The 55,934-nt window shown below is 70.4% G+C and carries 58 protein-coding genes (2 of these 58 running past the window's edge); 13 read left to right on the forward strand and 45 right to left on the reverse strand.

Annotation, left to right across the window (positions count from 1 at the left end; genetic code table 11):
- Both ctaD and ACIRON_RS04390 read right to left on the reverse strand, forming a co-directional pair.
- Nucleotides 1-471, reverse strand: the 5' portion of a protein-coding gene (gene ctaD, locus ACIRON_RS04385) for a cytochrome c oxidase subunit I (protein ID WP_402989430.1). It extends 1,209 nt beyond the left edge of the window; 471 of the gene's 1,680 nt are visible here — the first part of the coding sequence; it begins with the start codon at nt 469-471; its stop codon lies off the left edge, out of view.
- Nucleotides 468-1,358, reverse strand: coding sequence for a cytochrome c oxidase subunit II (locus ACIRON_RS04390; RefSeq protein WP_402989433.1), 891 nt, complete (start codon nt 1,356-1,358; stop codon nt 468-470). Before ACIRON_RS04390 ends, ctaD begins: the two co-directional genes overlap by 4 nt.
- 175 nt (nt 1,359-1,533) lie before the next feature.
- On the opposite strand from ACIRON_RS04390, the gene ACIRON_RS04395 reads away from it, so the two are divergent.
- A complete protein-coding gene (locus tag ACIRON_RS04395; RefSeq protein ID WP_402989436.1) occupies nt 1,534-2,643 on the forward strand; it encodes a cysteine desulfurase family protein in 1,110 nt (369 codons plus the stop codon).
- On the forward strand, nt 2,640-2,876 hold the full coding sequence (locus tag ACIRON_RS04400) for a sulfurtransferase TusA family protein (RefSeq protein WP_091049914.1): 237 nt from the start codon (nt 2,640-2,642) through the stop codon (nt 2,874-2,876). The genes ACIRON_RS04395 and ACIRON_RS04400 overlap by 4 nt, the downstream gene beginning before the upstream one ends.
- Nucleotides 2,877-2,882: 6 nt before the next feature.
- On the opposite strand, the gene ACIRON_RS04405 is transcribed toward ACIRON_RS04400, so the two are convergent.
- Entirely contained in the window at nt 2,883-3,866 is a 984-nt protein-coding gene (locus tag ACIRON_RS04405) for a carbohydrate kinase family protein (RefSeq protein WP_402989439.1), read from the reverse strand.
- A 119-nt stretch (nt 3,867-3,985) separates the two neighbouring features.
- Here ACIRON_RS04405 and ACIRON_RS04410 point away from each other — a divergent pair, with 119 nt between their 5' ends.
- The gene (locus ACIRON_RS04410) at nt 3,986-4,201 is read left to right on the forward strand and encodes a hypothetical protein (protein ID WP_402989442.1); all 216 of its coding nucleotides are present in this window, start codon (nt 3,986-3,988) and stop codon (nt 4,199-4,201) included.
- An 86-nt stretch (nt 4,202-4,287) separates the two neighbouring features.
- Here ACIRON_RS04410 and erpA read toward each other — a convergent pair whose 3' ends face one another.
- Complete coding sequence (erpA, locus tag ACIRON_RS04415) at nt 4,288-4,641, reverse strand: iron-sulfur cluster insertion protein ErpA (RefSeq protein ID WP_091049906.1); 354 nt, start codon at nt 4,639-4,641, stop codon at nt 4,288-4,290.
- A gap of 63 nt (nt 4,642-4,704) precedes the next feature.
- Nucleotides 4,705-5,790, reverse strand: coding sequence for a glycerate kinase (locus tag ACIRON_RS04420; RefSeq protein WP_402989445.1), 1,086 nt, complete (start codon nt 5,788-5,790; stop codon nt 4,705-4,707).
- 94 nt (nt 5,791-5,884) lie between these two features.
- Between ACIRON_RS04420 and ACIRON_RS04425 the strand changes: the two genes are divergently transcribed.
- On the forward strand, nt 5,885-6,934 hold the full coding sequence (locus ACIRON_RS04425) for a DUF695 domain-containing protein (protein WP_402989448.1): 1,050 nt from the start codon (nt 5,885-5,887) through the stop codon (nt 6,932-6,934).
- An 8-nt stretch (nt 6,935-6,942) separates the two neighbouring features.
- Here ACIRON_RS04425 and ACIRON_RS04430 read toward each other — a convergent pair whose 3' ends face one another.
- Nucleotides 6,943-8,292, reverse strand: coding sequence for a flavin monoamine oxidase family protein (locus ACIRON_RS04430; protein ID WP_402989451.1), 1,350 nt, complete (start codon nt 8,290-8,292; stop codon nt 6,943-6,945).
- Nucleotides 8,293-8,338: 46 nt separating this feature from the next.
- Complete coding sequence (locus tag ACIRON_RS04435; RefSeq protein WP_402989454.1) at nt 8,339-9,751, reverse strand: APC family permease; 1,413 nt, start codon at nt 9,749-9,751, stop codon at nt 8,339-8,341.
- A gap of 119 nt (nt 9,752-9,870) precedes the next feature.
- Here ACIRON_RS04435 and ACIRON_RS04440 point away from each other — a divergent pair, with 119 nt between their 5' ends.
- Together ACIRON_RS04440 and nadA are read left to right on the forward strand one after the other, a co-directional pair.
- On the forward strand, nt 9,871-10,449 hold the full coding sequence (locus ACIRON_RS04440) for a TetR/AcrR family transcriptional regulator (protein WP_402989456.1): 579 nt from the start codon (nt 9,871-9,873) through the stop codon (nt 10,447-10,449).
- Nucleotides 10,450-10,484: 35 nt separating this feature from the next.
- Nucleotides 10,485-11,669, forward strand: a complete 1,185-nt coding sequence (gene nadA, locus ACIRON_RS04445; RefSeq protein ID WP_402989459.1) for a quinolinate synthase NadA — start codon at nt 10,485-10,487, stop codon at nt 11,667-11,669.
- 122 nt (nt 11,670-11,791) lie between these two features.
- Here nadA and ACIRON_RS04450 read toward each other — a convergent pair whose 3' ends face one another.
- From ACIRON_RS04450 to ACIRON_RS04525, 16 genes are all read right to left on the reverse strand, one after another.
- Nucleotides 11,792-12,433, reverse strand: a complete 642-nt coding sequence (locus ACIRON_RS04450; RefSeq protein WP_402989951.1) for a LuxR C-terminal-related transcriptional regulator — start codon at nt 12,431-12,433, stop codon at nt 11,792-11,794.
- Nucleotides 12,430-13,662 (reverse strand): histidine kinase, encoded by a 1,233-nt coding sequence (locus ACIRON_RS04455; protein ID WP_402989462.1) that lies wholly within the window; start codon nt 13,660-13,662, stop codon nt 12,430-12,432. Before ACIRON_RS04455 ends, ACIRON_RS04450 begins: the two co-directional genes overlap by 4 nt.
- A 17-nt stretch (nt 13,663-13,679) precedes the next feature.
- Nucleotides 13,680-15,029, reverse strand: a complete 1,350-nt coding sequence (locus tag ACIRON_RS04460) for an FtsX-like permease family protein (RefSeq protein WP_402989465.1) — start codon at nt 15,027-15,029, stop codon at nt 13,680-13,682.
- Nucleotides 15,029-15,796, reverse strand: a complete 768-nt coding sequence (locus ACIRON_RS04465) for an ABC transporter ATP-binding protein (RefSeq protein WP_402989467.1) — start codon at nt 15,794-15,796, stop codon at nt 15,029-15,031. Before ACIRON_RS04465 ends, ACIRON_RS04460 begins: the two co-directional genes overlap by 1 nt.
- 109 nt (nt 15,797-15,905) lie before the next feature.
- Nucleotides 15,906-17,327 (reverse strand): sensor histidine kinase, encoded by a 1,422-nt coding sequence (locus tag ACIRON_RS04470; protein ID WP_402989470.1) that lies wholly within the window; start codon nt 17,325-17,327, stop codon nt 15,906-15,908.
- On the reverse strand, nt 17,324-18,049 hold the full coding sequence (locus tag ACIRON_RS04475) for a response regulator transcription factor (RefSeq protein WP_091049883.1): 726 nt from the start codon (nt 18,047-18,049) through the stop codon (nt 17,324-17,326). Before ACIRON_RS04475 ends, ACIRON_RS04470 begins: the two co-directional genes overlap by 4 nt.
- Before the next feature lie 71 nt (nt 18,050-18,120).
- Nucleotides 18,121-20,013, reverse strand: coding sequence for an efflux RND transporter periplasmic adaptor subunit (locus tag ACIRON_RS04480; protein ID WP_402989473.1), 1,893 nt, complete (start codon nt 20,011-20,013; stop codon nt 18,121-18,123).
- On the reverse strand, nt 20,010-20,867 hold the full coding sequence (locus ACIRON_RS04485) for a hypothetical protein (RefSeq protein ID WP_402989476.1): 858 nt from the start codon (nt 20,865-20,867) through the stop codon (nt 20,010-20,012). Before ACIRON_RS04485 ends, ACIRON_RS04480 begins: the two co-directional genes overlap by 4 nt.
- A gap of 31 nt (nt 20,868-20,898) precedes the next feature.
- Entirely contained in the window at nt 20,899-22,128 is a 1,230-nt protein-coding gene (locus ACIRON_RS04490; protein ID WP_402989479.1) for an ABC transporter permease, read from the reverse strand.
- On the reverse strand, nt 22,125-22,835 hold the full coding sequence (locus tag ACIRON_RS04495; protein WP_402989482.1) for an ABC transporter ATP-binding protein: 711 nt from the start codon (nt 22,833-22,835) through the stop codon (nt 22,125-22,127). Before ACIRON_RS04495 ends, ACIRON_RS04490 begins: the two co-directional genes overlap by 4 nt.
- Nucleotides 22,832-24,118 (reverse strand): efflux RND transporter periplasmic adaptor subunit, encoded by a 1,287-nt coding sequence (locus ACIRON_RS04500; protein ID WP_402989485.1) that lies wholly within the window; start codon nt 24,116-24,118, stop codon nt 22,832-22,834. Before ACIRON_RS04500 ends, ACIRON_RS04495 begins: the two co-directional genes overlap by 4 nt.
- Nucleotides 24,119-24,225: 107 nt before the next feature.
- Nucleotides 24,226-24,999, reverse strand: coding sequence for a class I SAM-dependent methyltransferase (locus ACIRON_RS04505; protein WP_402989488.1), 774 nt, complete (start codon nt 24,997-24,999; stop codon nt 24,226-24,228).
- Between the two features lie 3 nt (nt 25,000-25,002).
- On the reverse strand, nt 25,003-25,590 hold the full coding sequence (locus ACIRON_RS04510) for a hypothetical protein (protein ID WP_402989490.1): 588 nt from the start codon (nt 25,588-25,590) through the stop codon (nt 25,003-25,005).
- A gap of 10 nt (nt 25,591-25,600) precedes the next feature.
- Nucleotides 25,601-26,509: a zinc metalloprotease HtpX gene (gene htpX, locus ACIRON_RS04515; RefSeq protein WP_402989493.1), complete on the reverse strand. Its 909-nt coding sequence runs from the start codon at nt 26,507-26,509 to the stop codon at nt 25,601-25,603.
- A 4-nt stretch (nt 26,510-26,513) separates the two neighbouring features.
- Nucleotides 26,514-26,792, reverse strand: a complete 279-nt coding sequence (locus tag ACIRON_RS04520; RefSeq protein ID WP_091049865.1) for a hypothetical protein — start codon at nt 26,790-26,792, stop codon at nt 26,514-26,516.
- The gene (locus tag ACIRON_RS04525) at nt 26,789-27,571 is read right to left on the reverse strand and encodes a PspA/IM30 family protein (protein WP_218131428.1); all 783 of its coding nucleotides are present in this window, start codon (nt 27,569-27,571) and stop codon (nt 26,789-26,791) included. The genes ACIRON_RS04520 and ACIRON_RS04525 overlap by 4 nt, the downstream gene beginning before the upstream one ends.
- Nucleotides 27,572-27,758: 187 nt before the next feature.
- Here ACIRON_RS04525 and ACIRON_RS04530 point away from each other — a divergent pair, with 187 nt between their 5' ends.
- Nucleotides 27,759-28,343, forward strand: a complete 585-nt coding sequence (locus ACIRON_RS04530; RefSeq protein ID WP_402989498.1) for a DUF3043 domain-containing protein — start codon at nt 27,759-27,761, stop codon at nt 28,341-28,343.
- Here ACIRON_RS04530 and ACIRON_RS04535 read toward each other — a convergent pair.
- Nucleotides 28,306-28,728: a hypothetical protein gene (locus tag ACIRON_RS04535; RefSeq protein ID WP_402989501.1), complete on the reverse strand. Its 423-nt coding sequence runs from the start codon at nt 28,726-28,728 to the stop codon at nt 28,306-28,308. The two genes, ACIRON_RS04530 and ACIRON_RS04535, sit on opposite strands and share 38 nt — an antisense overlap.
- Entirely contained in the window at nt 28,728-29,072 is a 345-nt protein-coding gene (locus ACIRON_RS04540; RefSeq protein WP_402989504.1) for an STAS domain-containing protein, read from the reverse strand. Before ACIRON_RS04540 ends, ACIRON_RS04535 begins: the two co-directional genes overlap by 1 nt.
- 115 nt (nt 29,073-29,187) lie before the next feature.
- Between ACIRON_RS04540 and ACIRON_RS04545 the strand changes: the two genes are divergently transcribed.
- From ACIRON_RS04545 to ACIRON_RS04555, 3 genes are read left to right on the forward strand one after another with little or no spacing between them, the layout of a single operon-like run.
- Nucleotides 29,188-29,922 carry a response regulator transcription factor gene (locus ACIRON_RS04545; RefSeq protein ID WP_402989507.1) on the forward strand — a complete coding sequence of 245 codons (735 nt, stop codon included), beginning with the start codon at nt 29,188-29,190 and terminating at the stop codon, nt 29,920-29,922.
- A complete protein-coding gene (locus tag ACIRON_RS04550; protein ID WP_402989510.1) occupies nt 29,919-31,310 on the forward strand; it encodes an ATP-binding protein in 1,392 nt (463 codons plus the stop codon). The genes ACIRON_RS04545 and ACIRON_RS04550 overlap by 4 nt, the downstream gene beginning before the upstream one ends.
- Nucleotides 31,307-31,957 (forward strand): GerMN domain-containing protein, encoded by a 651-nt coding sequence (locus tag ACIRON_RS04555; protein WP_402989513.1) that lies wholly within the window; start codon nt 31,307-31,309, stop codon nt 31,955-31,957. Before ACIRON_RS04550 ends, ACIRON_RS04555 begins: the two co-directional genes overlap by 4 nt.
- Nucleotides 31,958-31,975: 18 nt before the next feature.
- Here the strand turns inward: ACIRON_RS04555 and dapB are convergent, their stop codons facing one another.
- Entirely contained in the window at nt 31,976-32,722 is a 747-nt protein-coding gene (dapB, locus tag ACIRON_RS04560) for a 4-hydroxy-tetrahydrodipicolinate reductase (protein WP_402989516.1), read from the reverse strand.
- 179 nt (nt 32,723-32,901) lie between these two features.
- Here dapB and ACIRON_RS04565 point away from each other — a divergent pair, with 179 nt between their 5' ends.
- Entirely contained in the window at nt 32,902-33,369 is a 468-nt protein-coding gene (locus ACIRON_RS04565) for a class I SAM-dependent methyltransferase (RefSeq protein ID WP_336738557.1), read from the forward strand.
- Nucleotides 33,370-33,616: 247 nt separating this feature from the next.
- Here the strand turns inward: ACIRON_RS04565 and ACIRON_RS04570 are convergent, their stop codons facing one another.
- The 17 genes from ACIRON_RS04570 to rimP all read right to left on the reverse strand — a co-directional run bounded on the left by ACIRON_RS04570 (nt 33,617) and on the right by rimP (nt 53,188).
- Nucleotides 33,617-34,987 (reverse strand): M16 family metallopeptidase, encoded by a 1,371-nt coding sequence (locus tag ACIRON_RS04570; protein WP_402989519.1) that lies wholly within the window; start codon nt 34,985-34,987, stop codon nt 33,617-33,619.
- The gene (locus ACIRON_RS04575; RefSeq protein WP_402989522.1) at nt 34,984-37,245 is read right to left on the reverse strand and encodes a polyribonucleotide nucleotidyltransferase; all 2,262 of its coding nucleotides are present in this window, start codon (nt 37,243-37,245) and stop codon (nt 34,984-34,986) included. Before ACIRON_RS04575 ends, ACIRON_RS04570 begins: the two co-directional genes overlap by 4 nt.
- Nucleotides 37,246-37,510: 265 nt before the next feature.
- The gene (locus ACIRON_RS04580; protein WP_402989525.1) at nt 37,511-38,695 is read right to left on the reverse strand and encodes a molybdopterin-dependent oxidoreductase; all 1,185 of its coding nucleotides are present in this window, start codon (nt 38,693-38,695) and stop codon (nt 37,511-37,513) included.
- A gap of 23 nt (nt 38,696-38,718) precedes the next feature.
- The gene (locus tag ACIRON_RS04585; RefSeq protein ID WP_402989528.1) at nt 38,719-40,806 is read right to left on the reverse strand and encodes an MMPL family transporter; all 2,088 of its coding nucleotides are present in this window, start codon (nt 40,804-40,806) and stop codon (nt 38,719-38,721) included.
- 126 nt (nt 40,807-40,932) lie between these two features.
- On the reverse strand, nt 40,933-41,208 hold the full coding sequence (rpsO, locus tag ACIRON_RS04590; protein WP_292646172.1) for a 30S ribosomal protein S15: 276 nt from the start codon (nt 41,206-41,208) through the stop codon (nt 40,933-40,935).
- Between the two features lie 300 nt (nt 41,209-41,508).
- Nucleotides 41,509-42,681, reverse strand: coding sequence for a hypothetical protein (locus tag ACIRON_RS04595; protein ID WP_402989533.1), 1,173 nt, complete (start codon nt 42,679-42,681; stop codon nt 41,509-41,511).
- A complete protein-coding gene (locus ACIRON_RS04600; protein ID WP_402989536.1) occupies nt 42,678-43,004 on the reverse strand; it encodes a PadR family transcriptional regulator in 327 nt (108 codons plus the stop codon). The genes ACIRON_RS04595 and ACIRON_RS04600 overlap by 4 nt, the downstream gene beginning before the upstream one ends.
- 94 nt (nt 43,005-43,098) lie before the next feature.
- Entirely contained in the window at nt 43,099-43,944 is an 846-nt protein-coding gene (locus ACIRON_RS04605; RefSeq protein ID WP_402989538.1) for a hypothetical protein, read from the reverse strand.
- Nucleotides 43,945-43,992: 48 nt separating this feature from the next.
- A complete protein-coding gene (locus tag ACIRON_RS04610) occupies nt 43,993-44,925 on the reverse strand; it encodes a bifunctional riboflavin kinase/FAD synthetase (protein ID WP_402989954.1) in 933 nt (310 codons plus the stop codon).
- A gap of 38 nt (nt 44,926-44,963) precedes the next feature.
- Nucleotides 44,964-45,992 carry a hypothetical protein gene (locus ACIRON_RS04615; RefSeq protein WP_402989541.1) on the reverse strand — a complete coding sequence of 343 codons (1,029 nt, stop codon included), beginning with the start codon at nt 45,990-45,992 and terminating at the stop codon, nt 44,964-44,966.
- Nucleotides 45,993-46,022: 30 nt separating this feature from the next.
- A complete protein-coding gene (gene truB, locus ACIRON_RS04620; RefSeq protein WP_402989544.1) occupies nt 46,023-46,895 on the reverse strand; it encodes a tRNA pseudouridine(55) synthase TruB in 873 nt (290 codons plus the stop codon).
- On the reverse strand, nt 46,892-47,353 hold the full coding sequence (gene rbfA / locus ACIRON_RS04625; RefSeq protein WP_218131427.1) for a 30S ribosome-binding factor RbfA: 462 nt from the start codon (nt 47,351-47,353) through the stop codon (nt 46,892-46,894). The genes truB and rbfA overlap by 4 nt, the downstream gene beginning before the upstream one ends.
- Nucleotides 47,354-47,433: 80 nt before the next feature.
- The gene (gene infB, locus ACIRON_RS04630; protein WP_402989548.1) at nt 47,434-50,361 is read right to left on the reverse strand and encodes a translation initiation factor IF-2; all 2,928 of its coding nucleotides are present in this window, start codon (nt 50,359-50,361) and stop codon (nt 47,434-47,436) included.
- Nucleotides 50,362-50,455: 94 nt separating this feature from the next.
- Nucleotides 50,456-50,803: a YlxR family protein gene (locus ACIRON_RS04635; RefSeq protein WP_402989551.1), complete on the reverse strand. Its 348-nt coding sequence runs from the start codon at nt 50,801-50,803 to the stop codon at nt 50,456-50,458.
- 94 nt (nt 50,804-50,897) lie between these two features.
- Nucleotides 50,898-51,722: an alpha/beta fold hydrolase gene (locus ACIRON_RS04640; RefSeq protein ID WP_402989554.1), complete on the reverse strand. Its 825-nt coding sequence runs from the start codon at nt 51,720-51,722 to the stop codon at nt 50,898-50,900.
- Between the two features lie 2 nt (nt 51,723-51,724).
- Nucleotides 51,725-52,702, reverse strand: a complete 978-nt coding sequence (gene nusA / locus ACIRON_RS04645; RefSeq protein WP_091049818.1) for a transcription termination factor NusA — start codon at nt 52,700-52,702, stop codon at nt 51,725-51,727.
- Nucleotides 52,703-52,705: 3 nt separating this feature from the next.
- Nucleotides 52,706-53,188 (reverse strand): ribosome maturation factor RimP, encoded by a 483-nt coding sequence (gene rimP, locus ACIRON_RS04650; protein WP_402989557.1) that lies wholly within the window; start codon nt 53,186-53,188, stop codon nt 52,706-52,708.
- Between the two features lie 167 nt (nt 53,189-53,355).
- On the opposite strand from rimP, the gene ACIRON_RS04655 reads away from it, so the two are divergent.
- Both ACIRON_RS04655 and ACIRON_RS04660 read left to right on the forward strand, forming a co-directional pair.
- Nucleotides 53,356-53,793, forward strand: coding sequence for a hypothetical protein (locus ACIRON_RS04655; protein WP_402989560.1), 438 nt, complete (start codon nt 53,356-53,358; stop codon nt 53,791-53,793).
- The gene (locus tag ACIRON_RS04660) at nt 53,790-54,221 is read left to right on the forward strand and encodes a DUF4439 domain-containing protein (protein ID WP_402989563.1); all 432 of its coding nucleotides are present in this window, start codon (nt 53,790-53,792) and stop codon (nt 54,219-54,221) included. The genes ACIRON_RS04655 and ACIRON_RS04660 overlap by 4 nt, the downstream gene beginning before the upstream one ends.
- A gap of 216 nt (nt 54,222-54,437) precedes the next feature.
- On the opposite strand, the gene ACIRON_RS04665 is transcribed toward ACIRON_RS04660, so the two are convergent.
- Both ACIRON_RS04665 and ACIRON_RS04670 read right to left on the reverse strand, forming a co-directional pair.
- Nucleotides 54,438-55,142 carry an HAD family hydrolase gene (locus ACIRON_RS04665; protein ID WP_402989566.1) on the reverse strand — a complete coding sequence of 235 codons (705 nt, stop codon included), beginning with the start codon at nt 55,140-55,142 and terminating at the stop codon, nt 54,438-54,440.
- A 25-nt stretch (nt 55,143-55,167) separates the two neighbouring features.
- Nucleotides 55,168-55,934: the 3' portion of an acetyl-CoA hydrolase/transferase family protein gene (locus ACIRON_RS04670; protein WP_402989569.1), read on the reverse strand. 745 nt of this gene lie beyond the right edge of the window; only the last 767 of its 1,512 coding nucleotides appear in the window; its start codon lies beyond the right edge, outside the window; its stop codon occupies nt 55,168-55,170.

A 55,934-nucleotide genomic window follows, 5' to 3' on the forward strand; every position in this document is an offset into this window, starting at 1 on the left:
ACCCGGCGAGTACTGCGCGCTGGAGAGCGGCGTGTAGGCGAACCAGCCGAAGTCGGCCGCACCGGTCGGGGTGAGGAAGCCGCTGGCCGCGATCAGGCTGCCGAAGAGGTAGAGCCAGTAGCTGAACATGTTGAGCCGCGGGAAGGCGACGTCAGGTGCGCCGATCTGCAGCGGCATGATCACGTTGGAGAAGCCGAAGAACAGCGGCGTCGCGAAGAGCAGCAGCATGATCGTGCCGTGCATCGTGAACAGCTGGTTGAACAGCTCGTCGTTGACGACCTGCTGACCCGGGAAGGCCAGCTCCGAGCGCATCAGCAGCGCCATCAGGCCGCCGATCAGGAACCAGACGAACGACGTGACCAGGTACATCTTGCCGATCAGCTTGTGATCGGTGGTGGTCAGCAGCTGGTAGATCTGCTTGCCGAGCGGCTTGCGACCGCCGGCGACCGGGGGTGCAGCGGTGGCGGTCACTCGCCCTCCTCCTCGTGGTTCGCGATGTCGTCAGCGGGGCGGGTGGACTTGCCACCACCGAGCAGCGGGCGGTCGGCCTCGAAGCCGTTCTGCGCCAGCGTGTCGACGTAGGACTTGTAGTCGCTCTCGGAGAGGATCGCGACCTTGAAGATCATCCGGGCGTGGTAGACGCCGCAGAGCTCGTAGCACGCCCCGCGGAAGGTGGTGCCCTCGATGAGGTCCTCCGCGTTGGCGTCGAAGGTGGCCGTGGCCTCCTTCGTGGTGATCGAGTAGTGGTTCACCCGACCCGGGACGACGTCCATCCGCATACCGAACTCCGGGACGCCGAAGTTGTGGATGACGTCGGCCGAGCGCAGGTTGAACCGCGTGGTGGTCTTCTCGGGGAGGACCAGCGTCGGGATGTGCGAGCCGGTGCCCACGACGTAGCCGTACTTGTCGTAGGGGTACTCGTCGTCGACGAGGTTCTCGTCGGCGCTCAGGTCGGGCTCACCGATGCCGTGGTTGAAGGTCCACTGCCACTGCTGGCCGGTCACCTCGATCACGTTGGTCGGGTTGCCGTTGTCCAGCATCTCGTTCTGGACCTTGACGGTGTGGTCGAAGAACACGATCACCATCAGGACCGGGGCGATCGTGTAGAAGATCTCCAATGGCAGGTTGTAACGCGTCTGGACCGGGACGTCGGCGTCGCTGCGGCGCCGGTAGCGCCAGATGGCGTAGAAGATGAGCCCCCAGGTCAGGGCACCCGTGATCAACGCGGCGATCCATGCGCCCTGCCACAGGGCGAGGTTGTGCTCCCCCTGCTCGGAACGTGGCTCGGGGAAGCCGAAGCGCGCCGCCTCGTCCGAACAGCCACTCAGCAGGAGGGCGCCGGCCGTCAGCGTCGCCACCAGCGCACCACGTCGGGCGCGGGCGTGGGACGGAGTCGATCCGGCCCCTGGCAAGTGCAGACCCACTACGAGCCTCTCTCTCATGCGAACACTCAGATGTCGGCAGACTACCGCGAGCGACTCCGGATTCATCTTCAGGGGTTCCTCATGTCGCGTATGGCTACCGTTGGCTTCTGTGACCGACCGCTTCACCTACCTCGACGCCGCCTCGGCCGAACCGCTCCATCCTGCCGCGCGAGAAGTGCTGCTCGCCGCGGCAGAGCAGGGGTACGCCGACCCTCGCCGCCTCCACCGGCCGGCCCGCAACGCCGGGCTGCTGCTCGCCAACGCCCGCGAGGTCGTCGCCGAGGCACTGGGGGTCCGTCGCGATGAGGTGCTTTTCACATCCTCGGGCACCGCCGCCGTGCACGCGGGGCTGCTGGGGCTCGGATCACGTGGCATAGGTCACAGTGCCGTCGAGCACCAGGCGGTCATCGACGCCGCACGATGGTCGCAGCGCTCCCCCGTCACCGAGCTGGCCGTCGACGGCGAGGCACGGGTAGAGGTGGCCGCGGTGCGGGAGGCGGTGCGGGCCGGAGACGTCGATGTGGTCGCCGTCCAACAGGCCAACCACGAGGTCGGCACGCTCCAGCCCCTCGACGAGGTCGCCTCCGCCGCCGGCCCGGCGTCCCTCTTCGTCGACGCCGGCGCGGCCATGGGACGGCTGCCGCTGCCCTCGGTCGGGGACGCGATCGCCGGCTCCGCCCGCAAGTGGGGTGGCCCCGGTGGCGTGGGAGTGCTGGTCGTGCGCAGGGCCGCCCGCTGGCGCTGGCCGTTCCCCGGCGATGAGTGGTCGCGTACGGATCAGGGGTTCACGAACATCCCCGGGGCGCTGGCCGCCGCGGCAGCGCTCCAGGCGGTCGTCGCCGAGCGCGACGAGGTCAACGCCCGCCAGCACGAGCTCGTCGCGCTGGTCAGGGAGCGGGTCAGGACCGAGATCCCCGACGTGGACGTCGCCGGCCCTGCCGAGGACCGGCTCCCCCACCTGGTGACCTTCTCGGCGCTGTACGTCGACGGCGAGGCGCTGGTGACCGCGCTGGACCGCATCGGCGCCGGTGTCGCGAGCGGCTCGGCCTGCACGTCCGATACCCGCGAACCCTCTCGCGTGCTTGCCGCCATGGGAGCGCTGACACACGGTAACGTTCGGCTGTCGCTGACCCGCGACACGACGCGAGAGGATGTGGAGCGCGTGCTCGACGCACTGCCCGGGATCGTGAAGGACCTACGCGCCGAGGCGGGCCTGTGAGCGCGCCGATCGTCACCCTCGACTGCCGTGGGCAGGCCTGCCCGCGACCGATCATCGAGCTCGGCCGCCACCTCGGCGACGTCGAGGTCGGCGAGGTCATCGCCGTCGCGGCCGACGACGTGGCGGCCCACCACGACGTACCCGCCTGGGCCCGCATGCGCGGGCAGGAGTTCGTCGGCGAGGTGGAAGCAGAAGACGGCGTACCCGTCTACCGGATACGCCGCCTCAGCTGACGAGGTTCAGTTCTTGATGTGCGGAGCGATCTGGTCCGCGGCCCTGTCGCCGTAGGACTCTCGGACCCGGGCCACGAACTCCTCGGAGGTGAAGGAGTACTCCTGCGGGCCGACGGTCTCGACGCAGTAGGCGGCCAGGACACAGCCGACCTCGGCGGCCTGCTCCAGCTCGCAGTCCCAGACCAGCGCGGCCAGGAACCCGGCCCGGAAGGCGTCGCCGACTCCGGTGGGCTCGACGGCGTCGACGTTCTTCGCGGCCGGCAGCTCGATCGCGTCCTCGCCCTTGCGCTGGATGCGTACGCCGTCCTTGCCGAGCGTGGTGACCTGGGTGCCGACGCGAGCCAGGACCTCCTCGGCGGACCAGCCGGTCTTCTGCTGGAGGACGTGCGACTCGTACTCGTTGGTGAACAGGTAGGCGGCGCCGTCGACGAGCTCGCGGATGAGCTCACCGTCGCCGAACGCGAGCTGCTGGCTCGGGTCGGAGATGAAGGTGTAGCCGCGCTGACGCGCCTCCTGGGTGTGGCGCTTCATCGCGTCGGGGTCGTCCGGCGCGATCAGCACGTACGACGGCTCACCGACCTTGTCGGCGATCGGGCCGAGCTCGATCTCGCGCGCCTCGGCCATCGCGCCCGGGTAGAAGCTCGCGAACTGCGCCATCGCGGTGTCGGTGGTGCACACGAACCGGGCGGTGTGCAGCGTCTCGGAGACGTGCAGGTGGTCGCAGTTGACGCCGTGACGCTCGAGCCAGGAACGGTAGTCGGCGAAGTCCTCGCCGACCGCGCCCACGAGCACCGGCGCCAGGCCGAGGTTGGCCAAGCCGAAGGAGATGTTGGCGCCGACGCCACCGCGGCGGATCTCGAGGTCGTTGACCAGGAAGCTCACCGAGAGCTTGTCGAGCTGGTCGGCGACCAGCGAATCGGCGAACTTTCCACCGAAGCTCATCAGGTGGTCAGTGGCGATGGAGCCTGCGATCAGGAGTGAACCGGACATGCGCGGAACCCTACCGGCGAGACCTCGGGCGATGTTAAGGCTCGGCCGTGGACGGGAGATGAAATATTACCGCCGAGTCCGCCTTCTGCTACCCGTTGGTAGTGCTTACCGTCGTTTGCATGACCGACATGCGCGTTCCGTACGACGACCTCGACAGCCCCGCGCAGCTCTGCGCCGACTGTGCCGCCGCCGACAGCGCGCTGCGCCTGCCGGCGCCACGGGCCCGCGACGCCGTGCGCGCGGCTCCGACGGTGCGGATGCAGTCCCGCGAGCCGAACGACACCGCCATGCTCGAGGCGTGCGGCAACGTCGCCGACGATCTCGCGCTGACCTGATGGTCTCGGCCTCCCGACGGAGGCCACCAAATACCAGCAGCCCCTGCCTGTGGCAGGGGCTGCTGACGTACTGGGCCAGGTCGGGCTCAGTGGAAAGAGTCTCCACAGGCGCAAGAACCGGTGGCGTTGGGGTTGTCGATGGTGAACCCCTGCTTCTCGATGCTGTCCACGAAGTCGATCATGGCGCCGTTGAGGTAGGGGACGCTCATCCGGTCGACGACGACGGAGACGCCGTCGAAGTCGGTGACGACGTCACCGTCGAGGGTGCGCTCGTCGAAGAAGAGCTGGTAGCGCAGGCCGGAGCAGCCACCGGGCTGCACGGAGATGCGCAGGCTCAGGTCGTCGCGGCCTTCCTGCTCCAGGAGGCTCTTCACCTTCCCGGCGGCAACGTCGCTCAGGTTGATGGAGTCGGCGCGGCGTTCGGTCGTCTGCTCGGTCATGTAGCTGGGCTCCCTGTGCGTGGGTGCGGGTGTGTCTCAGGGTCAATCGTCGCACATCCTCGGTTATTCCCGATGGTCGACGGACCAGGTCCGGGCCACTCTGGCCGCGACCCGAGCCAGTGAGTCGTACGCCTGGCCGATCGCCTGCTCCTCGCCGACGATGTCGACCAGGGAGTAGGCGGCGTCGATGCCGAGCGTACGCATCTCCCGCCCGCTCATGCTGACCTTGCCCGCCAGCACGATGCAGGGACGCAGCACCTGCTCGGCCAGCCTGGCGACCCCGGCCGGCACCTTCCCGGCGGCGCTCTGCGGGTCGAAGGATCCCTCACCGGTGATCACCAGGTCGGTCCGGGCGGCCAGCTCGGGCAGCCCGAGCAGGTCGGCGACGACGTCGAACCCCGGCCGGCGGGTGGCGCCGAGGAGCAGCAGTGCGAACCCGATCCCGCCGGCCGCTCCGGCCCCTTTCTCGGTCGCGGTCTTGCGCGAGGTGGCGGCGGCCAGGTCCTGGAGCACGCCGTCCCAGCGGGGCATGGTCTCCTCGGCCAGCCCCTTCTGCTCGCCGTAGACCTTGATCGCACCGAAGAGCCCGGTCAGCGGGTTGTCCACGTCGCTGGCGATCACGATCTCGAGGCCCAGGGGCTCGGGGAGCGTGACCTCGGTGATGCCCTCGAGCCCGGCGACACCGGCGTCGAGCGGCCGGTCGGCGCCGGCGCCCAGCGCGGCGAGCAGCCCCGCTCCCCCGTCGCTGGTGCCCGAACCGCCGAGGCCGACCACGACCGTGCTCGCTCCGGCGTCACGGGCGGCGAGGAGCAGCTGGCCCACTCCGTACGAGCTCGCCTGCTCGGCCCCCTTTCCACCGGTGAGGTGCAGGCCGGCGGCCTGAGCCGACTCGACGTAGGCGGTCTCTCCCTGGACCAGCACCTGTGCCGTCACCGGCTCACCGTGCGGGCCTGCGACCTCGACCTCGTGGAGGTCGCCGTCGAGCACCTCGCGCAGCAGCTCGAGGAAACCGGGTCCGCCGTCCGCCATCGGCGCGAGCGAGAGCTCGTCACCGGGCGCCGTACGCCGCCAGCCCTCCGCGATCGCGGCAGCCGCCTGGGCGGCGGTGAGGGTGCCTGCGTACTTGTCGGGGGCGATCAGCACTCGCATGGCCGAAACCTACCCGCGCACGGAAGCACGACGCGTTCCACCTGATGTTCTCGGTGTCGTAAACATTCCGCATGCGTCGCGTTAAGGTCGTTTCGTGCGGATCTTCGGGCGACGCGGCGCCGGCGACTCAGAGACCAGGCGGATCAATGGCTTCTGGAGCTGGTGGGCCCAGAAGGGTGCCCTGGCCTGCGGTGCGGCGCTCGACGCCGATGACCAGAAGGCTCTGGTCGCACTGCTGGCCAGACGGATCGACGCGATCGAGGCGGGCCTGAGCTGGGAGGTCGGGCCCGGGCCGTTGGGCGGCCGGCTGCTGGTCGTCTCGGCGGGCGGCAACCCGGACCATCGCGCGCTGGCCCGCCGCTGGCTGCTCGCCGCCCCCGAGCCCGACGACGTCTCGGCCTGGGAGTTCAGCGACCAGCGCCCGCCGGTCGACGATCCGGTCGAGGCGGTGCTCACCACCCCCGGCGGCGCCGCGATCCGGCTGGCCGACGTGCTGGTCGCCGCCCGGCAGAACGGCGCCCACTTCGACCTCACCCTCTTCCACCCGGCCTTCCCCGAGCTCGCCGACGACGCTCGCCTCCAGGTCGCCTTCCACGCCCTCGACACGGCGCTGGGCGAGTCCAGCACGGAGCTGTGGATCGGCGAGGTCGAGACGACCGCCGCCCGTCCCCGCGATGGTTTCGGCCTCGACGGGCTGCGCGTCGCCGTGGGCAACCTCCGTACGGAGTACGTCGACCCCGACGGCAACCCGGCCTGGGTGCTGCTCCACGGGGAGAGCCCGCAGGGGCCGGTGGTCGCGAGCGCGGTCGTGCCCCTGCACCCGGTCACCGCACCCAACCTGACCCATCATGTCGGCGTGATGGTCCCCTACGTCGGCTTCGCCGAGCGGGGTCTCCCCTCCCCCGACGCCCTGCTCGAGCTCGACCAGCTCGAGGACCGGCTCGCCTCGACCCTCGGCCCCGACGGCCGCGTCGTGGCGCACGAGACGACCAACGGCGTACGCCTTCTGCACGCCTACGTCGACCCCACCACCTCGGCCCCGCAACGACTCGAGGAGACGGTGGACGGCTGGGTCCACGGCGACGTCGTCACCCGGGTGGACACCGACCCTGCCTGGGAGGCCGTCCGGCCCCTGCGCGCCTGAGGCGGGTCTCATCGCAGGTCGGCGATCACCTTCCGGGCGGTCGTGATCCCCGACTCGATCGCGCCGTCGACGACGACACCGTTCCATCCCTGGGCGAAGTCGGCGCCGGCCAGGTGGAGCCGGGTCGTGGTCTGGTTGAAGTGGCTCCAGCCGTCGATGAACCGGCCGGAGCGCACCGTGGCCCAGGTCTGGCCCGACCACGGGTCGGCGACCCAGTCGTGGCCGCCGCAGTCGATCACCGACAGGCCGGCGTCCCAGACGTCGACAGCACGCTGGGCCGACCCGATGTCCTCGAGGTCGATCCTGGTGTGGTCCGACCCGAACCCGACCAGGATCGTGGCGTCCTCCTCCTCGAGGAAGTACTCGCTGCGCAGCAGCGAGATCGGGTTGTCCCCCGGCGCCCCGGCGATCACCGAGTGCCGTCCGGCGACCTTGATCCAGATCTTGAAGCCGACCGAGTTGGTCCCCTCCGCGACGACCTCACGCTGCAGGTCGCTCAGCGGCGGGGTGAACTCGATGTTCCCCAGCGCCCCGATCGGCGCGGTCACGATGACCGCGTCGGCCTCGATCTGCTCGCCGGTCGCGAGGACGACCCGGGCACCGTTCTCGTCGTGGTCGACGGACCGCACCGGCGTCGCGAGGGCGACCGGGCAGCGCAGGTCGGCCGCGATGGCCTCGTAGAGTCCGCGCATGCCACGGGTCAGCTTGAACCGCAGGGTCTGCTCGTCCATCAGGGAGCTGCGGTGGTCGCTGAGCGAGGCCCAGTGCTTCGCCATCAGCGGTGACGCGGTCGCGGTCGAGCCCTGATAGCCGGCTGACCAGTAGGAGTCGGCGAGGTCGATGTCCTCCTGGCTGAAACCGCCGGTGCGGAGGCAGTCGAGGACGCTGCCCTTGTCCGCGGCCAGGAAGCGCTCGCGCAGGTCGGGGTCGGTGTCCTCGGACTCGAGCACGAACAGCGGGTCGTGCGGGTAGGGGAAGAGCTCTCGCGAGCCCTCGAAGATCACCTCCTGCAGCCGCGCCAGCTTCTCGTCGAGCTCGTGCTCGGTGCCACGACGGACCGCACCCTCGCTGACCCAGTACGCCGCCTCGATGTCGGGGCTGGGGTGGATCTGCTGGCCGTAGCGGGTGATCTCGGTCCAGACGAAGGGCTGCATCCAGTGGACCCAGGTGGCACCCATCTCCAGGGCGTGCCCGCCGAGGCGTTCGTCGGTCCAGGCCCGCCCGCCGATCCGGTCGCGGGCCTCATAGATGCGGACGTCGACGCCCGCAGCCTCGAGCTCGCGGGCGGCGACGAGGCCGGAGAAGCCGGCGCCGACGACGATGACGGAGGGCCGGGCGGAGGTGGGGTTCGGGGACATGGGTGCTCCTGTGGTCGAGTGGTCGGGGTGGGGTCGGAGGCGGCGGTCAGCCACGGCGTGCGGGGCGTCTGCGGCCGACGAGAGCGCCCAGGACGTACGTCACGACGACGGCGACGAGGAAGCCGTTGGCGAGCGTGGTGGAGCCGCCGATGAGGGTGGTGAAGTTGTCGATCACCAGCGCGGAGATGCCGAGGAGCCCGATCGCTCCCAGGACGGGCGCGACCCGGGTGTGCCACCACCGGGTGTCGCCACCCTCACGCCGGAAGAACACGACGATCGCGACGCTGGTCAGGAGCATGACCGCGAGGATCGCCACGATCGAGACCCCGGCCATCCAGGTGAACAGCTCCAGGACCGGGTCGGCGCCGGCCAGCGCGAAGGCACCCACGAGGACGACGGCCGTCGCCGTCTGGACCAGCGAGCCGACGTACGGGGACCCGTGCCGCTGGTGCACGCCCATCACCGGGCGCGGGGCGTGCCCGGCGCGGGCCAGGGCGAAGACGTAGCGCGCGATCGCGTTGTGAAAGGCCAGCAGCGCCGCGAAGAGGCTGGTCACGAGCATCACCATCATCACGTCTGCGGCGGTGCCGCCGAGGAACGCGGCAGCGGCGGTGAAGGTGAGGCCGGCCGGGTCCGCCTGCGCGGCGGCCTGCACCTGGTCGCTCCCGAACGCGAGCACCAGTGCCCAGCTCGCGACCGCGTACAGGACCCCGATCGTGCCGACGGCGACGTAGGTCGCGATCGGCACGGTCCGCTTCGGATCGCGGGCCTCCTCGCCGTAGATCGCCGTGGCCTCGAAGCCGACGAAGGAGCCGATCGCGAACATGAGGGCGATCCCGGGCGAGCCGGAGAAGAACGACGACGGGGTGAACGAGGCGACGTCGACGCCCTGAGCCCCTCCCCGGAGCAGGACGGCGGCGGAGAGCATCACGATGAGCGCGATCTCCGCGACGAGCAGGATGCCGAGCACCTTCGCCCCGAGGTCGATGCTGCGATAGCCGAGGAGCGCGACGACAGCGATCAGGACGCCGGCCCACAGCCACCACGGCAGGTCCGGACCTCCGAACCGCAGGACGACGTCACGCATCGTCGCGGCGGCGAGGCCGTAGATGGCGGCCTGGATGGTCGTGTAGGCGAGCAGTGCCAGCGCGGCCGCCCCCAGTCCTGGCGAGGTGCCGAGCCCCTTGGTGACGTACGCGTAGAACGCCCCGGTGTCCGTCACCGAGCGGCTCATCGCGGCGTAGCCGACGCTGAAGACGAGGAGGACGGCAGCCGCGACGACGTACGCCATCGGGGCGCCCGCCCCGTTGCCGAGGGCGATCATCACGGGCAGGGAGCCGGCGACCGCGGTGAGCGGTGCGGCTGCGGCGATGACGAGGAACACGATGCCGGCGACGCCGATCGAGCCCTTCAACGACGATGCGGTGGCCGGTGCCTCCGACGGTGTGGTGTCGACCATGGGTACTCCCTGATGCGTTATGGTTCAACGGACGTAGAACCAAAGATGTGACGCACGCTACATCGGCGACGCGTCCGCCGACATCGGTAAGACCTTTAGGCCGCCTCGGAAGGAGCCTGATGCCACGGTTGGTCGATCACGACGAGCGCCGCCGCGCGATCATCGCGGCCGCCTGGCGACTGCTGGCCGCGCGCGGCGTCGACGGCGTCAACATGCGCGACCTCGCCACCGAGGCGGGCTACACCAACGGCGCGCTCAGCCACTACTTCGCCGGCAAGGACGAGATCCTGCGGGCGGCCTACGAGCACGTCCTCGATGCCACCAACGAGCGCATCGAGGCGTCCGTCGACCGCCGCACCGGACTCACCGCCCTGCGCCGGATGTGCCACGAGATCATGCCGCTCGCGCAGGACACCGCCCTGGAGGCACGGATCGCGATGTCGCTGTGGCAGCGGGCGATGAACGACGACGCCCTGGCCACGGTCAACAACACCGCGGTGGCCGCCTGGAAGCAGCGCATGAGGCGGCACTGGCAGGAGGCCGTCGACGCCGGGGAGGTGCCCGCGACCGACGTCCCCGGATCGGTCGACCTGCTGATGACGACCCTGATCGGGGCGCAGGTGGTCGCGGTCCTCGACCCGGGCTCCGGGTCACGGGCGGGCCAGGTCGCCATGGTCGACGCGATTCTGGGCGTCTAGCGGGCAGCACCGGCGATCCATGTATTATCGTCATCATGACGACTGTCGACCTTCCGCTGCTCCCCCTGGGGCGCGGCACCGACCTGAACTCCGAGCGTGGCGTCGAGTGCCCCGGTGACCTGCCGGCGGCCTCCGACCCCGACCTGGTCAAGCGCGCGATCGCCGCCAAGGAGAAGCTCGGTGAGAAGGTGTTCGTCCTCGGACACCACTACCAGCGCGACGAGGTCATCGAGTTCGCCGACGTGACCGGGGACTCCTTCAAGCTCGCGCGCGACGCCGCCGCCCGCCCGGACGCGGAGTACATCGTCTTCTGCGGCGTGCACTTCATGGCCGAGTCGGCCGACATCCTCACCTCGCCGTCGCAGGCGGTCATCCTCCCCGACCTGGCGGCCGGGTGCTCGATGGCCGACATGGCGCGGCTGGGCCAGGTCGAGAAGGCCTGGGCGGCGCTGGAGGAGGCGGGCGTGGCCGAGCAGGTCGTGCCGGTGACGTACATGAACTCCTCCGCCGACATCAAGGCGTTCTGCGGACGCCACGAGGGCGTCGTGTGCACCTCGTCCAACGCGCAGGCCGTGCTGGAGTGGGCCTTCGAGCAGAAGTCCGACGCCAAGGTGCTCTTCTTCCCCGACCAGCACCTCGGCCGCAACACCGCCGTGCTCAAGCTCGGCATGTCCCTGGGCGACTGCGTGGTCTGGGACCCGCTCAAGCCCGGCGGCGGCCTGTCCGCCGAGGAGCTCCGGGCGGCCAAGGTGATCCTGTGGAAGGGCCACTGCTCGGTCCACGGCCGGTTCTCCCCCGACACCATCGACGACCTGCGCGCCGAGATCCCGGGTGTGCAGATCCTGGTCCACCCCGAGTGCCAGCACGAGGTCGTCCTCAAGGCCGACCTGGTCGGCTCGACCGAGTTCATCATCTCGACCATCGAGGCCGCTCCCGCCGGGTCGGCCTGGGCGATCGGCACCGAGCTCAACCTGGTCAAGCGCCTCGCCAACGCCCACCCGGACAAGCGGATCGTCTTCCTCGACCGCACCGTCTGCTACTGCTCGACGATGAATCGCATCGACCTCCCCCACTTCGTCTGGGCCCTCGAGTCCCTCGTCGAGGGTCAGGTCGTCAACCGCATCGAGGTCGACCCCGAGACCGAGCGCTACGCCAAGCTCGCCCTGCAGCGCATGCTCGACCTGCCGGGGCTGGCCCCGGCCGCCGCCGCCGACGACTGACCCATCCTCGCCGAGGCGTCACCCCGGTCGGCCGAGGCGTCACCACGGTCGGCCGAGCCGGCACCAGTGCGACGTTTCGGCCGACGTACGTGACGCCTCGGCCGACGTGGGTGACGTCTCGCTCAGGTGTCGTTGAGCCAGGCCAGGACGGCGAGGACGCGGCGGTTGTCGTCGCCGGCCTGGGGCAGGTCGAGCTTGGTGAAGATCGAGCTGATGTGTTTGCCGACCGCCTTCTCGGTGACGAAGAGCCGGGCGGCGACGGCGGCGTTGGAACGACCCTCGGCGATCAGCGTCATCACCTCGCGCTCACGCTCGGTGAGCCGGTCGAGCGGGCGTTCCCGGCGGGTGAGGAGCGCGGCGACGACCTCCGGGTCGAGGACGGTCCCGCCGCCGGCGACCTGGCGTACCGCCCCGAGGAAGGCGTCGACGTCGGCGACACGGTCCTTGAGCAGGTAGCCGACCGCGCCCTCTCCCCCGGCGAGCAGGTCGCGAGCGTAGAGCGGCTCGACGTACTGGCTCAGCACCAGCACCGGGAACCCCGACCGCGCCCGTCTGGCCTCGATCGCCGCGGTGATGCCCTCGGTGGTGAAGGACGGCGGGAGACGTACGTCCACCACGGCCGCGTCCACGTCGGGCCGGACCAGGGCCCGAGCCAGGGCGGGCGCGTTGTCGACGGCCTCGACGACCTCGATCCCGCCCGCTTCGAGGATCCGGGTGAGGCCGACGCGGAGCAGCGCCTGGTCCTCGCCCAGGACCACCCTCAGATCCGGCAAGGCACCTCCAGCGTGATCAGGGTCGGGCCGCCGGAGGGGCTCTCGACCTCGAGGGTGCCGTCGAAGGCCGCCAGTCGGGTCGCGACCCCGGCGAGCCCGTGTCCGGTCGCCTCGGCGCCGCCGCGGCCGTTGTCGCCCACCACGATCCGCAGTCGCTGCCCGTTGTGGCTGCCGCGTACGAACGCCCGGTCGGCACCGGAGTGCTTGACCGCGTTGGCCAGGCACTCGGCCACCGCGAAGTAGGCCGCCGACTCGACCGGGTCGGGCAGGCGCCCGGGCAGGTCGATGGCGACGGTGACCGGCAGCGGCAGTCCGGCGGTGAGGGCCTGGACGGCTCCCACGAGGCCACGGTCGGCGAGCACGGGCGGCAGGATGCCGCGTACGACTCCACGCAGGTCCTCGAGCGCGGACACCGTGGTCTCACGGGCCTCACGCAGCAGCTCGGCAGCGGCGTCCGGGTCGGTCGCCATCAGCTTCTCGGCCAGCCCGACGCTCATCCCGACGGCGGCGATCCTGGCCTGGGCACCGTCGTGGAGGTCACGCTCGATGCGGCGCAGCTCGGCGGCCGAGTGGTCCAGCGTCTCGGCACGGGTCGACTCGACCTTCTCCACCCTGGCGGCCAGCGCGGCGACCTGGCCCTGGCCGAAGATGCCTCGCTCGGCCAGCGCCCGCGCCCGGACGATACCCGGGGTAATCACCCACCACACCAGCAGCAGCGGACCGGTGAGCAGGAGCAGCATCCAGACCATCCAGTCGATCCCGGTGAGCGCCAGGACCAGCCAGGTCAGCGGCGTGGTCAGGAACGCGACCGGGAGCAGGGAGAGCACGAAACCGCCGGTCGTGGAGAAGCAGCAGAACGCGAAGTCGCGCCACCGGGCCTTCTCCCGAAGCCACCGGAACGGCCGGCTCAGGACTGGCCGCGCGCTCAGGTCGGCGTACGTCTCCGGGATCCTCTCCCCCAGGAGCATGCCGCTCACACGACGGTGCACTCCGGCGACGGCCTGGGTGGCCGGCACCGCACCGAGGGCGATCCCGATGCCGACCCCGAACACCAGCCCGAGCGGGATCGAAAGCACGGTGAGGATCACCAGCACCAGGGCGGGCGCCATCATCAGGGCATAGCCCAGCGACAGTCCGGTCAGCCGGAGCCGCTCGACGAGCGCCTGCCCGCTGAACGGCTCCGGTCGCACGGTCCGGATCGGTGCATCCCATTCGGCCATCAGGAGTGAGTCTGACATCAGCGGGCGCCGGACGTCGTGCGTAATGCCCGGCTCGTCGCACCGGCCGCCGAGGCCAGTGTCAGCGCCACGGCGCCGGCCACCAGCAGGGGCGGCAGCCAGAGCTGCGCGTCGGGAACCACGCCCTCGCCCCGGACGTAGGCGAACGGGACGATCGTCGCCTGCGCGGCGAGCAGACCGATGACGGTGCCGACCGCGGCGACCACACCGGCCTCGGCGAGGATGGAGCCGCGTACCTGGCCGGGGGTGGCGCCGAGCAACCGCAGCCTGTGCAGCTCCAGGCGCCGGTCGGCGAGGAGGGCGGCGAAGGCGTTGACGACCATGATCGCGGCGAACGCGCAGATCATCGCGGTGACCACGTTGTTGAGCAGGTTGATCGTCTCGTAGCCCTCGGTGACCTCCGGGGGCAGACCGGTGGGCAGCGTACGCTCGTCGATCCCGACCAGCATCAGGATGCTGACCGCGGCCGCGGAGAGCACCATGACCGGCGCGAGCACCCCGGCGAGCAGGTGCGATCTGCGCGAGGTGTTGTACGCCGCCAGGTGCCCGCTCGTGCCGCCCAGCAGCGGCCGCAGCAGCCAGCTTCCGGCCCGCAGCAGCAGCGGTGCCAGCGCCGCGAGCCCCACTGCGACCAGGAGCCCGAGGGAGCCGGTCATCGCCATCGCGTCGTACGGGTCGGCGGCGTCCTTGCCCGTGACCATGGTCATCACGACCATGGTCGTGGCGTGACCGACGGCGACCAGGGCCACCACCCACCGCCACCAGGCGATCCGTCCCGTACCGGTCCTGGCTTCGGAGAGCGCGACCGTCGCCGGCCCTCGGGAGGCGCGTGATCCAGCCAGGCCGGCAGCAGCCAGGGAGACGAGCAGGAGCAGGACGACGGTCGCAGCGAGCGCGACCCCGCCGCCCGAGTGTGCGACCTGCTCGCTGACGACGCCACCGGACTGCAGCAGCTCGAGGAGCGCTCGGCTGGTCAGGCTCGCCACGACGGCGCCGAGGACGGCGGCGACGAGCGCGACCACGAGCGTCTCCGCCCGCACCAGCGCGCGGACCTGACGGGGCTCGGCGCCGACGGTGCGCAGCAGGCCGATCTCGACCTCCCGCTGCCGGACGGTGACCCCGACGGTGGAGACGATCGAGAAGAGCGCGATGACGGTGCCCCAGGCGCCGACCACTCCCCCGAGGACGAGCAGGGTCTCCCGCTCGGCGGCCGGGGTGCCGGAATCGAGGGCCACCTGGATCAACGGCGTGAACGAACCCATCACCGCAGTGCCCAGCAGGATCGCGACGAACGTCGCGGTCATGGCGGTGGCGCGGTGGCGCAAGGAGCGCAGTGCCAGGGTCAACATCACACCAGCTCCCGCTCGGTCCGGGCGGTGAGCTCGTCCAGATGCGCCATCTGGCCGGCGACGGCCTCGGCGGCGGGGTTGTCCATCCGCCCCACGGCGCGACCGTCGACGAGGAAGACCACGCTGTCCGCGTACGCGGCGGCGACGGGGTCGTGGGTCACCATCACGACGGTCGCGCCGAGCTCGCGGACGAGGCTCCGGAGCAGGGCCAGCACCGAGGCTGCCGTGTGCGAGTCGAGGGCTCCGGTGGGCTCGTCGGCGAGGACCATGTCGGGACCGGTCACCAGCGCTCGGGCGATCGCCACCCGCTGCTGCTGGCCGCCGGAGAGCTGTGCCGGCAGGTGGCCGGTGCGATCGCCCAGGCCGACGCGGTCGAGCAGCTCGCGGATCCGGCGGCGGGCCGCCGCGTCGATCCGGCCGCCGGCCAGCCGCAGCGGCAGCGCGACGTTCTGCTCGGCGGTGAGGTAGGGCAGCAGGTGGAAGCCCTGGAAGACGAACCCGATCCGCTCGCGGCGCAGCCTGGTCCGGCGTGCCTCGCTCAGCTCGGTGACGTCCTGGCCGGCGATGACGACCCGGCCACCCGTCGGCTGCTCCAGCGCTCCGGCGCAGGTCAGGAACGTGGACTTGCCGGAGCCGGAGGGCCCCATCACGGCGGTGAACGTGCCCGGCGCGCAGGCCAGGTCGAGTCCGTTGAGCGCGGCCACGGCGGCCGCGCCGGTGCCGTAGGTCCTGGTGAGGCCGGTGACCTCGAGAGCGGGTGTGGTCATGGGTGGCTCCTGGGGTTTCGGGTGGCTGATGTCACCCTTCGACGCTAAGGAACCCGGCGCTCACCCACGATGGGCTCAAGGCGCCGAACCGGGTAGGGAAAACCCCACCTCACCCCTCGGACGAGCGCGGGAGGCGTACGCCGATCGTGGTGTCGCCCGGGGCGCTTGCCAGGGTCACCGTGCCGCCGTGGGACGTGACGATCGCGTGGACCAGGGCCAGGCCGAGGCCGGCGCCGCCGTCGCGCTGACGGGCCTCGTCGGCGCGGGTGAAGCGCTCGAACGCGTGCGGGACCAGGGCCGGCGGGAAGCCTGGGCCGTCGTCGTGGACGTCGAACCCGTCAGGACGTACGCGGACCGTGACCGTGGTGCCGGCGGGCGTGTGCCGGCGCTCGTTGGTGAGCAGGTTGCTGATCACCTGGTGCAGTCGCTGGGCGTCGCCGGTGACGATCACCTCGGCCTCACCGGAGTCGGCGTCGGCCGGAAGCTCGAGCCGCCAGGTGTGTGAGGGGTCGACGACGCGGGCGTCGTCGACGGCCTCGAGGAGCAGCCGGGTCAGGTCGACCGAGTCGCGGGCGAGCGGGCGGCCCTGGTCGAGGCGCGCGAGCAGGAGCAGGTCCTCGACCAGCGCGGTCATCCGCAGCGACTCCTCCTCGACCTTGCCGAGCGCCGTCGGGACCGCTTCGGGCCGCTGCTGGGCCAGCTCGGTGTAGCCGCGGATGGTGGTCAGCGGGGTGCGCAGCTCGTGGGAGGCGTCGGCGACGAACTGGCGTACCTGCTGCTCGCTGCGGTGCCGTTCGGCCAGCGAGGTCTCGACGTGGTCGAGCAGGGAGTTGAGCGCGGCGCCGACCTGGCCGACCTCGGTGTCGTCGTCGGTGAGCCGCTCGGGCACCCGCTCGGTCACCGAGACCTCCCCGGAGGAGAGCGGCAGCGCGGCCACCGTGTGCGCGGTGGCGGCGACCTCGCGCAGCGGGCTGAGCTGTCGGCGCACGATGACGTAGCCGGCGCCCGCGGCAGCCACCACGCCCAGCAGGGTCAGCAGGGCCTCCCAGAAGATCAGGCTCTCGATGGTGTTGTCGACCTCGTCGGTCGACATCCCGACGACCTGCACCGCCTGCTCACCCGTGCCGATGAAGCCGGACTGGGCGACCACTCGGTAGGTGCCTTCGTCAAGGTCGACATCGTGTGGTCGGGCATCGACGCGTACGTCCTCGAGGATGTCGAGGTCCGCTTCGGACAGCTCGTCCTCCGTGTCCGGGTCGAACCCGCCAATCTGGCTGCTCGCGGCGGAGGACACCGGGAAGACTGCTCGGATCGCACCCGGTGGAATGTTGGGCATCCCCGCGGGTCGCGGTCGACTCACCGAGATCGCCATCTCCTTGACGTCCCGGTCGAGACGGTCCATCAACGTCTCGCGCAGCGCGATCGTCGCGAAGGTGGCGATCAGGAGCGAGACGACCAGCACCAGGGAGACCGCGGTGATGACCAGGCGCGAGCTGAGCGGCGCGACCAGTCGCTTCAGACGGCTGCTCACTCAGCAGCCTTCAGCACATAGCCGGCGCCGCGCATGGTGTGGATCATCGGCTCGCGCCCGGCATCGATCTTCTTGCGCAGGTAGGAGATGTAGAGCTCGACGACGTTGGCCTGGCCGCCGAAGTCGTAGGACCACACCCGGTCGAGGATCTGGGCCTTGGACAGGACCCGGCGGGGGTTGCGCATCAGGAAGCGGAGCAGCTCGAACTCGGTCGCGGTGAGGCTGACCTCCTCCCCGGCACGGTGCACCTCGCGGGAGTCCTCGTCCATCGTCAGGTCGCCGACGCGGATCACCGAGTGCTCCTCGACCCGCGTCGCACCGGCCCGCCGCATCAGCCCACGCAGCCGGGCGACGAGCTCCTCGAGCGAGAACGGCTTGGTCACGTAGTCGTCACCGCCCGCGGTCAGCCCGGCGACCCGGTCCTCGACCGCGTCCTTGGCGGTGAGGAAGAGGACGGGTACGCCCGGGTTGGTCGACCGTACCCGGCGCAGGACCTCGAGCCCGTCGAAGTCGGGCAGCATCCAGTCGAGCACGATCGCGTCCGGAGCGGTCTCCTTCGCGGCGGCCACGGCCTTGGAGCCGGAGTGGGCCATGGTGATCTCCCAGCCCTCGAACCGCAGCGCCATCGCGATCAGCTCGGCGATGTTCACCTCGTCGTCGACGACGAGCACCCGCAGCGGCGAGCCGTCGGCGCGGGTCAGATCCTGTCCTCCAGCAGTCATGACTCCATCATGCGGTCGTTTGCTGTGCAGTGGCTGTGAGGTCGCTGTGGCGTGTCGATGTCATCGTCGGATCATCGCTGGCCGCCGCCCGGCATGCCGCCACCCTGCCCGCCGGGGCCGCCACCCGGCATCTGCACGTTGTTGCCGCCTCCCGTACGTCCGAATCCCCGTTCCTCGGAGGTGTCGCCGCTCGGCAGGTCCTGGGAGAGGTCGGCCAGGACGACCCGCTGCCCCTTCTCGAGGCCGTCGGTGACCTCGATCCGGGTGCTGCCGACCAGGCCGGTGGTGACCTGCGTGCGCTGGGTCGTGTCACCGTCGAGGACCAGCACCGAGCCGTCGGAGAGGGCCGAGGCCGGGATCGTCGCCACGTCCTCCGCGGAGCCGACCACGACCTCGACGGTGGCCATGTTGCCGGCGAGGAGGTCGAGACCGGTCTCGTCGAGAGTGACGGTCACCGGGAAGGTACTGCTCCCCGAGGAGGTGTCGGGGACCTGGCCGACCAGAGTGACCTTGCCCGGGAGCGGCTCCTCGGCGCCGGCCGGGGTGACCTCGGCGACCTGACCGGTCTGGAGCTGCTCGACCTGGGTGGCGCTGACGGTCAGCTCCACGCTGGTCAGGCCCTCGGCGATGAGGGTCACCGCCTCGGTGCCGGCCGAGGTGCTCTCGCCCTTCTTCACGGCGACCGAGGCGACCGTGCCCGCGGCCGGTGCCTTCAGCACCGCTCCCGCGAGCGCGGCCTTGGCCTCGGCGACGTCGGCCTTCGCCCGGTCGATCTCGGCCTGGTCCTTGGCCAGGGTCGCGGCGGTCACGCTCTCTCCTCCGCCAGAGCCACCCGATCCACCCGATCCGCTGGAGGCACCCGACCCGCCGGAGGCACCCGACCCGCTCTGGCCGCCGCCGCTCTGCTCGCCCTGGGCGCCGCCGGTGCTCGGCATCTGACCGGACCCACCGGAGGACTGCCCCGAATCCTGCTGGCCCCCGCCGGACTGGCCCTGGCCGTCCCCGCCGGACGAACCGGCGCTCGCGAGCGTCTTGTCCAGCTGCGCGCTGTAGTCCTTCAGGTCGGCCTTCGCGGTCGTCACCGCCTTCTTGGCCTCGGCGACGGCCGACTGGGCCGAGCCGAGCAGCGCGGTGGCCTCGGTGACGGTCCCGCCGGCCGAGTCCTGGGCGCCGAGCGCGGTCTCCAGGTCCGCGTCGCAGGCGTCGGAGGGGTCCTGGCCACAGGACTCCTGGGCAGCCTTCAGCGCGCCGGCGAGCTCACCGTCCTCGTCGAGGGTGCCGCCGGAGGCGACCAGCGCGGTCAGCTTCTCCAGGGCCGAGGCGAGGTCGGTCTGCGCGGTGCCGAGCTCGGTGTCGGCGGCGTCGAGCGCCTTCTGGGCCGAGACGACCGCGTTCTGCAGCTTCTTCACCGTGGCGACCAGGTCGGCGGTCGTGTCGGCCGCGGCGCTCTGCGCGGCCAAGGTCGTCGTCCCGGTCCAGACGGCGGCGACGACCTCGCCCGAGGATGCGGTGCCGGTCGCCGAGCTCGGCGTCGCGGCGGTACCCGAGGACGAACCCGAGTCCGAGGACGACGTCGAGGAGACGCCGGAGATCTGGGCCTCCTTGTCGCTCTGCAGCTGCGCACGGGCAGCGGCCAGCGTGGCCTTGGCGGCGGTGAGCGACTTCTTCAGTGACGTACGGTCCAACCGGGCCACCACCTGGTTCTTCTTCACGGTCTCGCCCTCGGCGACGACGGCCTCGACGGTCCCGTCGGTGGCGAAGGCGAGGTCGGCGCGGCCGTTGGGAGCGACGGTGCCGGTCAGCGAGAGGGTCTGCTCCACGTCGCCGGTGGTGACCGCGGCGGTGCGGTAGCCCGCCGAGGACGAGGCCGTCGCTGCGTACGCCGTGTAGCCACCGCCCGCGACCACGATCAGCGCCGCGGCGCCGGAGGCCGCCTTGACCCAGGTGCGGGAGACGCGCCTCATGAGGACGCCCCGTCCTGGCCCGGCGCGCCGCCCGGCATCGCGCCGCGGCCGCCGAAGCCGGTGGTGCACTCACCGTCGACGGGGTCGGAGACCGAGATCCGCACGGCGGTGACCGCCCCGGTGTCGTCGGCCTCGCCGGTCGCCGAGACGCACTTGCCGATGACCAGAACGCTCTTGGTGGCCGTCTTCGTGGTCGTGTAGGTGGTCTCGGAGCCGACCGTGACGCTCACCGAGGTCGACTCCTCGGAGTCGCGCGAGGTCGCCGCCACGGTGAAGCCCGAGTCGCTGACCTCGGTCACCTCGCCGGAGGTGCCCATGCCGCCACCCATGCCGCCCGGTCCGCCGGACGGCATCCCCTCGGGCATGTCGCTGGGCATGTCCGAGGGCATCCCTTCGGGTCGCTGGCCGCCTCCGAAGCCACCCCCGCCCGCGCAGGACCCGTCGGTCTTCTCGGTGATCCGGACGGTCCCGGCGGTGACAGCGGTCTCGCTCGGCTCCGAGCCGTCGGCGGTCGTGACCATGACACAGCTACCGACCGCGACATCGGCCAGCGCGGCACTGACCTGCTGGCTGATCGTGGTCTCGTCGGTGTAGGTGACCGCGGTCTGGGCGTCGCTGCTCTGGACCTGCAGCGTGCTGCCGTCGATGGCGGCGATCTCGCCGGAGGTGCCCGGCATGCCGCCGCCCATCCCGCGGCCCTGCCCCTGGCCTTGGCCGTACCCCTGCCCCTGCTGGTCGGTGGCCGCGTCGCTGTCGGCACCACAACCGGTCAGGGCGATGAGCCCGACCGTGGCGAGGGCGGCGAGCGACATCACCCGGGAGCGGCGCGCGGTGGGCATGAACGTGTTGGTCATCGAGATTCCTTCGTACGTCGAGATGGTGGTGTCACTCGCTGCGGAGCGCGTCGATCGGGGTCAGGCGAGCGGCCCGGCTTGCGGGGTAGACCCCGAAGCCGACGCCGAGCGCCAGGGAGGTGACCAGCGCGGCGGCGGTGGCGAGGAGGGACAGGGACACGGGCTGGTCGATCAGGCCGGGCAGACCCCAGGCACCGATGGCGGCGATGACGATGCCGACGACACCGCCGGCCAGTCCGAGCAGGGAGGCCTCGGCCAGGAACTGGCGCCGGATCACCGACGGGGTCGCGCCGAGCGCCTTGCGCAGGCCGATCTCGCGGATCCGCTCGGTGACGGAGACGAGCATGATGTTCATGACGCCGATACCGCCCACGAGCAGCGAGATCGCCGCGATGCCGCCGAGCAGCACCGTCAGGGTCTTGTTGGTGGCATTCGCGGTCTCGACCAGCGAGTCCTGGGAGGAGATCGAGAAGTCGGCCTCGTCGGCACTCACACTGTGCAGGTTGAGCAGCAGCGCGTCGATCTCCTGGTAGGCCGCCGGCAGTGCCTCGTCGGAGACCGCCTCGACGTAGACCGTCGAGACCGAGCTGCTGGTCGAACCGGTCAGCGACTTCGCGGTGCCCAACGGCGTGACCGCGGTGTCGTCCTCGGTGGAGCCCGAAGAGCTCGCGCCGGTCGACTCCAGCACCCCGATGACGGTCAGCGCGGTGCCGCCGACCGAGACCGTCTCCCCGACGGGGCTGCCCGGTCCGGTGAAGAGCTCGGACGCGGTGTCGGCGCCGAGCACGACCACCTTCGCCCCCGAGGCGACCTCCTCGGAGGTGAAGAACCGGCCGGTCGCGACCTCGCGCTTGCGCACCTGCGGCCACGTGGTCGTGGCACCGACCAGCGAGGTCGTCCAGTTGGTCGAGGGGGTGTCGAGCTGGGCGTTCGAGGTGGTCACCGGGGCGACCGCCTTCACGTCCGGCGCGGCCTCGGCGTCATCGAGCGCCTCGGCGTCGGAGAGGGTCAGCGTCGAGGCCGACCCGAAGCCGCCGCGTACGCCTTCCGAGGAGGTCGAGGATCCCGGCGAGACGATCAGCAGGTTGCTCCCCAGCGCGCTGATCTGGCTCTTGACCTGGTCCTGCGCACCCTGGCCGAGGCCGACGGTGAGGATGACGGAGGCGATGCCGATGACGATGCCGAGCATCGTCAGCAGCGACCGCAGCCGGTGCGAGCGCACCGCGTCCCACGCGGTCGCGAGAGTCTCCGCCCAGCTCATCGGACACCCCCGGCCGGCACCGGCTCGTCGGCCGTGATCAGGCCGTCGCGGATGGTCAGCCTGCGGCCGGCGCGTGCGGCGACCTCGTGCTCGTGGGTGATCAGCACGATGGTCCGCCCGCTCGCGTGCAGCTCGTCGAGCAGCGCGAGCACCGCCTCGGTCGAGCCCGAGTCGAGGTTTCCGGTCGGCTCGTCGGCCAGGATGATGTCCGGCTCGGTGACCAGCGCCCGGGCCACCGCGACCCGCTGCTGCTGGCCGCCGGAGAGCTCACCGGGCCGGTTCTCGAGCCGGTCGCCGAGCCCGACCCGCTCCAGGGCCCGGGCGGCGCGCTCGCGGCGCTGAGACCTGGGCACTCCGGCGTACATCAGCGGGAGCTCGACGTTGCGCCAGGCGGGCAGGCTCGGCAGCAGGTTGAACTGCTGGAAGACGAAGCCGATCCGCCGGTTGCGTACGTGGGCGAGGGATGCCTCCGACATCGTCGAGACGTCCTCGCCGCCGAGGTGGTAGCTACCCTCGGTCGGCACGTCGAGGCAGCCGAGGATGTTCATCAGGGTCGACTTGCCGGAGCCGGAGGGCCCGATCACGGCGACGTACTCCCCCGCCTCGATCTCCATGTCGACACCACGCAGCGCCTCGAACTCGATCGATCCGGACCGGTACGTCTTCCGCACGCCGTCCACGGAGACGACCGGGGCGCTCGGGCTCACTGACCGCCGCCCATCTGAGGCATCCCGCCACCGGGGAACTGGCCGCCGCCGGGCATCTGCCCCGTCTCTCCCTCGCCGCCGAAGCCACCGAAGCCGCCCTCCTGGCCGCCTTCCTGGCTCCCGGACCTCGAGCCGCCGGGACGGGTGAAGCCCTCGATCTCGACGCTGTCGCCCTCGGCGAGCCCGTCGGTGATCTCGGTCGTGGTGCCGTAGACCTCGCCGATCGTCACAGCGGTCTTGACCGTCTTGCCGTCGACGACCTTCTGGACGTACGCCTGGTCGCCGTCGGTGGTGATCGCGGCGCTGGTCACGGTGAGCACGTCCTCGCGCTGCTTCACGGTGATCTCGGCCGTGGCCGAGGTGCCCGGGTAGAGGTCGTCGCGCTCACCGGTGACCGTGATGCTCACCGGGAAGACCGCGGCGCCCGAGGAGCTCGTCTCGGCGACCTTGCCGACCGTCGCGACGGTCCCAAAGACCTCCTCGTCGACCCCGTTGACGGTGACGGTCGCCTGCAGGCCCTTCTTCAAAGAGGCCGCGTCGTCCGCGCTGACGGTCGCCTCGACGACATGGTCTCCCGCAGAGACGATCGAGACGGTGCCGGTGCTCGTCGATGTCGAGGAGCTGTCGCTGCTGGTGCCGCCCGAGGAGCCGCCCATCGACGAGCCGGACCCACCGGAGTCACCGCCGGATCCGCCGGAGGACGAGCCCGAGGAGCCGGACGATGAGCCCACGACGTCACCGACGGCGATGTCGAAGCCGGTGATCGTGCCGCTGATCGTGGCGCGCAGCACGGCGTCGTCCACGGCCTGGCGGGCGGAGTCGAGGTCGGCCTCGGCGGCCGCGACGGCGGCCTCGTCCGAGGCGATCTGTACGTCGGCGGCGCCCGCGGACTCGTCGGTGTCGAGCTGCTCCTGGGCGGCGGTGAGGGCCGACTTGGCCGCGGTGCGGGCGGCGACCAGGGTGGTGTCGTCCACCCGGGCGAGCGCGTCGCCCTTCTTCACGGTGTCGCCCTCAGCGGCGTAGACCTTCGTCACCGTGCCGGAGACCTCGAAGGACAGGTCGGCGGTCTCGGCCGCCTCCACGGTGCCGCTGGCCGACACCGTCTCCTTCACGGTTCCCGACGTCGCCTGGACCTGCATCGCCTGCGCCTGTGCGGTCTCCTCGCGGGTGAGCGCCCAGGCGCCCGCTCCGCCACCGACCAGCACCGCCGCCACTCCGGCGGCGAGCAGGATCCGGGCCGTACGCCCGAGCCTCCGCCACCGCTCCGTGAGTCTCTTGCGCACCACACTGCCTCTCTCCTACGCCCCCGGCGGCGCCGGAGACCTGACGAGAGGACTGTCGTGCGGGCGGCTGTGCGAGAGGTCGGCTCCGCCTGTGGAGAGGCTATGAATCAGTCGCGGCGTCGGGCACGGCGAGCGGTGTGGACCATCAGGTCCGCACGCACCTCCACCTGCTCGGGGAGGACCGCGGCCAGGTCGGCGAAGAGCGCGGACCGGTCGGCGGCCGGGAGGATCCGGACCGCGGAGACGGTGTCGAGGTGGCGCACGTAGTCCGCACGAGCGAGGCTGAACCGGCGCGGCACCTCCCGCTCGCGTACGTCGCGCAGCCGGCCGTCGGCCAGCATCTCGTCCCCGGGGAACAGCATCGGCGCGTCCACCGCGGACGGCGCCGGCACGTGGCGGCCCTCTGGGGCGTACGTCGCGATCAGCGCGTCCTCGACGGCCGCGACCTCGTTGTCGGCCAGCACGAAGGGGCCGCCGAAGAAGGCCACCGCTCCCCCGTCACGGACCAAGGCGGTGGCGAGGTCCCACCGCGTCGCCGGCGCGGTCCAGTGCCAGGCGGCGGCCGCGTAGAGCAGGTCGAACGGCTCGTGGGCCGCCGGCTCGAGCTCTTCCAGGGCGGCGTGCACGGCGGTCACCGGCAGTCCGGAGCACTCGCGCCGGAGCACGCCGAGCATGTCGGCGTCGGGGTCGGTCGCGACCACCTCGATCCCGGCGGCCGCGAAGGTCCGGGTCGCCTTCCCGGTGCCGGCACCGATCTCGATCGCCCGTCCCACCGGGCCGACGGCGACCTCGCTCACCAGCGCCACCAGCTCGTCGGGGTAGCCGGGACGGAAGCGCTCGTAGTCCTCCGCGACCGCGCCGAAGCTCAGTGACCGTTCCATCGCTCAGAGCCCGGGGGCGCCCCAGACGGCGAGCCAGCGGGAGAGGTCCTTCTCGACCGGAAGGTCGCCCTCGATCGCGCTGCGGACGTTGATCTCGAGCAGGTTGTCACGCTGCTGCGGTCCGGTGGGGACGAAGGGGTAGAAGGTGCCCTGCTTGTAGAGGTAGATCAGCGCGACGCTGCGTCCGTCGGCGCCGCGGAAGGCGATCAGCGAGCACAGCAGGCCGGGGCCGAAGCCGTTCATCTCCAAGGTGGTGTTGACCGCGTGGAGGTCGGTGACGAGGCCGGTGATGTCGGGGTTGGCCGGGTCCAGCGACTCGTGGTCGACGCTGAGCCAGGTGAAGCCGAACTCGTCGACGCTCGTGGTCACCGTAGGCGCCCCCTCGGAGGCACCGAGGAGCTCGACGATGTCGTTCTGCGTGCCGGCGAAACCGGCCCCGGCCGCGGCCCGGTAGCAGACCGCTCCGTCACCGGTCGGGACCAGCCCGAGCGAGGTCTGCATGGTCAGCGCGGCGGTCGGCACCGCGAACAGTGCGTCGAGGTTGGCCTGCTTCGGTCGCGTACGACCCGTGATGACGTCCCAGAAGCCCACGGAGCCGACCCTACTGGTTCGGGCGGCCGAGCTCGGCCTCGATCCTGGCGAGCTGCTCCAGGCGCTGCTCCAGCGAGGGGTGCGTCGAGGTGAGAGTACGCAGCGTCTGGCCGCTGATCGCCGGTGCGATGAAGAACGCGTTCATCGCCTGCGAGGACCGCAGGTCCTTGCTCGGGATCGCGGAGATGTCACCGGTGATCTTCTGCAGCGCGCTGGCCAGCGCACCCGGCTTCATGGTCAGCTGCGCACCGGCCCGGTCGGCGGCCAGCTCGCGGTAGCGCGACAGCATCCGCAGCAGCAGCCACGAGACGGCGTAGACGGCCAGCGAGACCAGCAGCACCACCAGCCACACCGGGAGACCGTTGTTGTTGTCGCGGCGGCCGCCACCTGCGAGCGCGCCGTACTGGGAGCCGCGGCTCAGCATCCCGGCCACGATGCCGGCCGAGGAGGCGACCGTCATCACCAGCACGTCGCGATGGGCGACGTGGGACAGCTCGTGGGCGAGCACGCCCTCGAGCTCCTCGGCGCTGAGGCGCTGCATGATGCCGGTGGTCACCACGACCGCGGACCGCTTCGGCGAGCGGCCCGTGGCGAAGGCGTTGGGCATGTCGGTGTGCGCGATCCCGACCCGCGGCTTCGGCATGTCGGCCAGCGTGCACAGCCGATCGATCATCGCGTGCAGCTCAGGGGCCTCCTGGGCCGACACCTCGCGCGCGCCCATGGCGCGCATCGCGAGGGTGTCGGAGGCGTACCACTGCCACCAGGCGATGCCGAGCCCGACGATGCCGATGATCGGCGCCCACTGCGCGGGCATGACGAACATCAGCGCCACGATGAGCCCGACGAACAGCGCGCCGAGCAGGAACATCACCGTGGTCATCCGGGCGGTCAGCCCGGCATCACCTTGGAAGCGAGACATGGTTCTAACCGGGGATGAGGCCCTCGTCGCCGAGCATCTCGGAGACCTCGGCGAGCGTGGAGCCGGGGCCCGGGAGGATCAGGTCGGAGGAGTCGATCGAGTCGACCGGGTGGGCGGTGCCCATCGAGCGTACGCCTTCGAGCAGCGCCTCCAGGGCCGCGTCGAAGACGGCCTCGTCGGTGCCCTTGCAGGCGGTCTCGACCGCGGCGTCGAGCTCGTTGAGCTTGTCGACAGAAGCCTCGTCGAGGTCGTACTGCCCCTCGCCCAGGATGCGTACGATCACTGCTCGGCCTTCTTCTCGGTCGACTCCACGTCGATGACCGGCGCGTTGGCGTCGGCACCGGGCAGCGCCTGGGTCTGCTGCGGGGCGCTGAGGCCCTTCAGCGCGGCGAGCTCGGCCTCGACGTCGCTGGTCGAGCTGAGCGCGTCGAGCTGACGGGTGATGTCGTCGGAGGGACCGGCGGTGAGGTCGTCGAGCGCACCGGAGGCGAGCAGCTCGTCGACGGCGCCGGCGCGAGCCTGCATCTCCAGGGTCTTGTCCTCGGCACGCTGCATGGCCATGCCGACGTCGCCCATCTCCTCGCCGATGCCGGAGATCGCCTCGTTGATGCGGGTCTGCGCCTCGGCGGCGGTGTAGGTCGCCTTGATGGTCTCCTTCTTGGTGCGGAAGGACTCCACCTTGGCCTGCAGCCGCTGCTGGGCGAGGGTCAGCTTCTCCTCCTCGCCCTGGAGGGTGGCGAGCTGGGTGTTGAGGTCGTTCATCTGCTGGGTGAGACCGCTCTTGCGGGTGAGGGCCTCGCGGGCCAGGTCCTCACGGTTCATCTCGATGGCCTTCTGGGCCTGCTGGGTGAGCTTGTCGGACTGCTGCTTGAGCCCGTTGATCTGGAGCTCGACGCGCTTGCGGCTGGTCGCGACGTCCGCGACACCGCGGCGCACCTGCTGCAGCATCTGAAGCTGCTTCTGGTAGCTGTAGTCGAGCACCTCCCGTGGGTCCTCGGCCTTGTCGAGCGCCTTGTTTGCCTTCGCCTTGAAGACCAGGCTCAGCCGCTTCATCACACTCATCGCTTCCCTTTACGCCTCTCATATGCGGCCGACCGCCGGCCGCCCCGCGTCGTCGCTTGCCGCTGGACTCTCGTCGTCCTAGGACAAGTGTTGCCTCTCACCTTAGGCCGGGTCCACAAAACTCGCTGTCAAGGCCCATCGGGATACCCTGTATGTGTCCCAGCCAACAGGTAAGAGGTCACTTAAGTTGTTCGGTCGCAAGTCCCCAGCCCCGCAGGTCGTCGAGCCCGAGAACCCGGTCAAGGAGATCGGCAAGGGTCGTCCGACCCCTTCGCGCAAGGAAGCGGAGGCGGCTCGCAAGGCGCGCCTCAAGCAGCCGCGTACGCGCAAGGAGATCAACGCGGCCAACCGCGCCCAGCGCTCGGAGCAGGGCGACAAGATGCGCCAGGCGATGAAGACCGGCGACGAGCGCTACCTCCCGCTGCGTGACAAGGGCCCGGTCAAGCGCTTCATCCGCGACTGGATCGACGCTCGGTTCACCTTCGCCGAGATCGTGCTCCCGGTGCTGATCATCGCGCTCGTGGTGCCTTACATCAGCCTCGAGCTGGCGATGTACTCCCAGCTCTTCACCCTTGTCGTGATGGCCACCGTGATCATCAACCTGGTCGCGCTGCGCTTCCTGCTCCGCAAGGAGCTCAAGCGCCGCTTCCCCGACGACGACCTCAAGGGCACCACCTACTACGCGATCATGCGCTCCATCCAGATCCGCCCCCTGCGCCTGCCCAAGCCGCAGGTCAAGATCGGCTCCCAGCTCCCCGACGACTACCGCTGAGGCTCGCCTGACCCGGCGGGTCCTCGACCTCGCAGACCAGGCTGGCACTGCCGCCGCGGTGCTGGAAGCTCCAGCCGCTGGCCAGGTCGGTCAGCTTCTCGGCGACGTAGGGCTCGGGCTCGGCCGCCGGCATCGAGGTGAGCGTCCAGCCCGTGGAGAGCTCGACCCGGGTCGGCGTACGCCATGCCAGCTTGACCCAGATCTCGCCCGGCAGGTTCGAGATGGCCACGTGGACGCCGAAGGCGGCGAGCACCTCGAGCCGGTTGGCGGCGCGGTCGCCGACGACCCGTGAGTCGGTCCACGCCCGTACCTGGCTCATCGCCTGGTCCGGCGTCAGCAGCTCGACTGCGTCCTCGCGGTCCGTCTCGTGGACGTGGTTGCTCATCAGGTGACCTTTCGGGTGGGGGTTGGTGTGGCCGGAGCCGTACGGATGTCCCAGATGGTGTCGAGGCCGGCACGGCGCAGCCGCCCGGCGAGCGCCGGGTCGGCGTTGCGGAGGCGAAGGGGCACACCCCGGGTCCCGCAGCGCCGCTTGGCCCACAGCAGCGCCGCGACGGTCGTCGAGGAGAACCCGGTCAGACCTGCCAGGTCGACCACGACCGCCTCCGGACCTCCCGCGAGCATCTCCGTCAGCCGCCAGCGCAGGTTGTGGATCGCCCGCAGGCAGGTGGCGTCCGAGAACGGGACGACGACGGTCTCGTCGACCGGGTAGAAGTCCTCCTCGCTCATGCGGTCCACACTGCCCACGCCGTATGGAGGGCCCTTCGCAGTTTCGTGTCAGTTTCGTGTCACTTGCGGCCGGTGGGCCGCCACGGCTCGGCCTCCTGACCGGTCGGGTGAGACGATGCGGGACGTGCAAGAGGCAGCCAAGCGAGTGCTCATCCTGGAGGACGACTACGGGCTGCGTACCTCTCTCCGGCTCTTCCTCGAGCAGGAGGGGTACGTGGTCGGCGAGGCCGACGACGCCGAGATCGCCCTCGATCTGGACGCCGCCGAGCCGTTCGACGTGATGCTGGTCGACCTGATGCTCGGTGGCATCGACGGGTTCACCTTCATCCGCAGCGTTCGCCCACGGACGACCGCCCCGATCATCGTGATCAGCGCCCGCGACGGGTCCAAGGACGTGGTCGCGGCGCTCGAGGCAGGAGCGGACGACTACGTACGCAAGCCGTTCGACGTCGCCGAGGTCAGGGCCCGGATCAAGGCCGCGCTGCGGCGCCCGGACTACCCGCTCGTGTCCTCCGCCGGCGGCTACACCCCGGTCGGGGGCATCGTGCTCGACTCGACCGACGGACCGCTGGTCTTCGACCCGGCCGCCGCGACCTTGCGCCGCGGCTCCGAGGACCTGCACCTGACCAGCACCGAGTTCAAGCTCCTGCTGGCGCTGACGGCCGGTCCCGGCCGGGTGATGACCCGCGAGAACCTGGTCAGCCAGATGTGGCCCGAGGGCCACCACGGCGACGTCCGGGTCGTCGACGTGCACGTCAGCCGGTTGCGCAACAAGGTCGACAACGACCCGGTGGCCGGCGGCGTCATCTCGACGGTCCGAGGACTGGGCTACCGGCTGGACCCGCGATGATCCGGGAGCAGGTCCGGCGCGGGCTGCGCGCCAACGTCGTGGCGGCGTTCGCCGCCGGCGCGCTGCTGATCAGCCTGATCCTCGCCTTCAGCACCTACTTCTCCGCGCGTCACTACCTGATCGTCCAGCGCGAACGCAACGCACTGCAGCAGGCCTACATCGACGCTGCCCTGGTCAAGGAGCGGCTGCGTACGAACGGCGTGAACGTCGCCGAGGTCCTGTCCGAGATCGCCCCGCCGAGGCGCACCACGGTTTTCGTCCACCAGGACGGCCAGTGGTACTCCTCCGACCTCGCCACACAGGCCCACGACGCCACCAGCAACGTCGCGACCAGCGTCGAGACCGGAGAGGTCGCGCTGTCCTGGACCGACACCGGCGACCGGCCCAACATCGTCGTCGGCGTCCCGCTCGAAGGTGTGGACGCCGACTACTACGAGGTCACCCACGCCAAGGAGCTCAGCGAGACCCTCGACACGATGGGCTACGCGCTCGCGATCTCGGCGGCCGTCACGACCCTCGCCGGCGGAGTCCTGGGTTGGTACGCGGCCCGCCGGGTGCTGCGGCCGCTTCGGCAGGTCGCGCTGGCCGCCGCCCGGATCTCCGCCGGAGAGCTCGACACCCGGGTCGAGGCGACCGAGGACCCCGACCTGGCCACCCTCACCGGGTCGTTCAACACGATGGTCGACACCGTCGTCGAACGCCTCGACCATGACGCCCGCTTCGCGGCCGACGTCAGCCACGAGCTCCGTACGCCGGTCGCCACCCTCACCACGAGTCTCGGCGTCCTGCAGGGCGACAGCACGCTCTCGCCGAGCTCGGCGACCGCCGTCGGGCTGATGGCCGGCGAGCTGGACCGGTTCCGTGGTGCGCTCGAGGACCTGATCACGCTGGGACGACTCGACGCGGGCGTGCGCGAGTCGGAGTGGGAGGTGCTCAGCGTCGTGGATCTGGTCACCGCGACCCTCGCCGAGGCCGAGATCAGCGGCAGGGCCACCGTCGACGTCCCCGCCGACCTCGCGATCTATGCCGACCGGCTCCAGGTGCACCGAGCACTGGCCAACTTGGTGCGCAACGCCGAGACCCACGGCGGCGGGCTGACCACGGTGCGCGCGGTCGCCCGCCGGGGCTACGCCGAGATCCATGTCGTCGACTCCGGACCCGGGGTCCCCGCCGCCGAACGAGAGCGCATCTTCGACAGGTTCGCCCGGATGGGCGCCCGCGGCGCGACCACCGGCAGCGGGCTGGGCCTGAGCATCGTCGCGCAGACCGCGCAGCTCCACGACGGCTCGGTCTGGTGTCGCGACGCCGACTCCGGCGGCGCCGACTTCGTGCTCTCCTTCCCGCTGGCACCCACGGCGAGGACCGCCTCGGGACGAGAGGCGTCATGAGGGCGCTGCGTACGTCATGGGCGGCGGGCGCCGCCGGCCTCCTCCTGCTCGCGGTGGCGTCGTGCGGAGTCCCCACCGACGACCAGGTCCGCACCGTCGACCCCACGGAGGTGCCGTACCACCTGCTCGAGGACGTGGACGAGGTCCCCTCGGGCGCGGCGAGCGGGCTCTCCGGGCCTCGGCTCTACTGGGTCGACGCCGAGGACCGGCTCGTCGGCCGACCCGCGGCGAGCTTCTGCTCGAAGACCCTCGCCGGGGTCGCGAGGGACATCCTCGGCCAGCTGGGCGACGGGCCCTCGGCGCGCGACCTGGGCTCCGGCCTCGGCACGGCCCTGCCGCCGGACAGATGGCTGAAGCTCGTGGCGATCACCGACCGCACCGCCCACCTCCGCATCTCGACCGAGGACACGATCGCCACCAACCGGGTCGTGCTCGCGACGGCGCAGACGGTGCTGTCGCTGACCTCGATCCCCGGCGTGGACCAGGTGGAGATGGAGTACGACGCCGAGCCGCTGCAGGTGCCGCGGTCCTCGGGTGAGCTCGCCGACGGACCGCTGCGCCACGACGACTACCGCAGCCTGCTCGCCGATCCGGCCGAACAGCCCACGGACAGGCGGCTCCGGCGCGGCGACCTCTGCCCGGACTGAGCCGAGCTTCCTCCGGGCTCAGGCGAGACCGAGGACTTCCTCCAGGCCGATCGTGAGCCCGGGCCGCGAGCCGATGCCGCGGACCGCGGCGAGCACGCCGTGGGCGAAGGAGGCGTGCGAGAGCGAGTCGTGGCGGATGGTCAGGAGCTCGCCGACACCGCCGAGGATGACCTCCTGGTGGGCGACCGATCCGGACATCCGCAGGGAGTGCACCGGGATGCCGTCCACAGAGGCCCCACGGGCCCCGTCGAGGGCCGAGGTGGTCGCGTCGGGCGCCGGGTCCACCCCGGCCTCACGGCGCGCCGCAGCGACGAGCTCGGCGGTCCTGCGTGCCGTACCCGAAGGAGCGTCGGCCTTCCGCTCGTGGTGGGTCTCGACGATCTCCACCGACGGGAAGTGGGCGGCGGCGAGCTCGGCGAACCGCATCATAAGCACCGCGCCGACCGAGAAGTTGGGCACCACCATCGCGCCGACGCCCGGGGCCTTCGCGAGCCAGGTCTCGAGCTGCTCGACCCGGTCGGGCCCGAAGCCCGAGGTGCCGATCACCGTGTGCACGCCGTGGGACAGGCAGAACTCCGTGTTGCCCATCACCGCCTCGAGCGTGGTGACGTCGACGGCCACCTCGGCCCCGGCGTCGGTGATCGCCGACAGCGCGTCGCCACGACCGATCCTGGCGACGAGCTCGAGGTCGTCGGCGGAATCGACGGCATCGCAGACCGCCGAACCGAGCTTGCCACGTGCACCGAGAACAGCCACCTTAGTCATGAGGCCACACCTTATCGATCACGCTCCAGCAACGATCGACCACCATCCGGTGAACAATTTGCGAGGCTCGTCCTGAGCTTGTCGAAGGGGCTGTGCGCGGAACCGAAGGAGGATCTGGCAGTCTTGGACCCATGGTGGTGCAGACGATCCCTGCTCGGATCCGTTGGGCCGTTGATTTCATGGACATTCAACCGAACGATCATGTCCTTGAGATCGGCTGTGGCCCGGGGGCTGGTGCCGAGCTGATCTGTAGCCGGCTGGAGACCGGAAAACTGTTTGCGATCGACCGCTCGGAGTCGGGTGTCGATCGTACGAAGCGACGTTGCGCGAAGTACCTGGAGGCAGGCCGCCTCACCGTCCGCCAGATCGACCTCGCGACGCTGCGGGTCCCGGTCAAGCGGCTGACGAAGGTCTTCGCGTTCAACGTCAACCTGTTCTGGGTGCGTGACGCATCCGCCGAGATCGCGCTGCTCCATGAGCGCGTGCTGCCCGGCGGCACCGTCAACCTCTTCTACGAGGCCACCCAGCGCGAGCAGGTTCCCGAGATCATCGAGAAGTCGAGCAAGGCCCTGGCCGACGCCGGCTTCCGCGTCTCCATCGTCGACTCCAAGGTCCCCGCCGCCGTCGGGATCATCGGCAAGCGCTGACCCAAATCACGCCGAGTCGGCTCGTCCTGACACCAAATCACGCCGAGTCGGCTCGTCCTGACACCAAATCACGCCGAGTCGACTCGTCCTGACACCAAATCACGCCGAGACGACTGGAGTGAGGTCGAGCGGCGAGCTTGCTCGTCCGCTCGCGCCGAGCGAAGGAGTAACCGCGCGAAGCGCGGAGTCGGCTCGTCATGACGAGCCGACTCGGCAGGAAATCCGGTCAGAACGAGCCGACTCGGCGTCAGGCGGGTCCGACCACCGCGAGGATCTCCGGGCGCGTCAGGATCTCGGCCGCGACCTCACGGCACTCCTCGAGGGTGACCGCGTCGATCCGTGCCAGCACCTCGTCGATCGAGTAGAGCTCGCGGTGGACCAGCTCGGCGCGGCCGATGCGGGACATCCGGGAGGCCGAGTCCTCCAGGCCCAGCACGAGGCCGCCACGCAGCTGGCCCTTGCCGAGCTCGAGCTCCTCGGCGGTGATGCCGTCGCGGGCGACGGTCGCAAGCTCGGAGCGTACGACCTCGAGGACCTCGTCGAGTTTGGCCGGCAGGCAGCCGACCTGGACCCCGAAGAGGCCCGTCTCGGCGTGGCTGTAGGCGTAGGAGTAGACCGAGTAGGCCAGGCCGCGGTGCTCGCGGACCTCCTGGAAGAGCCGTGAGGAGGTCGCGCCGCCGACGGCGGTGTTGACCACCTCGAAGGCGAAGCGCCGGTCGTCGCCTCGCTGCAGACCCTCGCGGGCCAGGACGACGTTGACCTGCTCCAGCGGCCGCTGCGCGCTGACCTGCCCGGGCGCGACCTCGAGCGGCGACCCCTCCCGCGGCGCCACCGGTGCCGCCGACCCGGCGAGGAACCCCGAGCCGGAGAACGCCTTCTCCACCATCGCCACGACCTCGTCGTGATCCAGGTTGCCGGCGACCGAGACGACCATCCGGGGCGCCACGTAGTGCGCCCGGTAGAAGTCGTTGATCTCCTCACGGGTCAGCGCGGAGATCGAGGCCTCCGTGCCGGCGATGCCCCGTCCGAGCGGCGTCTCGGCACCCCACGCCTGCGCGGAGACGAGGTTGTGGATCACGTCGTCGGGGTCGTCGTCGTGCATCGCGATCTCGTCGAGGATCACGTCCCGCTCGGCCTCCACGTCCTCGGCCGTGATCAGCGAGGAGGTCAGCATGTCGCCCACGACGTCGATGGCGAGGGGCAGGTCGACGTCGAGCACCCGCGCGTGGAAGCAGGTGTACTCCTTGGCGGTGTAGGCGTTGAACTCCCCACCGACGCGGTCCATCGAGGAGGAGATCTCCAAGGCGGTACGCGACGGGGTGCCCTTGAAAAGCAGATGCTCGAGGAAGTGGGAGCAGCCGTGCTGACGCGCGGTCTCGTCCCGGGACCCGACACCGATGAAGACGCCGACGGCGGCCGAACGGACCCCCGCCATCTGCTCGGTCACGATCCGCAGGCCCGAGGGATGGACCGTGCGGCGTACCAGCGACGTCACCGCGCCGTTGACCTCGGTCTGCTCGAGCGTGACGGTGGTGCCGGGCTCCTGGTTATAGCCGGAGGACCGGCCGACACCTGCGTGTCGACCGGTCCCCCGGATGCTGCGTGACGCCAAGGTCACTCCTCGTCTGCGGCCTCGGTGGCGGTCTCCGCAGGAGCCTCCTCGGAAGGAGCCTCCTCCTCGAGGACCGGGGCCAGCGAGAGCTTGCCGCGGTCGTCGATCTCGGCGATCTCGACCTGGATCTTCTGGCCGACCTCGACGACGTCCTCGACCGACTCCACCCGCTTGCCGCCGTTGAGGGCACGCAGCTTGGTGATGTGGAGCAGGCCGTCCTTGCCCGGGAGCAGGGCGACGAAGGCGCCGAAGTTGGTCGTCTTCACGACCGTGCCGAGGTAGCGCTCGCCGACCTCGGGCATGGTCGGGTTGGCGATCGCGTTGACCGCCGCACGGGCGGCCTCGGCGGCGTTGCCGTCGGTCGCACCGATGAGCACCGTGCCGTCGTCCTCGATGGAGATCTGGGCGCCGGTGTCCTCCTGGATCTGGTTGATCACCTTGCCCTTCGGGCCGATGACCTCGCCGATCTTGTCCACGGGGACCTTCACGGTGATGATCCGCGGAGCGGTCGGGGCCATCTCGTCCGGGGTGGAGATCGCCTCGGACATCACCTCGAGGATCGACATGCGGGCGTCCTTGGCCTGGTTGAGGGCCTGCGCGAGGACCTCGGCCGGGATGCCGTCGAGCTTGGTGTCGAGCTGCAGCGCGGTCACGAACTCCGGGGTGCCGGCGACCTTGAAGTCCATGTCGCCGAAGGCGTCCTCGGCACCGAGGATGTCGGTGAGCGCGACGTACTTCGTCTCGCCGTCGATCTCACCGGAGATCAGACCCATCGCGATGCCGGCGACCGGGGCCTTCAGCGGGACACCGGCCTGCAGCAGCGACATCGTCGAGGCGCAGACCGAGCCCATCGAGGTGGAGCCGTTGGAGCCCATCGCCTCGGAGAGCTGGCGGATCGCGTAGGGGAACTCCTCGCGGCCCGGGAGCACCGGCAGGAGCGCGCGACGCGCCAGGGCGCCGTGGCCGACCTCGCGGCGCTTGGGCGAGCCCACGCGGCCGGTCTCGCCGGTGGAGAACGGCGGGAAGACGTACTTGTGCATGTAGCGACGGTGCTTCTCCGGGGAGAGCGTGTCGAGCTGCTGCTCCATCTTGAGCATGTCGAGGGTGGTGACGCCCAGGATCTGGGTCTCGCCGCGCTCGAACAGCGCCGAGCCGTGGACCCGCGGGATCACGCCGACCTCGGCGTGCAGCGGACGGATGTCGGCCAGGCCGCGACCGTCGATGCGGACCTTGTCGCGCAGGACCTGCTCGCGGATGGCCTTCTTGGTCAGCGCACGGAAGGCAGCGCCGATCTCGCCCTCGCGGCCCTCGAACTGGGCGCCGAGCTTCTCGAGCAGCGCAACCTTGATCCGGTCGGCCTCTTCGTCGCGCTCCTGCTTGCCGAGCGTGCGCTCGCGCTTGCCACCGACGGTGTAGAGGTCGGTCACGTCGGCGCCGACGGTGGCCTCGACGGCCTCGTAGACGTCGTCCTGGAAGTCCAGGAAGATCGGGAAGTCCTGGACCGGCTTGGCGGCCTGCTTGGCCAGCTCGGCCTGAGCCTCGACCAGCTGCTTGATGAACGGCTTGGCAGCGTCAAGACCACCGGCGACGATCGGCTCGGTCGGCGCCTGGGTGCCGGACTGGACGAGCTCCCACGCGACCTCGGTGGCCTCGGCCTCGACCATCATGATGGCGACGTCGCCGGTCTCGGTGACGCGGCCGGCGACGACCATGTCGAAGACGGCGTGCTCGAGCTGGCTGTGGGTCGGGAAGGCGACCCACTGGCCCTCGATCAGAGCGACACGCACGCCGCCGACCGGGCCGGAGAACGGCAGGCCGGAGAGCTGGGTGGACATCGACGCGGCGTTGATCGCGAGCACGTCGTAGGGCTGGTCGGGGTCGAGCGCCATGACGGTGATGACGACCTGGACCTCGTTGCGCAGACCCTTCTTGAAGGTCGGGCGCAGCGGGCGGTCGATCAGGCGGCAGGTGAGGATCGCGTCCTCGCCCGGGCGGCCCTCGGAACGGAAGAACGAGCCGGGGATCTTGCCCGCGGCGTACATCCGCTCCTCGACGTCGATGGTGAGCGGGAAGAAGTCGAAGTGGTCCTTCGGCTGCTTGGAGGCGGTGGTCGCCGAGAGCAGCATCGTCTCGTCGTCGAGGTAGGCGGTCACGGAACCCGCGGCCTGCCGGGCGAGCAGCCCGGTCTCGAACTTGACGGTGCGGGTGCCGAACTTGCCGTTGTCGATGGTCGTCTCGACGGCAGTGATGACTGGTTCAGTCAAGGATTCGTCCTTGTCTAGGTCTTGGAGCGCCCCCGCGCCGGGCGTGTGCACTCGTTGTGCACGGGGCCGGTCTTCGATCGAGACCCTCAGGTCCGCGACGGACCTGGGAATCACTACCGAGGACCGAGCCGGACGGGCGGGCCGCTCCTGGTGATGTGTTTCGTTTTCCGAGCGCCTGCGCGGCTGCGCTAGCACTCATCGCTCAGCCTATCCGTCCCCTGCCCGAAATGCGGAACGGAGGCATGCGCGCGCCTCCGGCGGGGCATCACACGACGGTGACGGGGTGGCGTACGACGGCGTCGAAGAAGTAGCCGCCGGGGTTGTGGGCGGCGACGTCGGGCTGGGTGCGGCCGGCCCGATCCGTGGCCCGCACGAGGATCTCGTACGCCCCCGGCTCGGGGTTGCGCCAGGTGTGGTCCCACTGCGCCCAGCCGAGGCCGTGGCCGCCGGTGGGGCGGCCAGGCGCGTGCTGGATCGCGCGCGCCCACGTCGCTCCCCCGTCGGTGCTGATCTCGACGCGCGCGATCGGCGCGGCGCCGGACCAGGAGCGGCCGCTCAGCACGATCCGGTCACCGGCCGGGATCTCGGCGTTCCACTCGAGCTCGAGGGCGGAGCGGACCGGGTTGACGGTGAGCGGGCCGTCGACGTTGTACCACGTGGTGTCCCACGGCGAGGTCAGCACACTTGTCGACACCTCCAGCGAGCCCAGCCACTTGATGCTCGCGATGCCGATCCAGCCGGGCAGCAGCAGCCGCAGCGGAAAGCCGTGGTCGGGCAGCAGGGCCTCACCGTTGGCGCCCCAGACGAGCAGGGCGTCGTCGAGCGCCTTCTCGATCGGGAACGGGCGCCGCACCCGGCCGTGGTCGACGCCCTTGTCCACGTAGTCGGAATCGAGCCCGCTCGCCTGCACCGAGACCGCGTCCCGACGGATGCCGACGGCGGTCAGGACGTCCGCCAGGCGTACGCCCTTCCAGCGGACCGCACCCACCGCACCCAGCGTCCACCTGGTGCCGCTGACCTCCTGGCCCTGCTGGGTGGTGAAGAAGCTGCGGCCGTTGCCGGTGCACTCGTGCACCGAGGTCGTCTCGACGTGCCGGAAGGCCTTGAGGTCGTCGAGGCTCAGCCTGACGCCGGCGGGCTCACGCAGCCCGTCGCCGAAGATCTCCAGCTCGTACGTCTCCGGGTCGATCCGCGGGGTCGCGGTGTGGTTGCGCACGAACAGGTCGGCCTGCGGGGTCAGGTAGCGACGCGGGTCGACCGAGTCCCAGCGGGTCTCGGCGTTGGTGCCGTAGTCGATGAACCGCTCGACGGGCAGCGGCTTGAGGATCGCGGGAGCACCCGCTGCGGCACCTGCCCTCACCGCGTCAGTGACCTGCGTGGTGCCCACCGCTGCAGCCCCGAGCGCCGCGGTGGTGAGGAAGGTGCGTCGGTTCAGACCTGGGGACGTCATGCCTGAATATTAACATGACCAACTTACTGTTGTTTGGGTTTCGCCAGTCGACTCGGCCACCAGATCCGGTCGCCGGCATCGAGATTGATGGCGGTGACCAGGATCGACCGGACGATCATCGTGTCGAGCATGACCCCCAGCGCGACGGTCACCCCGATCTCGGCCAGGAAGACCATCGGCAGCGAGCCGAGCACCAGGAACGTCGCGGCGAGGACGACGCCCGCCGAGGTGATCACGCCACCGGTCGAGGTCAGGGCGACGAGCGACCCTTCCCAGGTGCCGCGGACCTGCGCCTCCTCGCGCACCCTGGTCATCAGGAAGATGTTGTAGTCGATGCCCAGCGCGACCAGGAACACGAAGGCGAACAGCGGGAACCCCGGGTCCGCGCCGGCGAAGCCGAAGACGAACTCGAAGAGCAGCACCGAGATGCCGAGTGCCGCCCCGAACGAGAGGATCACCGTGCCGAGCAGGATCAACGGCGCGACCACGGCCCGCAGGAGCACCATCAACACCAGCAGCACGACCACCAGGACGATCGGGATGATCACCAGGTTGTCACGCTGACTGGCCTCGAGGGTGTCGAGCATCATCGCCGAGGTGCCGGTGACCAGCGCGCCGGAGCCGTCCACGCCGTGCACGGCCGAACGCGCCGAATCCACGATGTCGTACGCCTCGGGCGAGGTCACGTCCGCGTCGACCACCGCTGCGATCGCGACGACACCGTCCTGCGGCGGGCCGAGCGGGAAGCCCTTCATCTCCCCTGCCGGGGTCTCGGTGGGCACCAGCCCCTCGACCCCGTCAAGCGCCTGCTGCACCTGCCCCTGCGCTGCCGAGTCCGCGACCACGAGCAGCTGGTTGGACTGGTCGGCCATGTCGTGGTCGACCAGCACCTGCTGGCCGGTGATCGAGTCGAACTCCTTCGTGTAGGTCTCGTCCGAGGCCAGCCCGTTGGCATCGAGCCGCAGCAGACCGAGGCAGGCGATCAGCAGGATGCCGGTCGTGACGATCCAGACCACGCGCGGGCGGACCGAGACCATCGCGCCCACCTTCGCCCACAGGCCGGTCTCGGTCGGCTCCGCCGATCTATACGCCGGCCGCATCGGCCAGAAGACCCACCGGCCGCAGATGACCAGCAGGGCGGGCAGCAGGGTGACCATCACCAGGTAGGTCACCCCGATCCCGACGGCGACGACCGGCCCCATCCCGGCGGTCGAGTTCATCTCCGCGACGGTCAGGCAGAGCATCGCCAAGATGACGGTCACGGCGCTGGCGAGGATCGCCGGAGCGGCGCGGTGCAGGGCATGCGCCATCGCGTCGTGGCGGTCCTCGAAGTTGCGCAGCTCCTCGCGGTAGCGGGAGACCAGCAGCAGGGCGTAGTCGGTGCCGGCGCCGATCGCCAGGATGCTCAAGATGGCCTGGCTCTGGCCGTTGACGGTCAGCCCTGCCTCCTTCGCCAGGAAGTAGACCAGGCCCATCGTCACACCCAGGCCGACCACCACCGAGACGATCGGGAAGAGCCAGAGCACCGGGCTGCGATAGACGAACAACAAGATGACCACGACAACCGCGAGCGCGGCCAGCAGCAGCGTCGTGTCGATGCCGCCGAACGCCTCCGCGGCGTCGGCCGCGGAGCCGCCCTGACCGGTGACATGCAGGCGTACGTCGTCATGGTCGGCGATCTCGCGGATGTCGTCGACGATGCCCGGCATCTTGTTCCAGCCGTCCGAGCCGAGGTCGAAGGTCACCGTGACCTGGGCGACCTCGCCGTCCCGGGACAGCAGCGGCGGCTCGATCTCGCCCTCGACGCCGTCGAGCTCGCCGAGTGCGGCGATGTCACCCGAGGCGACCTCGGCCAGGTCGGCTCCGGTGACGGTGGTCGAGGTGTAGACGAGGGTGGTGGGGATCGCGTTGGGGCTCTGGAAGGGGCTCATGCTCTCGAAACCCCGGGTCGACTCCGCCGACGCCGGCAGCCAGGAGCTGGCCTCGTTGTTCTGCACCTCGGTCAGCTTCCCGGCGAAACCGCCGAGAGCGACCACGGCGAGCAGCCAGAACACCACGACGACGTACTTCGTCCTGGGCCCGGTCAGCTTGCCTGCGATCTGTCGATGCACGGTCTCTACACTGCGCCTGATTCACCCGAGAACGATCAGGAATGCCCGCTCTGGCCCAACCTTCCCTAAAACAGGCGAACGGGCCGCCCCCAATGGGGGCGGCCCGCCGCTACGAAGATCAGGAGATCAACGACGAAGGCCGAGCTTCTCGATGATCGAGCGGTAGCGCTCGATGTCCTTCTTCTGAAGGTAGTTGAGAAGGCGGCGGCGCTGGCCGACGAGCAGCAGCAGACCACGACGGCTGTGGTGGTCGTGCTTGTGCTCCTTGAGGTGGTCGGTCAGGTGGGAGATGCGGTGCGACAGCAGCGCGATCTGCACCTCCGGCGAACCGGTGTCACCCTCGACCGTGGCGTACTCGGCGATGATCTTCTTCTTGGTCTCCGCGTCAGTTCCAACTGCCATGCGAAGGCTCCCTTCCGGCCCGTGGGCCTACTCGTTGCGCGGCGCGCCCGGGCCTGTTCACCGGGGCACTCTTGGTCCGCGGCCGATTTCACGGCTTGAGCCGCCGACCCCCATGGGCCGACAACCCGAGAAGATTAACAGCGAGCCGGCGTACGCCCCGAATCGCCGCCGGATCAGGCCACGAGCACGAGACGCGCCACCAGCCGGCGCAACCTCCACCAGAACTTCATCGCTCTCCCCCTCGACTCTTCCGCCACTGGGTTCGACGCTGTGGAGCCGGGTTCGGTTGCATCGATCAGCTCATGGCTTCTCAGCAGCGCTCGGTGAGGCGCTCGGTGAGGCACTTGGCGAGGCGCTCGGCGAGCTCGTCGCGATCCCGGGAAGCGACGCCTTCGGTACGGTCGCCAGCGGCGGCTCCTGGATCGCCGGTGCGTCCTGGCTCCCGTCCGCGAACGCGTTCGGGTCGAGCGCGGTGCCGGGCTGGACCCGGCTGGGCAGCGGGAAGACGTTGTAGAGCTGCGCCGCACCGTTGGACCATGGGTAGAGGATCCGCGGCTGCAGCGGCTCGCCGGTCATCTCGTCGGTGCACACGACCTCGGCCATGTCGGCCTCGGCATCGGTGAGCGCCGGGAGCGGGGCGGCGGTCGTCGAGGTGCAGTCGGGCTGAGTGACCACGTCGATCGGCTTCCCCTCCTGGTCGAAGAGCTGGACGCCGGTCAGCGGCTTGCCCGAAGCGTCGTACGGGTAGATGTTGCTGACCCACTTCCCGCCGGAGTAGACCCCCGCCTGCTCGTCGATCGGCGCGGCGTAGCCGCCACCGGCACCGGCCTCGTTGTAGCCGTCGCTCCAGCCGCGGTCGTAGTCGGTGCCGCCGCCCCCGCTCGCCCAGGTCATGAAGAGCACGAACGCGGCGAACGTGTTCAGGCCCACGAGCACGACACGTGCGCCGGTCCCCCGCCCGCCACCGGGCCAGACCCGACCGGCGCCGATGAACATGCTGAGCGCCACTGCGACGATAAGGAGCACCACCCCCGCAGCGCTCGACATGCCCCACCCGAAGAACGCCGAGACCAGCCAGACCGCGGCCCAGGCGCGCACGATCCACCACAGCGGCCGCAGCCAGGCGACCACCGGCCCCAGGTCCGTACGCACCAGCTCACCGGCCTTGGCGACCGCCGCGTCGAAGCGGTCGTGGCCGGCGTCCAGGAGCCCGTCGACCCGCTCCGCGAGCCCCCGAGGCGCCCTCACACCCACCGGGATGCCCGCTGCCGCCCGCAGCTCCTTGGCGTACTCGACCGGGTCTCCGAGCGCATCGGGCCCGCGCTCGGCGACCAGCTCGGTGAAGTCGGCCTCGAGCCCGTCGGTGATGTCGCTGAGCACCTCCGGGTCGAGGTCGTCGAGCTCGCGGCGTACGCGAGCCAGGAAGAGCCGCACCTCCGGCGCGACGTTCGGCTCGGCATCTGTGGTCGTCATGCGCGTGCCCCTTGCAAGATCTCGGTGACGGTGATGGAGAAGCGGGACCAGTCCTCGCTCTGCTGCTTGAGCTGGCCTTGCCCGGCAGGTGTGATGCCGTAGTACTTGCGGTGCGGACCGGACTCCGACGGGACGACGTAGGAGGTCAGGGCGCCGGCGGCGTACAGCCGCCGCAGGGTGCCGTAGACCGACGCGTCGCCGACGTCCGTGAGCCCGCTGTCGCGGAGCTTGCGGACGATGTCATAGCCGTACGCGTCCTCACCGTCGACGACGGCGAGGACGGTCAGGTCGAGCACCCCTTTGAGCAGCTGGGTGGTATCCATGTTTGGCACACTACTACGCAGTGCGCACTACTTGCCAGAGCATTGCACCGCGCGCCGCCGAGATGCTCGGCGGCGCCGGTCCTGCTGCAGTCCTCTAGGAGCGGCCGCGGACGTCGCGGACGAAGTCCTTCCAGGCGGCCGTGTCGCCGGCCGGGCCCTGGCCGCGTGCCGGACCGGTGAAGGTGCGCACCTGGACCGGTTGGGTCGGCTGGCCGGTGGCCACCCGGGCGAGGCTGGTCTGCGCGGTCGGCACCGCGACGCTCGTACGCAGCTGCTGGCCGTAGCCGCCGGGCGCTCCCCCGGGCCCACCACCCGAGCCGCCTCCGGAGATCAGCGACGACATCGGCGTGTACTCCTCCACCTCGTCGCTCTTGCCCGGGATCGCCAGCCAGATCAGCGCGATCAGGAGCCCGGTCGCCCACCCGTAGGTCAGCCCGTACGCAGCACCCAGCTCGAGCGCGTCACCGAGCGTGGCCACGAACAGGTCGGAGCCGCCGGTGAGGTAGGAGTAGAGACTCCCGGTGACCTGCCCCGCCGCGGTGGCCACGATCGCGGCGAACCAGCAGCCGAGGAAGACCGGCCAGAACGCCCGCGGCCAGATGCCGATGGTGCTGAGCCAGGTGATCAGCCAGGTGAGCACGAAGACGGTCCCGGTGAGGACGGCCGAGCGGCCCAGGTCGTCACCGGAGAAGAGCCCGCTGAAGGAGCCGTCGCCGAAGTAGGTGAGCCGGTCACCGAGCAGCGCGGCCACCCAGCCGGCCGATTCGCTGCCGTTCTCCTCGATCCACGTCGAGAACGGCGCGGAGCCGGAGAGGAACTGCAGCGCCCAGAGACCACCGGTGACCAGGACCGCGTTGAGGAACGCCGGGATGCCGCCGCGGGGGCGCTCGGCCTCGACCTCGGTCTCGTAGACGGACGTTGGGGTGGAGTGGGGATCCATAACCGACAATTGAACCGCACCTGGACCCCGCTGAACAGGCCGCGGGGTCTACGGCTCGGTAAGACCTTGTTGAAGGATGCCGCGGGCCCGCACCACGTCGGCGCGCATCTGCTCGACGAGCGCGTCGATCCCCTCGAAGGCGACCATGCCGCGCAGCCGCTCCACGAAGGCGACCTCGACCTCGACGCCGTAGAGCTCGAGGTCGTCGCGGTCGAGCACGTAGGACTCGACGCGGCGCCCGACCACGCCCTCGAAGGTGGGGTTGGTGCCGACCGAGATGGCGGCGGGGAACCGCTCGCCGGTGTCGCGCCGGGTCAGCCAGCCCGCGTAGATGCCGTCGGGCGGCACCGCGGTCAGCGAGTCGGTGGGCACGTTGGCCGTCGGGAAGCCGAGCTCGCGGCCACGCTGGTCGCCCTTCACGACGACGCCACGCACCGAGTAGGGACGGCCCAGGGCCTCAGCGGCTCCGGTGACGTCACCGGTCGCCAGACACGTACGGATGTAGGTCGAGGACCACACCTGGGGTCCGCCGTCGAGCGGGATCCCCTCGGCGGAGAAGTCGTGGATCTTGCCGTAGGCGACCAGGTCGGCCACGTCGCCGGCGGCCTTGCAGCCGTAGCGGAAGTTGGCGCCGACCACGCACGCCTCGGCGTGCAGCGCGTCGACGAGCACGCGCCGGGCGAAGTCGTCGGGTGACCAGTTGGCCATCTCCATGTCGAACGGCAGCGCGAGCACGGCGTCGGCACCGGCCCCGAGCAGCAGCTCGGCGCGCTCCTCCATCGTGGTGAGCACACCGGGGGCGTGCTCGGGCCGCAGCACCGCCATCGGGTGGGGGTCGAAGGTGACCGCCACCAGGGTGAGGTCCTTGGCGTCCGCCACCTCGCGCCCCCGGCGCAGCACATGCTGGTGCCCGAGATGGACACCGTCGAAGTTGCCGATCACGACGGCCGTACGGCCCAGACCGGATGGCACCTCAGTCAGACTTCGCCACAACACCCGGACAGAATATCCGTGGTTGCTCACTGGGATCGGACCTGGGCCGACTCTCGGGCACGGAGGGCGAGGTAGACCGCGCGCATCCCGACCGCCCGTTCGATCTCGCGCAGCACCGTGCCGAAGAACTGCTTACGGTAGGTCTCGTCGGTGACCGTCGAGACCGTGACGTAGAGCGCGGAGAAGGCGGAGAGGAACAGGGCGACCTTGACCAGCTCGGCCGACACGTTGGGCAGCCAGGGCAGGTTGTGCAGCGACTGCTCCCCGGTCCAGCCCAGCTGGACGCCGTCGGTCATCACGATCGACCCGAAGACAAGGAAGAACGCGAAGACCGCGAGCGCGATCAGCACGACCTGCGTCGCCTGGATGACGAGCAGGGCGAGCACCAGGTTCCAGCGCTCGAAGCCGGTCACCTGGGCATACTCCGCCGGGTCGGTGCTCCCCTCGTCGCGGGCCTCCGCGACGAGCTCCGCGCACGCGGCCTCCAGCGGTGTACGCGCGCAGGTGCGGTGGAGGAACGCGGCATCCACGTCATCGTCGATCCGGTCGACCTCCTCGGGCAGCCGGACCAGGAGGAACGCCACCGCCGACCCACCGAACAGCAGCGTGACCAGCCACAACGCACCCGGGTGAAGGTTGGCCGACATCTCCCAGACCTCGGCGTTGATGAAGAGGAAGGTCATGAAGAGAAGCAGCAGCGGCAGCGCGCGCAGGGCCATCGGCAGCAGCCGGTGCAACGATCCGAACGTACGCCCCATCGCCCACACCAGGATCGGCCGGAACCGCATCGCGGTCAGCGCGTACCACCCGGCAGCGGCGCCGCCCAGGGTCAGCAGCAGCGCCGGCCCGGTCCCGACGTCGCCGGTCACCCAGGCCAATGCCACCCCTGCCGCCACCGCGACGATCACGACCACCAGGCCGACCCGGACCATACGCCGCGGCCGCATCGCCGCTCGCACCGCGACGCGCTCCTCCGGGACGAAGTAGGTGAGCCCGTGGTGCCGGAACCAGGAGTCAGTGAGCCGTAGAGTCTCGGCCGATCCGTTCTGCTTCACAAGAGGGTCATCCTCGCAGGCTTTACCCGTTCATCCCACGAAGACGGCGCTCGCCTTGGCTATCCCCGGAGCGACCGGCTCGTAGAGCGCCAAGAACTCACCGTCGGGCGCGAAGACGGCGGTGAGTCCGTCGACGTCGATCCTCAGCTTCCGCCCGAAGCGGACGTCGCTGGCCTGCTCCTCGGAGAGGTCGTAGCAGGTGAACGCGGCGCGGGCCGCGTCGGCCAGCGGCAGCACGGCGAAGTCGTCACCGAGCTGGTCGAGGGTCCTGGCGACGTCGAGGTCGTAGGGCCCGACCGCCGTGCGGCGCAGCATCGTCAGGTGGCCACCGACCCCGAGCGCCGCACCGACGTCGCGGGCGATCGCTCGGATATAGGTGCCCGAGGAGCACCGGACGCAGATGTCGACATCGACCACGTCCCCCTCGCGCCGGAGCTCGCCGACGGTGAGCTCGTGCACCGTGACCGGCCGGGCCTTCAGCTCGACCTGCTCCCCGTCGCGTACGCGCTGGTAGGCACGCTTCCCGTCGACCTTGATCGCCGAGACCGCGGTCGGCACCTGGAGGATGTCGCCGACCTGGGTGGCGAAGGCGCTGCGTACGCGCTCCTCCTCGATGCCCGCGGCCGAGCGGGTCTCCACGACCTCGCCCTCGGCGTCGTCCGTGGTCGTCGAGACCCCCAGCCGCACCGTCGCCGCATAGGCCTTCTCGGTCAGCATCAGGTGGCCGAGGAGCCGGGTGGCGCGCTCCACCCCCAGCACGAGTACGCCGGTGGCCATCGGATCCAGGGTGCCGGCATGCCCGACCTTGCGGGTGCCGGCCAGGCGCCGAACGCGCGCGACGACGTCGTGGGAGGTGACCCCGCCAGGCTTGTCGACGATGACGAGCCCAGACAGTGCGCTCACTCCTCGTCGTCCTCGTCCCACTCGTCCTCGATCTCGCGAGGCTTCTTGTAGGGGTCGGCCTCGCCTGCGTAGGTCTCCCCGCGTGAAGCGGCGACCGCGTCGTCTTGTGCCTTGGCGCGCGCGAGCACGTCGTCGAGGTGGCGGGCGGTCTCCGGCAGCGCGTCGTGGATGAACTCCAGCGTCGGCGCGGTGCGGGTGCCGAGCTGCTTGGCGACCTCGGAGCGGATCAGCCCCTTGGCCGACTCCAGCGCGGCCGCCGTGCCGGCCAGCTCGGCCTCCGAGTCGGCGCCCAGCACCGTGTAGAAGATCGTCGCCTGCTGGCTGTCGCCGGTCACGCGTACGTCGGTGACGGTGACGAACCCGATCCGCGGATCCTTGATCCGCCTCTCCAGCATCTGAGCGACGATCACCTTGATCCGGTCAGCGATGCGGCGAACCCGTGGGCTACTCATGTTCACACTCTCTCAAATAATCGAAGTAAATCGAGACGTTGGCCGGGCCGCGACTGCGACCCGGCCAACGTCAGAGGCTTGCTTGATCAGCCTCGGGGAATCTCCACCATCTCGAAGGCTTCGACGAAGTCGCCTTCCTTGATGTCCTGGAAGTTCTTCAGGACCAGACCGCACTCGAAGCCCTCGCGGACCTCGGAGGCGTCGTCCTTCTCGCGGCGCAGCGAGGCCAGGTCGAGGTTGTCGGCCACCACGGCGCCGTCGCGCAGGACGCGAACCTTGGCGTTGCGGCGGATGAGGCCCTCGGTGACCATACAACCGGCGATGTTTCCGGCCTTCGACGAGCGGAAGATCGCACGGATCTCCGCCTTGCCGAGGACCTTCTCCTCGTACTCCGGCTTGAGCATGCCCTTGAGGGCCGCCTCGATCTCCTCGATCGCCTGGTAGATGACCGAGTAGTAGCGGATCTCGACACCCTCGCGGTCGGCCAGCTCCGTCGCCTTGCCCTGCGGGCGGACGTTGAAGCCGATGATGATCGCGTCGGAGGCAGCAGCCAGGTCGACGTTGGTCTCGGTGATCGCACCGACACCGCGGTCGATGACCCGGATGGAGACCTCGTCGCCGCCCACGTCGATCTTGGCCAGTGCGTCCTCGAGCGCCTCGACCGAACCGGACACATCGCCCTTGAGGATGAGGTTGAGCTCCTGGCTCTCGCCCTTCTCCATGGAGGCCATGAAGTCCTCCAGCGTGCGGCGTACGCGGCGCTTGGCCTGCTGCGCGGCACGCTCGCGTGCCTCGCGCTTCTCGGCGATCTGGCGAGCCATCCGGTCGTCCTCGACGACCAGGAAGCTCTGACCGGCACCCGGCACCGCCGAGAGACCCAGGACCATCGCCGGACGCGACGGGGTCGCCTCGGTGATCTCGTGGCCGTACTCGTCGATCATCGCGCGGACACGGCCGTGGGCCGGGCCGGCGACGATGGACTCACCCACGCGCAGCGTGCCGCGCTGGACCAGGATGGTCGCGACGGGGCCGCGACCGCGGTCGAGGTGAGCCTCGATCACGATGCCCTGCGCGTCCTGGCTGGCGTTGGCCTGCAGGTCGAGCGAGGCGTCGGCGGTCAGCACGACGGCCTCGAGAAGGCCCTCGATGTTGATCCGCGACTTCGCCGAGATCTCGACGAACATCGTGTCGCCGCCGTACTCCTCGGGGATGAGGCCGTACTCGGTCAGCTGGCCACGGACCTTGGTCGGGTCCGCCTCCGGCTTGTCGATCTTGTTGATCGCGACCACGATCGGGACACCGGCCGCCTTGGCGTGGTTGAGCGCCTCGATGGTCTGCGGCATCACACCGTCGTCGGCCGCGACCACGAGGATCGCGAGGTCCGAGGACTGCGAACCACGGGCACGCATGGCGGTGAACGCCTCGTGACCCGGGGTGTCGATGAAGGTGATCTTGCGCTCGTTGCCGTCGACCTCGGTCGAGACCTGGTAGGCACCGATGTGCTGGGTGATGCCACCGGCCTCGCCCTCGATGACGTTGGCGTCACGGATGGCGTCGAGCAGCTTGGTCTTACCGTGGTCGACGTGACCCATGACGGTGACGACCGGCGGTCGGACCGTCCAGTCGGACTCGTCGCCCTCGTCGCCGAGCTCGATGTCGAAGGACTCCAGCAGCTCTCGGTCCTCGTCCTCGGGGGAGACGACCTGGACGATGTAGTTGAGCTCCTCACCGAGCAGCTCGAGGGTCTCGTCGTTGACGGACTCGGTCGCGGTGACCATCTCACCGAGGCCGAACAGCATCTGCACCAGCTGAGCCGGGTCGACGTTGATCTTCTCGGCGAAGTCGGTCAGGCTCGCGCCGCGAGCCAGGCGAACGGTCTCACCGTTGCCCTTGCGTACGCGGATGCCGCCGATGGTCGGGGCCTCCATGGCCTCGAACTCCTGGCGACGGGCCCGCTTCGACTTCCGGCCACGGCGCGAGGGACCGCCCGGGCGACCGAAGGCACCCTGAGTCGTTCCGCGACCACCGGGACGACCGGCACCGGGACGACCGCCACCGGGACCGCCGCCGAAGCCGCCGCCACCAGGACGACCGGCACCGCCGCCGCCACCGGGACGCCCACCGGCGCCCGGACGACCGCCGCCGCCACCGGGACGACCCGGGGCACCGGCACGACCGCCGGGACCGCCACCAGGACGGGCACCGAACGCGGCCGGGGACTTCGGCATCATCGCCGGGTTGGGACGCGGCATGCCGGGACGGCCACCGGCCTGGCCACCCTCACGGGCAGCAGCAGGACGCGGCGGACGCTGGTCGCCGCCGGCCGGGGCACCGCCCTGGCCACCTTGACCCTGGCCGCCACCCTGGCCGCCGGGACGCGGACGCCCCATGCCCTGGTTGGAGGAGAACGGGTTGTTGCCCGGGCGCGGAGCGCCGGGCTTGCCGACCGGACGCGGTCCGGGACGACCGGCACCGGCGCCGCCGGCACCACCGCGAGCCGCGGGGGTCTGCGGACGAGCGCCGGGCTTGGGGGCACCAGGCCGGGGAGCACCCGGCTTGGGCGCGGCCGAACGACGGTCGCCGGACGGCGCCGCGTTCGGGGTGGGCTTGGGAGCGGCCGGCGCGGCGGACGCCGCGGGGGCGACCGGCGGAGCCTCGGCCTTCTTGGCCGGGGGCTTCGGGCCGGGCTTGGGCGCAGCAGGCTTGGACGCCGCGGGCGCCTCAGCAGGCTTCTCGGGCGCCGCGTCCGCAGCCTTCTTGGGGGCCGCGGGCTTCGGGGCCGCCGGCTTGGGGCCGGGCTTGGGGGCGGCCTTCTCGTCCGTGGACGAGGAACCACCATTGCCGCCGGACTTCAGGCCGGGGCCGATCTCCTTGCGGAAACGCATCTCCGCAGGCAGCTCGACGGTCGAGCTCGCCGACTTGACGAACTCCCCCATCTCCTTGAACTTCTCGAGAACAAACTTGCTCTCGACCCCGAACTCTTTGGCGAGTTCGTGGACTCGGGTCTTAGCCACAATTCTCCTTCTGGCCACAGACCCAAATCCTGGGTGAAACCTGTGACCGTTAGTGGTTGTAGAACACGCTCATCGCGAAGTACTCATCGAGTGCTCATGAGCTTTTGCTCCAGTTCCTGGTCGGTTGACCGTCGACGACGGTCGTGGGTGTTTGGCGCGGGTCGAGGTATTCCTCCACCGGCACGCTGGAAAGCCCACCTTCAGCCCGTAGGGCCCTGGTGAACGCCTTCCGGCGCACCGCGAGTTCGTAACACTCACGCGTGGGGTGCACATGCGCCCCTCGCCCGGGTGCGGTGGCAGTCGGATCGGGCACCACGGCCGGCTGGCCGTTGCGGTCCGAGCCGGCGGTCACCCGCAACAACTCGCGCTTGGCGGCCCGCTTCCGGCAACCCACGCACGTACGGACGGGTCCGTTCTGCGTAGTTTCTTCGAGGCGTGCCACCGATCCTTAACACTACCGCTTCCGGGGTTCGGTAGACGAAACCGGGGCACCGGTCGTTCTTATTCCGTGACCCGTCCTCAGCAGATGGCGGCGATCACAAGACGGCGGCGATCTCCGGCCACGCCCGCAGGCCGAGCTCGCGGTCGGCGGCCTCCGAACCACCCCACGCGAGCCGCGGGCTGAGCGGGAGCACCGGCTCGCCGGGCAGCACGACCCGATGGCCGGCATCGGGATGGGTGACCACGATCGTCTCCAGGTCATGGGCCGTACGCCGCCGCCGGACCGCCTCGGCGGAGAGGACCGAGGGCCACAGCGCGTCGTCTCCCCCGGCGACCAGGACGACGTCACCGGCGATGCGCTCGACCGGGACGGTCGCGGCGGGCACCCGGTCGGCGTACTTCTCCAGGGCCGAGAGGTAGGCCTCGCAGAACGACGGGAGCTCCCCGCGGGACTCCTCCACCGCATCCTCGATCGCCTCGTCGTCGAACGGGACGAACGGGACCTGCTCACCGCGCAGCGTCCACGAGGACCGCTGCGGCCGCTCCTGGCTCAGGCCCGCCCAGGAGACGTACGTCGGGGAGATCCCGACCACCGCGTCGATCTCGGGGTGCAGGGTGCCGAGCAGGAGCGCGGCCTGGGCGCCCCAGGACGTCCCGAGCACCACCAGGCGCTGGTAGCGGGAGTGGAGGTCGGCCAGGACCTCGTCGAACGTCTCCAGCGGGATCAGCCGGGCCTCGCCCGGCTGCCCGGGAGCACCGAAGTAGCGGATCGACGCCGCAGCCACCCCGTGCGAGGCGAGCATCCGGCAGCGGTCGGTCTCGATCCGTCCCGACGACCCCGAGAGCACGAGTACGCCGGTGCTGGCCCCCTCGGGCTCCAGCAGGACGCCCTCGGGGTCGGTCAGAGCGATCTCACGCACGATCAGGCGACCGGGGTCTCCTCGTCGGAGCGGATGTCGATGCGCCAGCCGGTCAGACGAGCGGCCAGACGGGCGTTCTGCCCCTCCTTGCCGATGGCCAGGGAAAGCTGGTAGTCGGGCACCACGACACGGGCCGACTTGGTCGCCTCGTCGATGATCTGCACCGAGGAGACCCGGGCCGGCGAAAGCGCGGAGGCGACGAGCACCTTCGGGTCCTCGGACCAGTCGACGATGTCGATCTTCTCGCCCTGCAGCTCGGACATGACCTGGCGGACCCGCTGGCCCATCGGGCCGATGCAGGCGCCCTTGGCGTTGACGCCGGGGACGGTCGACTTGACCGCGATCTTGGTGCGGTGGCCGGCCTCGCGGGCGATCGCGGAGATCTCGACGGTGCCGTCGGCGATCTCGGGCACCTCGAAGGAGAAGAGCTTCTTGACCAGGTTGGGGTGGGAGCGCGAGAGGGTGATCTGCGGACCGCGCATGCCCTTGCGCACGCTGACCACGAGCGCCTTGATCCGGGTGCCGTGGCTGTAGTCCTCGCCCGGCACGCGCTCGGAGAGCGGGATGACGCCCTCGAGCCGGCCCAGGTCGACGAGCACGTCGTCGGGGTTGCGGCCCTGCTGGATGACGCCGGAGAGGATGTCGCCCTCCTTGCCGGAGAACTCACCGAACTTCACGTCGTCCTCGGCGTCGCGCAGCCGCTGCAGCACGATCTGCTTGGCGGTGGTGGCGGCGATCCGGCCGAAGCCCTCGGGCGTGTCGTCGTACTCCCCGACGACGTTGCCCTCGTCGTCGACCTCGGCGGCCAGCACGCGTACGTGCCCGGTCTTGCGGTCCAGGTCGACCCGCGCCTTCGTGTGGGCGCCCGCGGTCTTGTGGTAGGCGGTCAGCAGCCCCTGCTCGATCGCCTCGACGAGCACATCGAGCGAGATCTCCCGCTCCCGCTCCAGCATCCGCAGGATGCTCATATCGATGTCCATGGCCTACTCCCCCTCGTCGATCCGCTTGAACTCGATCTGCACAAGCGCCTTCTTCACGTCCGCGTACGCCACCTCGCGACGCTTGCCGCTGACCTCGAGGCTCGCCCGCTCGTCGTCGGACTCCTTGACCCGTCCGGTGAACGCGGAGCCGTCGGTCGTGGTGACCTTGACCATGCGACCCTTGTTGCGGCGCCAGTGGCGCGGCAGGGTCAGCGGCCGGTCGACACCGGGCGAGGTCACCTCGAGCGTGTAGGGCTGCTCGCCCATCACGTCGGACTCGTCGAGGACCCGGTTGACCTCACGGGTTGCCTCGGTGACCTCCTCATGGGTGATCCCGCCGTCCTTGTCGACGGCGACGCGCAGGATCCGGCGCTTGCCGGCCGGCGTGATCTCCACGGCCTCGATGTCGAAGCCCAGGGCCAGAAGCGGGTCGGCGAGGGCCTTTTCGATGGCACTCGCGATCGCGTCCTTCCGCTCAGCACTCAACGCGATCTCCCCCTGCATCCTGTTGTCCGGTCCTGTTGTATGCGCCTTCGAGCACGCGGTACTTCTGGTGACACCATACCTGTACGCCTCGGGTGTCTCGAACAGCGCGCGGCGGTGTTGGAAAGCCGCTGACGCGACTCCCGCCGGGTGTCGTTAGGGTTTCTCACGTGGCCAGCGCACGTACCCTTCGCATGCTCTCGCGGCGCACCGCTGTGGGTGTCGCCGTGGTTGCCCCGCTGGCCGCCTCGGCGTGTTCGGCCTCGGAGATGCTGGATCCTGTCAAAGCACCTCCACCCAGCACTCCCCCGGCCCCCGCCAACCCCGACCAGAGTGTGATCGACGCCACGGTCGCGGAGATCCTCGGCGCCGACAAGGGCGCCCCGTCCGCGTTCGTGCAGCTCCATCGCGTGCACATCGAGGCGCTGGCGCCGACCAAGGGCGTGAGGGCGGCGTCGGCCACCGGGCGCTGGCAGGAGCGCCAGCTCGCGCTGGTCACCACGCTCACCGCCGCGGCCGGGCGCGCGGCGGACCCGCAGCTGATCACGCTGCTGGCCTCGGCCGCCGCCGGCCAGCAGCAGCTCCTGCACGGACGGGGGTTGGCATGACCACGGCCACCTCGGCCTCGACCGAAGCGGTCCAGGCGGCGCTCGCGGTCGAGCACTCCGCGATCTACGTCCTGGGTGCCCTGGGCGGGCGCACCTCGGCGACGTCCTCCCCGGCCCTGGCGCGGGCGCTCACCGATGCCTACGACGACCACGTGAACGCCCGCGAGGCGCTGGCCGCGCACGTGGTGGCCGCCGGGATCGAGCCGGTCGCGCCCTCCGCCGTCTACGACCTGCCCGGCCGGATCGGCTCGGAGGCCGGCATCGGCGCCGCGGCGCTGCGGCTGGAGCAGGACACCACCGCGACCTATCTCTCGCTGACCCCGAAGGCGACCGGGACCGACCGGACGCTGCTCATCGGTCTGCTCTGCCGGGCGGCCGCGCGGCAGCTCGACCTGGGCGCGAAGCCGCGGGCGTTCCCGGGGACCTGAGGCCAAAAGCCGAGATGGCCCGCGAACCGTCCGGCGCGGGAGACTCCCGAGATGTCTCCCGAGACCGGGCGGCTCGCGGGCCAGGTTTTGGCCTGGACACGAGGCCTGAGAAGCCGCCTGGGGGCGGTACCTCTCTTGCAGAAGTATGCAATCCCCGCTCAGACTTGGCCCAGACCCGTAAAATCGCATTGCAAGAACTTGCAACTTTTCCCGACGTCATTCCCAGGAGCGAACCAACTGGTGTATGTCGCTCAACCGTTGTGCGACCGCGTCCGGAGAGCCCTCGCTGTGGCCCAACTGGCTGCTCGGAATATTGCTGTGCGGGATGTGGATCGCCCGCAGACCGGCCTTCTGAGCACCGTACACATCGTCGAAGAGCCTGTCGCCCACGTAGACGCATCGAGACGGATCCGAGACCTCCACGGCGGCCATCGCCGCGTGGAACGCCTCCTCGGCGGGCTTCGTCCAAGGCACCTCGGAGGTGTAGACGTCGCCGTCGAGCAGGTCGAGCACCCCGTCGCGCTCGAAGAACCCGCGGTGCCACGCGCGCGGCCAGATCGTGTTGGACAGCACCCCGACACGTACGCCGTCGGCGCGGAGCGCCTCCCACAGCGGCCCGACCTCGGGGTCGGTCAGGGTGTGCGGCTCCCAGAACTCGTAGTAGGCGTCGAGCAGCTCCGGATCGTGCTCGAGCCCGGCCTCGTCGAAGAGGTCGCCGATCACCGAGCTCTGCTGGGAGTCGCGGCTGCGGGCCCAGATCGTCTCCCCGGCCTGGTGCAGCCTGGTCGCATTGACCGGGTGGTCGTCGTCGCAGGCGCCGCTCACCGCCTGGGCGAGCGCCAGCGACTCCGCGTGGAAGTCGATGTCGTGCCACTTCGTCAGCGTGCCGCCCCAGTCGAAGATCACCGCGTCGATCGCCATGGCCACGACCATACCGACGCCCGACTCACATGTGTCCGGTCTCCACATAGGAGCGGTGCCAGGAGAGCGCCTCTCCGAGCAGGTGCGGTGTGTGCATCGCGCCGGGACGCTCCCGCTGGGCCCGCTCGAAGTAGTCGGCGAGCCGGTCGCGGTAGTCGGGATGGGCACAGTTGTCGATGATCTTCCGGGCCCGAGCTCGCGGAGAGATACCGCGCAGGTCCGCCAGACCCTGCTCGGTGATCACGACCTGCACGTCGTGCTCGGTGTGGTCGACATGGCTCACGAACGGCACGATGCTCGAGATCGCGCCGCCCTTCGCGGTCGAGGCGGACACGAAGAAGTTGAGGTAGGCGTTGCGGGCGAAGTCGCCCGAGCCGCCGATGCCGTTGACGATCGAGGAGCCGGCGACGTGGGTGGAGTTCACGTTGCCGTAGATGTCGGCCTCGACCATCCCGTTGATCGCGATCAGGCCCAGCCGCCGGACCACCTCGGGATGGTTGGAGATCTCCTGCGGCCGCAGCAGGATCCGGCCCTTGTAGTGGTGGATGTCGTCGTTGAACCGCTGCGCGCCCTCCTCGGAGAGCCCGAAGGAGGTCGACGAGACGCCGATCAGCTTGCCCGAGTCGAGCAGGTCGAGGAGGCCGTCCTGGATCGTCTCGGTGTAGGCGGTCAGGTGCTCGAACTCGGCGTCCTGGAGGCCGGCGAGGACCGCGTTGGCGACGTTGCCGACGCCGGCTTGGAGCGGCAGCAGGCTCGAGTGCAGCCGGTCGTTGCGTACCTCGTGGCGGAGGA

Source organism: Nocardioides sp. NPDC101246 (assembly GCF_044767415.1).
Classification (GTDB): Bacteria; Actinomycetota; Actinomycetes; order Propionibacteriales; family Nocardioidaceae; genus Nocardioides.

What these genes read in the sequence shown, in the direction of transcription:
- ACIRON_RS04405 (WP_402989439.1), bottom strand. Translation starts at nt 3,866, where the DNA reads ATGTCCGGTTCACTCCTGATCGCAGGCTCCATCGCCACTGACCACCTG.
- ACIRON_RS04410 (WP_402989442.1), top strand. Translation starts at nt 3,986, where the DNA reads ATGACCGACATGCGCGTTCCGTACGACGACCTCGACAGCCCCGCGCAG.
- erpA (WP_091049906.1), bottom strand. Translation starts at nt 4,641, where the DNA reads ATGACCGAGCAGACGACCGAACGCCGCGCCGACTCCATCAACCTGAGC.
- ACIRON_RS04420 (WP_402989445.1), bottom strand. Translation starts at nt 5,790, where the DNA reads ATGCGAGTGCTGATCGCCCCCGACAAGTACGCAGGCACCCTCACCGCC.
- ACIRON_RS04430 (WP_402989451.1), bottom strand. Translation starts at nt 8,292, where the DNA reads ATGTCCCCGAACCCCACCTCCGCCCGGCCCTCCGTCATCGTCGTCGGC.
- ACIRON_RS04435 (WP_402989454.1), bottom strand. Translation starts at nt 9,751, where the DNA reads ATGGTCGACACCACACCGTCGGAGGCACCGGCCACCGCATCGTCGTTG.
- ACIRON_RS04440 (WP_402989456.1), top strand. Translation starts at nt 9,871, where the DNA reads ATGCCACGGTTGGTCGATCACGACGAGCGCCGCCGCGCGATCATCGCG.
- nadA (WP_402989459.1), top strand. Translation starts at nt 10,485, where the DNA reads ATGACGACTGTCGACCTTCCGCTGCTCCCCCTGGGGCGCGGCACCGAC.
- ACIRON_RS04455 (WP_402989462.1), bottom strand. Translation starts at nt 13,662, where the DNA reads ATGGCCGAATGGGATGCACCGATCCGGACCGTGCGACCGGAGCCGTTC.
- ACIRON_RS04460 (WP_402989465.1), bottom strand. Translation starts at nt 15,029, where the DNA reads ATGTTGACCCTGGCACTGCGCTCCTTGCGCCACCGCGCCACCGCCATG.
- ACIRON_RS04465 (WP_402989467.1), bottom strand. Translation starts at nt 15,796, where the DNA reads ATGACCACACCCGCTCTCGAGGTCACCGGCCTCACCAGGACCTACGGC.
- ACIRON_RS04475 (WP_091049883.1), bottom strand. Translation starts at nt 18,049, where the DNA reads ATGACTGCTGGAGGACAGGATCTGACCCGCGCCGACGGCTCGCCGCTG.
- ACIRON_RS04480 (WP_402989473.1), bottom strand. Translation starts at nt 20,013, where the DNA reads ATGAGGCGCGTCTCCCGCACCTGGGTCAAGGCGGCCTCCGGCGCCGCG.
- ACIRON_RS04485 (WP_402989476.1), bottom strand. Translation starts at nt 20,867, where the DNA reads ATGACCAACACGTTCATGCCCACCGCGCGCCGCTCCCGGGTGATGTCG.
- ACIRON_RS04490 (WP_402989479.1), bottom strand. Translation starts at nt 22,128, where the DNA reads ATGAGCTGGGCGGAGACTCTCGCGACCGCGTGGGACGCGGTGCGCTCG.
- ACIRON_RS04505 (WP_402989488.1), bottom strand. Translation starts at nt 24,999, where the DNA reads ATGGAACGGTCACTGAGCTTCGGCGCGGTCGCGGAGGACTACGAGCGC.
- htpX (WP_402989493.1), bottom strand. Translation starts at nt 26,509, where the DNA reads ATGTCTCGCTTCCAAGGTGATGCCGGGCTGACCGCCCGGATGACCACG.
- ACIRON_RS04525 (WP_218131428.1), bottom strand. Translation starts at nt 27,571, where the DNA reads ATGAGTGTGATGAAGCGGCTGAGCCTGGTCTTCAAGGCGAAGGCAAAC.
- ACIRON_RS04535 (WP_402989501.1), bottom strand. Translation starts at nt 28,728, where the DNA reads ATGAGCAACCACGTCCACGAGACGGACCGCGAGGACGCAGTCGAGCTG.
- ACIRON_RS04540 (WP_402989504.1), bottom strand. Translation starts at nt 29,072, where the DNA reads ATGAGCGAGGAGGACTTCTACCCGGTCGACGAGACCGTCGTCGTCCCG.
- ACIRON_RS04545 (WP_402989507.1), top strand. Translation starts at nt 29,188, where the DNA reads ATGCGGGACGTGCAAGAGGCAGCCAAGCGAGTGCTCATCCTGGAGGAC.
- ACIRON_RS04550 (WP_402989510.1), top strand. Translation starts at nt 29,919, where the DNA reads ATGATCCGGGAGCAGGTCCGGCGCGGGCTGCGCGCCAACGTCGTGGCG.
- ACIRON_RS04555 (WP_402989513.1), top strand. Translation starts at nt 31,307, where the DNA reads ATGAGGGCGCTGCGTACGTCATGGGCGGCGGGCGCCGCCGGCCTCCTC.
- dapB (WP_402989516.1), bottom strand. Translation starts at nt 32,722, where the DNA reads ATGACTAAGGTGGCTGTTCTCGGTGCACGTGGCAAGCTCGGTTCGGCG.
- ACIRON_RS04565 (WP_336738557.1), top strand. Translation starts at nt 32,902, where the DNA reads ATGGACATTCAACCGAACGATCATGTCCTTGAGATCGGCTGTGGCCCG.
- ACIRON_RS04580 (WP_402989525.1), bottom strand. Translation starts at nt 38,695, where the DNA reads ATGACGTCCCCAGGTCTGAACCGACGCACCTTCCTCACCACCGCGGCG.
- rpsO (WP_292646172.1), bottom strand. Translation starts at nt 41,208, where the DNA reads ATGGCAGTTGGAACTGACGCGGAGACCAAGAAGAAGATCATCGCCGAG.
- ACIRON_RS04595 (WP_402989533.1), bottom strand. Translation starts at nt 42,681, where the DNA reads ATGACGACCACAGATGCCGAGCCGAACGTCGCGCCGGAGGTGCGGCTC.
- ACIRON_RS04600 (WP_402989536.1), bottom strand. Translation starts at nt 43,004, where the DNA reads ATGGATACCACCCAGCTGCTCAAAGGGGTGCTCGACCTGACCGTCCTC.
- ACIRON_RS04605 (WP_402989538.1), bottom strand. Translation starts at nt 43,944, where the DNA reads ATGGATCCCCACTCCACCCCAACGTCCGTCTACGAGACCGAGGTCGAG.
- nusA (WP_091049818.1), bottom strand. Translation starts at nt 52,702, where the DNA reads ATGGACATCGATATGAGCATCCTGCGGATGCTGGAGCGGGAGCGGGAG.
- ACIRON_RS04660 (WP_402989563.1), top strand. Translation starts at nt 53,790, where the DNA reads ATGACCACGGCCACCTCGGCCTCGACCGAAGCGGTCCAGGCGGCGCTC.
- ACIRON_RS04665 (WP_402989566.1), bottom strand. Translation starts at nt 55,142, where the DNA reads ATGGCGATCGACGCGGTGATCTTCGACTGGGGCGGCACGCTGACGAAG.